Origin of the sequence: Nocardiopsis kunsanensis DSM 44524 (assembly GCF_000340965.1) — a bacterium.
GTDB lineage: Bacteria > Actinomycetota > Actinomycetes > Streptosporangiales > Streptosporangiaceae > Nocardiopsis > Nocardiopsis kunsanensis.
In genome coordinates, this window is sequence record NZ_ANAY01000024.1 from 1 (window position 1) to 56,629 (window position 56,629).

53 protein-coding genes and 1 tRNA gene (1 of these 54 cut by a window edge) are annotated in these 56,629 nt (G+C 68.9%); 30 read left to right on the top strand and 24 right to left on the bottom strand.

Features of this window, described 5'->3' with window-relative positions; translation table 11 throughout:
- Nucleotides 1-146 precede the first annotated feature (146 nt).
- From serB to D456_RS0116215, 3 genes are all read right to left on the bottom strand, one after another.
- A complete protein-coding gene (serB, locus tag D456_RS0116205; RefSeq protein ID WP_017577232.1) occupies nt 147-1,370 on the bottom strand; it encodes a phosphoserine phosphatase SerB in 1,224 nt (407 codons plus the stop codon).
- Nucleotides 1,371-1,471: 101 nt separating this feature from the next.
- Entirely contained in the window at nt 1,472-2,122 is a 651-nt protein-coding gene (locus D456_RS0116210; protein WP_017577233.1) for a DUF1707 SHOCT-like domain-containing protein, read from the bottom strand.
- Nucleotides 2,123-2,309: 187 nt separating this feature from the next.
- A complete protein-coding gene (locus D456_RS0116215) occupies nt 2,310-3,083 on the bottom strand; it encodes a hypothetical protein (RefSeq protein WP_017577234.1) in 774 nt (257 codons plus the stop codon).
- 56 nt (nt 3,084-3,139) lie between these two features.
- Between D456_RS0116215 and D456_RS0116220 the strand changes: the two genes are divergently transcribed.
- From D456_RS0116220 to D456_RS0116230, 3 genes are all read left to right on the top strand, one after another.
- On the top strand, nt 3,140-3,925 hold the full coding sequence (locus D456_RS0116220) for an ABC transporter ATP-binding protein (protein ID WP_026115938.1): 786 nt from the start codon (nt 3,140-3,142) through the stop codon (nt 3,923-3,925).
- A 315-nt stretch (nt 3,926-4,240) separates the two neighbouring features.
- A complete protein-coding gene (locus D456_RS0116225; protein ID WP_017577236.1) occupies nt 4,241-5,167 on the top strand; it encodes an SPFH domain-containing protein in 927 nt (308 codons plus the stop codon).
- 193 nt (nt 5,168-5,360) lie between these two features.
- Nucleotides 5,361-6,119, top strand: coding sequence for a sulfite exporter TauE/SafE family protein (locus tag D456_RS0116230; protein ID WP_017577237.1), 759 nt, complete (start codon nt 5,361-5,363; stop codon nt 6,117-6,119).
- A gap of 10 nt (nt 6,120-6,129) precedes the next feature.
- On the opposite strand, the gene D456_RS0116235 is transcribed toward D456_RS0116230, so the two are convergent.
- From D456_RS0116235 to D456_RS0116245, 3 genes are all read right to left on the bottom strand, one after another.
- Nucleotides 6,130-6,753 (bottom strand): HD domain-containing protein, encoded by a 624-nt coding sequence (locus D456_RS0116235; RefSeq protein WP_017577238.1) that lies wholly within the window; start codon nt 6,751-6,753, stop codon nt 6,130-6,132.
- A gap of 204 nt (nt 6,754-6,957) precedes the next feature.
- On the bottom strand, nt 6,958-7,833 hold the full coding sequence (locus tag D456_RS0116240) for an alpha/beta hydrolase family protein (RefSeq protein ID WP_017577239.1): 876 nt from the start codon (nt 7,831-7,833) through the stop codon (nt 6,958-6,960).
- The gene (locus D456_RS0116245) at nt 7,827-8,417 is read right to left on the bottom strand and encodes a TetR/AcrR family transcriptional regulator (protein ID WP_017577240.1); all 591 of its coding nucleotides are present in this window, start codon (nt 8,415-8,417) and stop codon (nt 7,827-7,829) included. Before D456_RS0116245 ends, D456_RS0116240 begins: the two co-directional genes overlap by 7 nt.
- Nucleotides 8,418-8,896: 479 nt before the next feature.
- Between D456_RS0116245 and D456_RS0116250 the strand changes: the two genes are divergently transcribed.
- From D456_RS0116250 to D456_RS0116275, 6 genes are all read left to right on the top strand, one after another.
- Nucleotides 8,897-10,357, top strand: a complete 1,461-nt coding sequence (locus tag D456_RS0116250) for an aldehyde dehydrogenase (NADP(+)) (protein ID WP_017577241.1) — start codon at nt 8,897-8,899, stop codon at nt 10,355-10,357.
- Between the two features lie 67 nt (nt 10,358-10,424).
- Nucleotides 10,425-11,480, top strand: coding sequence for an adenosine deaminase (gene add / locus D456_RS0116255; protein ID WP_017577242.1), 1,056 nt, complete (start codon nt 10,425-10,427; stop codon nt 11,478-11,480).
- Between the two features lie 660 nt (nt 11,481-12,140).
- On the top strand, nt 12,141-13,193 hold the full coding sequence (locus D456_RS0116260) for a chaplin family protein (protein ID WP_017577243.1): 1,053 nt from the start codon (nt 12,141-12,143) through the stop codon (nt 13,191-13,193).
- Between the two features lie 155 nt (nt 13,194-13,348).
- Nucleotides 13,349-14,230 carry an SURF1 family cytochrome oxidase biogenesis protein gene (locus tag D456_RS0116265; RefSeq protein ID WP_017577244.1) on the top strand — a complete coding sequence of 294 codons (882 nt, stop codon included), beginning with the start codon at nt 13,349-13,351 and terminating at the stop codon, nt 14,228-14,230.
- A 32-nt stretch (nt 14,231-14,262) separates the two neighbouring features.
- Nucleotides 14,263-15,096, top strand: a complete 834-nt coding sequence (locus D456_RS0116270) for a class I SAM-dependent methyltransferase (RefSeq protein ID WP_017577245.1) — start codon at nt 14,263-14,265, stop codon at nt 15,094-15,096.
- 113 nt (nt 15,097-15,209) lie between these two features.
- Nucleotides 15,210-16,139 carry a quinone oxidoreductase family protein gene (locus tag D456_RS0116275; RefSeq protein WP_017577246.1) on the top strand — a complete coding sequence of 310 codons (930 nt, stop codon included), beginning with the start codon at nt 15,210-15,212 and terminating at the stop codon, nt 16,137-16,139.
- Nucleotides 16,140-16,166: 27 nt separating this feature from the next.
- On the opposite strand, the gene D456_RS0116280 is transcribed toward D456_RS0116275, so the two are convergent.
- A complete protein-coding gene (locus D456_RS0116280) occupies nt 16,167-16,790 on the bottom strand; it encodes a MerR family transcriptional regulator (RefSeq protein WP_017577247.1) in 624 nt (207 codons plus the stop codon).
- Nucleotides 16,791-16,892: 102 nt separating this feature from the next.
- Here D456_RS0116280 and D456_RS0116285 point away from each other — a divergent pair, with 102 nt between their 5' ends.
- Together D456_RS0116285 and D456_RS0116290 are read left to right on the top strand one after the other, a co-directional pair.
- Nucleotides 16,893-17,906 carry a hypothetical protein gene (locus D456_RS0116285; protein ID WP_239643862.1) on the top strand — a complete coding sequence of 338 codons (1,014 nt, stop codon included), beginning with the start codon at nt 16,893-16,895 and terminating at the stop codon, nt 17,904-17,906.
- Nucleotides 17,843-18,094, top strand: coding sequence for a Smr/MutS family protein (locus D456_RS0116290; RefSeq protein WP_017577249.1), 252 nt, complete (start codon nt 17,843-17,845; stop codon nt 18,092-18,094). The genes D456_RS0116285 and D456_RS0116290 overlap by 64 nt, the downstream gene beginning before the upstream one ends.
- A gap of 14 nt (nt 18,095-18,108) precedes the next feature.
- Here D456_RS0116290 and D456_RS0116295 read toward each other — a convergent pair whose 3' ends face one another.
- The 3 genes from D456_RS0116295 to D456_RS0116305 all read right to left on the bottom strand — a co-directional run bounded on the left by D456_RS0116295 (nt 18,109) and on the right by D456_RS0116305 (nt 19,890).
- Nucleotides 18,109-18,369, bottom strand: a complete 261-nt coding sequence (locus D456_RS0116295) for a Txe/YoeB family addiction module toxin (protein ID WP_017577250.1) — start codon at nt 18,367-18,369, stop codon at nt 18,109-18,111.
- Nucleotides 18,366-18,617 carry a type II toxin-antitoxin system Phd/YefM family antitoxin gene (locus D456_RS0116300; RefSeq protein WP_017577251.1) on the bottom strand — a complete coding sequence of 84 codons (252 nt, stop codon included), beginning with the start codon at nt 18,615-18,617 and terminating at the stop codon, nt 18,366-18,368. The genes D456_RS0116295 and D456_RS0116300 overlap by 4 nt, the downstream gene beginning before the upstream one ends.
- 331 nt (nt 18,618-18,948) lie before the next feature.
- Entirely contained in the window at nt 18,949-19,890 is a 942-nt protein-coding gene (locus D456_RS0116305; protein WP_017577252.1) for a PfkB family carbohydrate kinase, read from the bottom strand.
- A gap of 173 nt (nt 19,891-20,063) precedes the next feature.
- Here D456_RS0116305 and D456_RS0116310 point away from each other — a divergent pair, with 173 nt between their 5' ends.
- Complete coding sequence (locus tag D456_RS0116310; RefSeq protein WP_017577253.1) at nt 20,064-20,858, top strand: VOC family protein; 795 nt, start codon at nt 20,064-20,066, stop codon at nt 20,856-20,858.
- Between the two features lie 144 nt (nt 20,859-21,002).
- Here the strand turns inward: D456_RS0116310 and D456_RS0116315 are convergent, their stop codons facing one another.
- From D456_RS0116315 to D456_RS0116325, 3 genes are all read right to left on the bottom strand, one after another.
- The gene (locus D456_RS0116315; protein WP_017577254.1) at nt 21,003-22,163 is read right to left on the bottom strand and encodes a hypothetical protein; all 1,161 of its coding nucleotides are present in this window, start codon (nt 22,161-22,163) and stop codon (nt 21,003-21,005) included.
- 518 nt (nt 22,164-22,681) lie between these two features.
- Nucleotides 22,682-22,768, bottom strand: a tRNA-Ser gene (locus D456_RS0116320).
- Between the two features lie 135 nt (nt 22,769-22,903).
- Nucleotides 22,904-23,431, bottom strand: coding sequence for a SigE family RNA polymerase sigma factor (locus tag D456_RS0116325; RefSeq protein ID WP_017577255.1), 528 nt, complete (start codon nt 23,429-23,431; stop codon nt 22,904-22,906).
- Nucleotides 23,432-23,672: 241 nt separating this feature from the next.
- Between D456_RS0116325 and D456_RS0116330 the strand changes: the two genes are divergently transcribed.
- Both D456_RS0116330 and D456_RS0116335 read left to right on the top strand, forming a co-directional pair.
- Nucleotides 23,673-24,644 (top strand): hypothetical protein, encoded by a 972-nt coding sequence (locus tag D456_RS0116330; RefSeq protein WP_017577256.1) that lies wholly within the window; start codon nt 23,673-23,675, stop codon nt 24,642-24,644.
- Nucleotides 24,641-25,639 (top strand): MauE/DoxX family redox-associated membrane protein, encoded by a 999-nt coding sequence (locus D456_RS0116335; protein WP_026115940.1) that lies wholly within the window; start codon nt 24,641-24,643, stop codon nt 25,637-25,639. The genes D456_RS0116330 and D456_RS0116335 overlap by 4 nt, the downstream gene beginning before the upstream one ends.
- A 126-nt stretch (nt 25,640-25,765) precedes the next feature.
- Here the strand turns inward: D456_RS0116335 and D456_RS0116340 are convergent, their stop codons facing one another.
- The gene (locus D456_RS0116340; RefSeq protein ID WP_017577258.1) at nt 25,766-26,521 is read right to left on the bottom strand and encodes a hypothetical protein; all 756 of its coding nucleotides are present in this window, start codon (nt 26,519-26,521) and stop codon (nt 25,766-25,768) included.
- 104 nt (nt 26,522-26,625) lie between these two features.
- On the opposite strand from D456_RS0116340, the gene hisC reads away from it, so the two are divergent.
- The 14 genes from hisC to D456_RS0116410 all read left to right on the top strand — a co-directional run bounded on the left by hisC (nt 26,626) and on the right by D456_RS0116410 (nt 43,678).
- Nucleotides 26,626-27,705, top strand: a complete 1,080-nt coding sequence (gene hisC / locus D456_RS0116345) for a histidinol-phosphate transaminase (protein WP_017577259.1) — start codon at nt 26,626-26,628, stop codon at nt 27,703-27,705.
- A 404-nt stretch (nt 27,706-28,109) separates the two neighbouring features.
- A complete protein-coding gene (locus tag D456_RS0116350) occupies nt 28,110-30,296 on the top strand; it encodes a TOMM precursor leader peptide-binding protein (RefSeq protein ID WP_017577260.1) in 2,187 nt (728 codons plus the stop codon).
- Nucleotides 30,293-32,284, top strand: coding sequence for a TOMM precursor leader peptide-binding protein (locus D456_RS0116355; protein WP_152442593.1), 1,992 nt, complete (start codon nt 30,293-30,295; stop codon nt 32,282-32,284). The genes D456_RS0116350 and D456_RS0116355 overlap by 4 nt, the downstream gene beginning before the upstream one ends.
- Nucleotides 32,285-32,328: 44 nt before the next feature.
- Complete coding sequence (locus D456_RS0116360) at nt 32,329-33,897, top strand: nitroreductase family protein (protein ID WP_017577262.1); 1,569 nt, start codon at nt 32,329-32,331, stop codon at nt 33,895-33,897.
- Nucleotides 33,898-33,919: 22 nt separating this feature from the next.
- On the top strand, nt 33,920-36,697 hold the full coding sequence (locus D456_RS0116365) for a lantibiotic dehydratase (RefSeq protein WP_017577263.1): 2,778 nt from the start codon (nt 33,920-33,922) through the stop codon (nt 36,695-36,697).
- The gene (locus D456_RS0116370; RefSeq protein WP_017577264.1) at nt 36,694-37,773 is read left to right on the top strand and encodes a thiopeptide-type bacteriocin biosynthesis protein; all 1,080 of its coding nucleotides are present in this window, start codon (nt 36,694-36,696) and stop codon (nt 37,771-37,773) included. Before D456_RS0116365 ends, D456_RS0116370 begins: the two co-directional genes overlap by 4 nt.
- Nucleotides 37,770-39,014, top strand: coding sequence for a M50 family metallopeptidase (locus D456_RS0116375; protein WP_017577265.1), 1,245 nt, complete (start codon nt 37,770-37,772; stop codon nt 39,012-39,014). The genes D456_RS0116370 and D456_RS0116375 overlap by 4 nt, the downstream gene beginning before the upstream one ends.
- Nucleotides 39,011-39,931: an ABC transporter ATP-binding protein gene (locus tag D456_RS0116380; protein ID WP_017577266.1), complete on the top strand. Its 921-nt coding sequence runs from the start codon at nt 39,011-39,013 to the stop codon at nt 39,929-39,931. The genes D456_RS0116375 and D456_RS0116380 overlap by 4 nt, the downstream gene beginning before the upstream one ends.
- The gene (locus D456_RS0116385; protein ID WP_017577267.1) at nt 39,928-40,680 is read left to right on the top strand and encodes an ABC transporter permease; all 753 of its coding nucleotides are present in this window, start codon (nt 39,928-39,930) and stop codon (nt 40,678-40,680) included. The genes D456_RS0116380 and D456_RS0116385 overlap by 4 nt, the downstream gene beginning before the upstream one ends.
- Before the next feature lie 147 nt (nt 40,681-40,827).
- Nucleotides 40,828-41,022, top strand: coding sequence for a thiazolylpeptide-type bacteriocin (locus D456_RS0116390; RefSeq protein ID WP_017577268.1), 195 nt, complete (start codon nt 40,828-40,830; stop codon nt 41,020-41,022).
- 19 nt (nt 41,023-41,041) lie between these two features.
- A complete protein-coding gene (locus tag D456_RS0116395) occupies nt 41,042-41,215 on the top strand; it encodes a thiazolylpeptide-type bacteriocin (RefSeq protein ID WP_017577269.1) in 174 nt (57 codons plus the stop codon).
- A gap of 35 nt (nt 41,216-41,250) precedes the next feature.
- On the top strand, nt 41,251-41,424 hold the full coding sequence (locus D456_RS0116400) for a thiazolylpeptide-type bacteriocin (RefSeq protein ID WP_017577270.1): 174 nt from the start codon (nt 41,251-41,253) through the stop codon (nt 41,422-41,424).
- Nucleotides 41,425-41,458: 34 nt separating this feature from the next.
- Nucleotides 41,459-41,638, top strand: coding sequence for a thiazolylpeptide-type bacteriocin (locus D456_RS0116405; RefSeq protein WP_017577271.1), 180 nt, complete (start codon nt 41,459-41,461; stop codon nt 41,636-41,638).
- Between the two features lie 144 nt (nt 41,639-41,782).
- Entirely contained in the window at nt 41,783-43,678 is a 1,896-nt protein-coding gene (locus D456_RS0116410) for a TOMM precursor leader peptide-binding protein (RefSeq protein WP_239643865.1), read from the top strand.
- A 13-nt stretch (nt 43,679-43,691) separates the two neighbouring features.
- Here D456_RS0116410 and D456_RS0116415 read toward each other — a convergent pair whose 3' ends face one another.
- The 9 genes from D456_RS0116415 to fbaA all read right to left on the bottom strand — a co-directional run bounded on the left by D456_RS0116415 (nt 43,692) and on the right by fbaA (nt 55,132).
- Nucleotides 43,692-44,168: a DUF1707 SHOCT-like domain-containing protein gene (locus D456_RS0116415; protein WP_017577273.1), complete on the bottom strand. Its 477-nt coding sequence runs from the start codon at nt 44,166-44,168 to the stop codon at nt 43,692-43,694.
- Nucleotides 44,165-46,060: an AfsR/SARP family transcriptional regulator gene (locus D456_RS0116420; RefSeq protein WP_017577274.1), complete on the bottom strand. Its 1,896-nt coding sequence runs from the start codon at nt 46,058-46,060 to the stop codon at nt 44,165-44,167. The genes D456_RS0116415 and D456_RS0116420 overlap by 4 nt, the downstream gene beginning before the upstream one ends.
- A gap of 648 nt (nt 46,061-46,708) precedes the next feature.
- A complete protein-coding gene (locus D456_RS0116425) occupies nt 46,709-47,974 on the bottom strand; it encodes a hypothetical protein (RefSeq protein ID WP_040699502.1) in 1,266 nt (421 codons plus the stop codon).
- A gap of 247 nt (nt 47,975-48,221) precedes the next feature.
- The gene (gene murA, locus D456_RS0116430) at nt 48,222-49,517 is read right to left on the bottom strand and encodes a UDP-N-acetylglucosamine 1-carboxyvinyltransferase (protein ID WP_017577276.1); all 1,296 of its coding nucleotides are present in this window, start codon (nt 49,515-49,517) and stop codon (nt 48,222-48,224) included.
- 374 nt (nt 49,518-49,891) lie between these two features.
- On the bottom strand, nt 49,892-50,797 hold the full coding sequence (locus D456_RS0116435; RefSeq protein ID WP_017577277.1) for a phosphoribosylaminoimidazolesuccinocarboxamide synthase: 906 nt from the start codon (nt 50,795-50,797) through the stop codon (nt 49,892-49,894).
- A gap of 8 nt (nt 50,798-50,805) precedes the next feature.
- A complete protein-coding gene (gene purD / locus D456_RS0116440; protein ID WP_017577278.1) occupies nt 50,806-52,062 on the bottom strand; it encodes a phosphoribosylamine--glycine ligase in 1,257 nt (418 codons plus the stop codon).
- A 53-nt stretch (nt 52,063-52,115) separates the two neighbouring features.
- On the bottom strand, nt 52,116-53,399 hold the full coding sequence (locus D456_RS0116445; protein ID WP_017577279.1) for an adenylosuccinate synthase: 1,284 nt from the start codon (nt 53,397-53,399) through the stop codon (nt 52,116-52,118).
- 194 nt (nt 53,400-53,593) lie between these two features.
- The gene (locus D456_RS0116450; protein WP_017577280.1) at nt 53,594-54,010 is read right to left on the bottom strand and encodes a DUF3151 domain-containing protein; all 417 of its coding nucleotides are present in this window, start codon (nt 54,008-54,010) and stop codon (nt 53,594-53,596) included.
- A 99-nt stretch (nt 54,011-54,109) separates the two neighbouring features.
- Nucleotides 54,110-55,132 (bottom strand): class II fructose-bisphosphate aldolase, encoded by a 1,023-nt coding sequence (gene fbaA / locus D456_RS0116455; protein ID WP_017577281.1) that lies wholly within the window; start codon nt 55,130-55,132, stop codon nt 54,110-54,112.
- Nucleotides 55,133-55,422: 290 nt separating this feature from the next.
- On the opposite strand from fbaA, the gene D456_RS0116460 reads away from it, so the two are divergent.
- On the top strand, nt 55,423-55,806 hold the full coding sequence (locus D456_RS0116460; RefSeq protein ID WP_017577282.1) for a RodZ domain-containing protein: 384 nt from the start codon (nt 55,423-55,425) through the stop codon (nt 55,804-55,806).
- A 51-nt stretch (nt 55,807-55,857) separates the two neighbouring features.
- Here D456_RS0116460 and pyrE read toward each other — a convergent pair whose 3' ends face one another.
- Nucleotides 55,858-56,391, bottom strand: coding sequence for an orotate phosphoribosyltransferase (pyrE, locus tag D456_RS0116465; protein WP_017577283.1), 534 nt, complete (start codon nt 56,389-56,391; stop codon nt 55,858-55,860).
- Between the two features lie 65 nt (nt 56,392-56,456).
- Between pyrE and cutA the strand changes: the two genes are divergently transcribed.
- A protein-coding gene (gene cutA / locus D456_RS0116470; protein ID WP_017577284.1) for a divalent-cation tolerance protein CutA crosses the window boundary here: on the top strand, nt 56,457-56,629 show its 5' portion. Its footprint extends 205 nt past the window's final position; only the first 173 of its 378 coding nucleotides appear in the window; it begins with the start codon at nt 56,457-56,459; its stop codon lies beyond the right edge, outside the window.

Genomic DNA, 56,629 nt, shown 5'->3' on the forward strand with positions numbered 1-56,629 from the left:
TGCTGCCACGGTTTTTCTTGGGGAGGGGTTGCCTGTTGTGGGTGGCCCCTCTTCTTTTTGTGTGGCTTGTGAACATGTGAAAAACAAGTTCGGGCACAAAAAATGGAGACGCGCCTCAGCGCGGCCCCATTTTTCTCCGGAAAAGGCTAGTCGTGGGAACCGTCGTCCAGGTCGGCTTCCTCGATCTCTTCCCGGGTGACTCCCAGGATGTAGGCGATCGTGTCCAGGTAGGGCACGTTGACGGCGGTGTCCGCCTGTTGCCGCACGACCGGTTTCGCGTTGAAGGCGACCCCGAGCCCCGCGGCCTGCAGCATGTCCAGGTCGTTGGCGCCGTCACCGATAGCCACGGTCTGGCTCAGCGGAACGCCGGCTTCCGTGGCGAACTGCTCCAGAGTGACCGCCTTGCCCTTGCGGTCGATGATCGGCCCCACCAGCTTGCCGGTGAGCTTGCCGTCGACGACCTCCAAGGTGTTCGCGGCGGAGTGGTCCAAGCCCAGCGACTCGGCGAGCCCGTCGGTGATCTGGGTGAAACCGCCGCTGACGATGCCGCACTCGTACCCGAGGCGCTTGAGCGTGCGGATGAGGGTGCGGGCACCCGGCGTCAACTGGATGTCGTCCCGGACCCGCTCCATGGCCGAGGCGTCCAGCCCCTCCAACAGGGCGACCCGGCGGCGAAGCGACTCCTCGAAGTCCAGTTCGCCGCGCATGGCTTCCTCGGTGACCCGGGCGACCTCGTCGGCGCAGCCCGCGTGTGCGGCCAGCAACTCGATGACTTCCCCCTGGATCAGAGTGGAGTCCACGTCCATCACGATGAGGTGCTTGCCGCGCCGCTGGAGTCCGCTGGCCTGGACAGCGACGTCCACCCCCTGGGTGGAGGCCTCCATGGCCAGCTCGGCGCGGAGCTGTTCGGTGTCACCACCGGAGATGTCCATCTCGACGGAGGTGACCGGGTATCCGGAGAGACGTTCGATGCGTTCGATGTTGGAACCTGCGCGGGCCACACACGACGTGAGTGCGCTCAGCGCTCCAGGGCGCAGAGGTGCGGCGAGGACGGTGACGCGGAGTCGATTGCCTCCCACACCTTTCACCCGGCCGTTCCCCGCGGAGTACTCGACCTCCATGTCGAGGTCGATCGCGGTCTTGTCCAGGGCTGTACGGATCTCCTCGAAGACTCGGCCCCGGCTCACACCGGGGGCGACCCCCTCGTCCACGTCGATGACTGTGCCCAGGACCAGGCGTCCTGCGAGGACGACCTGTTCGAGGTCGACGACGGTCACGGGAAAGACGGAGAGAGTGCTCAACAAGCGTGCGCTGATGCCCGGACGATCGCGCCCGGTCACCGTCACCAACAACGTGGAATCATCATTCATGGCGTTTTCCACGTTACTCGGGGCGAGTGTGGTGACTGTGTGCAGGGACCCCCTACCACCTGGTGTTGCGGTGTGCGGGCTGACACAGGGGTGGAGGAGGATCAGCCCTGTTTGCGGCCCTTCCTGCGCTTGAGGCCCTTGGCCTTGACGTCCACACCGCCGAGCATGCAGGTACCCGTGAGCCTGACCACCGGTGCGTTGGGGTCGACCACCTGATCGGTGTTGTGCAGTTCAGCACCGCCCAGAATCGCTGACGTGTCGTTGATCACACGGACCCCGTTGGGCACGGTGATGTCGACCCCGCCCAGGATGACGGCGAGCTGGATGGTCACCTCGTGCTGGCTCAGTACGGCCTCGCGAAGGTCCAGCTCCACCCCGCCGAACAGTACCGACACGTTCGTGCGGGGCTCGACCAGCCACCGGCCCTTGCGTTCGCAGCCGCCGAAGACCGCGACGATGTTCTCCGACCCCTTGCTCTGTCCGGCGAGGTCCCGGGCCTCGCTGCCGAGGATCTCCATACTGCTCGGTTCGGCGAAGGCGGAGCGGTGGGAAGAGGAGGGCTCCGGGGACGCGGCTCCGGGAAGGTCGTCGATGATGGGAGAGAGCTCGCCGACGGTCTTGGCCTTGTAGAGGGTGTCGAGGCGCTCTCCGTGTTCGGCGGGGGTGAGCCGGCCTTCCGCCAGGGCCTCGCGCAGCCGTTCGGCGACCTGGTCACGATCGGTGTCTGAGGCTCGGATGTGCTCGGGCTGCATGATGGCGGGTCTCCTCTGGCTCCTGCGTTCGGGGAATGCCTTCCCTTCCTCGGCCGCCCCCTCAGTATCGCCCTTTCCGACCGCCGGGCGGATCAGGTATCACCCCTGGAACAACCCGGAGGCCGTTTCCCCCTTTCCCAGGGTCCCACCCGGCCGGGACCTGGGAAAGGGGCGCAGGCCGGGCCGGTCACCCGAGCCCTCGGGGCTGCAACACGGCAGCGTGTGCGGCGATCATGGCCCTGCGTACTGCCGCGTCCAAGCGGCGCAGTGCGTCCGCGCGTGTGTTCATCTGGTGGACGTTGAGGCCTCTCGCTCCGGAGGGATCGGCCAGGCGGACGACCTTGGAGAGGCGTTCGGCCTGGGTGGCGACCCTGTGGGCACGGGGCGGGTACCCGTGGGCCAGGGGAGGAGAGCCCCGAGAACCCGTGTCACCGAGCTCCCGGTGCACGGCCGGAGCGAAGGAGGCCACGTCGTCGACGCCTTCGAGGGTCTGTGTGACCTGCACGAGAGTGACCTTCATCTCGCTCTCTGCCTCGGGGAGGGAAGGGACCTGCGGCCGGGTGTCCTCGGCACGGTACGGGGTCCAGGAGACACCGACGTAGGATGAACCACGCCGGTCCACGGAGGGCACCAGCCCCATTTGCCGGTCGGTGAGCTGCACCAGGGCCCCCTCGCCGGCTTCGATGGCGGCCTGGTTGAGCTCCTTGGGGCCGACGAGGCCCAAGGGATCACCCCAGGTGGGCAGTGCCAGGCGGAACGCGGACAAGCCCAGGCCACGCAGCTGTATCAGGGCAGCTCTCAGCGGGACGTCACTGTCGAACGGTAGATCGCTTGCGGGTACTGTCCCGAGCAGGTTGGGGCCACTGCGACGCTCGACCGCGTCGACGGCGTCGTCCAGCCCGACGTGTCCGGTGAGCCAGGCATTGCCCCAGGCAACGAGCGGTGCGGACGTCAAATGCATTGCTACAGGGTAGGGCGGCCCGTGCACCTGCGTGGGACGTGACGTGAAGGAGGACTATGGACGGGCGAGTGCTTGGCCTGGACGGGGTCACGGTCCGGCGTGGGAAGGCAGAGCTGCTCAGCGGCATCGACTGGTCGGTCCGTGAGGGTGAACGCTGGGCCGTGCTGGGGCCCAACGGTGCGGGCAAGACCACACTGCTGAACGTGGCCCACACACAGCTGCACCCCACCGAGGGCCGGGTCGAGGTGCTCGAGGAACGTGTGGGCGCGGTCGACGTCTTCGAACTGCGCGCCATGGTGGGTTACGCGGGTGCCGCGGTGGCCGCGCGGGTGGAGGAGGGCACGACCGCTCTGGACCTGGTGGTCAGTGCCGCCTACGGCTACGTGGGCCGTTTCCGCGAGGAGTACGGAAGCCCCGACCTGGGCCGCGCGCGTTCACTGCTGGGGCACTGGGGCGTGGGAGACCTGGCCGACCGGACCTTCCACACCCTCTCCGAGGGTGAGCGCAAGCGTGTCCTCATCGCGCGGGCCCTGATGTCCGACCCCGAGCTGCTGCTCCTGGACGAGCCGGCAGCAGGTCTGGACCTGGGTGGGCGCGAGGACCTGGTGCGCCGTCTGGGCAAGCTGGCCCTGAACGAGGACTCGCCCTCCCTCGTGGTCGTCTCCCACCACGTCGAGGAGATCCCGGCCGGTTTCACGCACGCGCTGCTGCTGCGTGAGGGCAGCGCCGTGGCGGCAGGCCCGTTGGACGAGGTCATGACCCCCGACCTGCTCTCGGAGGCTTTCGGGCTCACCCTCAAGGTCGAACGCGACGGTGAGCGCTGGACCGCGCGAGCGGCCTGAGATCGGGGATTCCGGTCCGGGTGGGATACGTCCTGCCCGGACCTTCGTCGATAGGGAACAGGACAATGTAGAAAATCTATTGTCCAAAACCGGAATTGTGGTCCATATATGGCTCTCTGGTTCATTCATGGGGTAGCGTCGACGATCGGTGAGCGGATCGCTCCTTTCCGGCGCGCCCGATGAATCATCGGCTCGGCGGGGCCGGACATGCGTGGGGTCCGCACCCCCAGCACCTGCATCCCGCCAGGAGACCACCGGAGCCGCCCAGATGTCGCCCTCTCCCCTCGACCCTCGGCACGATGACGGGGGTCCCGCATGACGTCGATCCTCATTGTCGCGCTTTTCGTAGCCGTCCTCCTGGTCATCTTCTGGCGCAGTGTGCGCATCGTTCCGCACTCGATGGAGGACGTCGTCGAGCGCTTCGGGAAGTTCCACCGGACCCTCAGCTCGGGCTTCAACGTCGTCATCCCCGGCGTCGACCATGTCCGGGAACGTATCGACCGCAGGGTCCAGGTCGTCAGCTTCCCGCCGCAGTCGGCAATCACCGAGGACAACCTCGCCGTCGAGGTCGACTCCGCCGTCTACATCCGGGTCGTGGACGCCTACCGGGCCACCTACGAGGTCGCCAACTTCATCCAGGCCGTCGAGCAGCTCACCCTGGCGACGCTGCGCAACGTCATCGGGGGGATGAACCTGGAAGGCACGCTCACCTCCCGGGACGAGATCAACCGCGAGCTCAAGTCGGTACTGGACGAGGCCACCTCCAACTGGGGTATCGAGATCAGCCGGATCGAGCTCAAGGGCATCGAACCGCCCTCCTCCGTGCAGGAGGCGATGGAGATGCAGATGCGCGCCGACCGCGAGAAGCGTGCGCAGCTGCTCAGCGCCGAGGGCGAGAAGCAGTCCGCGGTCCTGAGGGCCGAGGGTGAACAGCAGTCCGCGGTCCTGAGGGCCCGAGGTGAGGCCGATGCGGTGGAGCTGACCGCCGTCGCCGACGCCAAGGCGCAGACCACCCGGGCGCGTGGTGAGGCCGATGCCATCCACATGGTCTTCAAGGCGTTGCACACCAGCCGGGTCGACCCGGACGTGCTCGCCTACCACTACTTGCAGAAGCTGCCGGAGATCGCCAAGGGGGACGCGAACAAGGTGTGGGTCGTGCCCGCCGAGATGGGCCAGGCCCTGCAGGGCGTCGGCAGCGCCTTCGAGCGGATCAAGGACGAGGTCGTCAAGGAACCCAGCTGATCCCCCGGGGCCGCTTGACGCCGGTGCCCCCTCACCCGCACCGCGGTGAAGGTGAGGGGGAACCGACTGTTCGGGAATGATCGGTCGGTGTCCTGCCCGCCCCCGGTCCGATCTCCCGGTGATCGGTTCTCGTACTCTGTTCCCGCTCCCGGGGGTACACCGGGGGCGGCACGTGCGAGAAAGGCCGACGCGCATGGAACTGTGGGAAGCGGCGCTGATCCTCCTGGCCGGTATGGCTGCGGGGGGTATCAACGCGGTGGCGGGATCCGGGACGCTCTTCACCTTTCCCGTGCTCCTGGCGCTGGGGTATCCGCCCGTAGTGGCCACGGTCTCCAACAGCATCGGCCTGGCGCCGGGCAGTTTCGGCGGCACGTGGGCCTACCGGCGGGAACTGGCCGGGCAGCGGTCCCGGGCGCTGAGGCTGGGTTCCATGTCCTTTCTGGGTGCGGTCACCGGTGCGCTGTTGTTGGTCTCGTTGCCGCCGGGTGTGTTCGAGTCCGTGGTCCCGTTCATGATCGGTCTGGCGTGTGTGCTGATCATCCTCCAACCGCGCATCACCGCGTGGGCGCGTACACGTCGGCCGGGCCGCAAGGACGGCGGTGCGTTGCTGTCGTTGGGCGCCTACGGGGCGGGCACCTACGGGGGCTACTTCGCGGCTGCTCAGGGGATCGTCCTGCTGAGCATGCTCGGCATGGCGATCGACGACGACCTGCAGCGCATCAATGCTCTGAAGAACTTCCTGACCACGATCGCCAACACCACCGCGGCGGTGTTCTACACCGTCCTGGCCTCCCCGGCATGGCCGGTGGTCGGACTCATCGCTGTCGGTGCGATGACCGGCGGCTACCTGGGGGCGCGGTTCGGCCGGAAACTGAGCCCGACCGCGCTGCGGGTGTGCGTGGTGATCGTGGGTCTGGCGGCGGCCGTGCAGCTCCTCATGGGTCGTGTGTGACCCGGGAGCCTCAGGCCGGGAAGTAACCGCGCCGGTCGGCGTCGTCGATCAGGGCGGTGGCGTAGGCGCCCAGGGCCTCGGAGCCCTCGGAGATGAGTTTGACCTTCTTCAGAACCTCTGCGCGGGGCACCCCGAAGCGTGTCCAGGTACCGCCCTCGTTGTGCCAGTTGGCGACCATGGGGTGCAGGCGGTCCACCGCACGTGCGAAGCGTGCCTCGGGGGTCCGTTGTGCCTCGAACTCCTCCCACAGCTGGTGGGCGCGCTGTGCCTGGTCCTCGGGCAGCAGGGGGAAGATGCGCTCGGCGGCCTCCCGTTCGCGCGCGGCCTGGGTCTCGGCGTCGGCCCTGTCGAAGGCGAAGGTGTCGCCGGCGTCGATCTCGACGATGTCGTGCAGGACGAGCATCTCGATGACACGGTCGACGTCGGTGCCCTCGGGCGCGTACTCGGCGAAGGTACGGGCGAACAGGGTCAGGTGCCAGGAGTGTTCGGCGGAGTTCTCGCGGCGGGAGCCGTCCACCAGCAGGTTCTTGCGCAGAACACGCTTGAGTTTGTCCGCTTCCAGGAGGAAACGGAGTTGCGCGTTCAGGCGTTCGTTGTCGACCCCGCTGGCAAAGACCGGTGCCGGTTCCGTCACGTGGTTCGCCCTCCTGAGGGATGAGTCGGAACTGTCTGATGAGGGCCGCTTCACGGCCGTTCTTGGATGATCCCATGGAACACGGGCCGGCGGAGGCGTTGCGGTCCGCGGGATCGGGGCCGCGTGCGTCGGTGTTACCGGGTGCGTGAGCGATGAGGCCGGCTGCGTGGCGCGGTTGGCCCCGACCGTACCGCTCGTGGGGAACTAGGTGTCCGATTGCGTCCGGACCTGCGGGGAAATAGTGAGGAAACGGTGGAACCACTCCGTGAGTGCCCGGTCGGCCAGGACCCCTGCAGGGGTCGGGGGCGGCGGCCTGAGCCCGGGCTCGGGGCCGATCACGTGGGCCAGGTCCGGGACCACGATGTGATGCAGTGCATGTTCGGGCATCCAGGGTCGCAGGGCCTCGTACATGTGGTGTCCCGTCCGGGGGGTGATGACCGAGTCACGTCCGCCGTTGACCACGAGGAGGGGCGTCTGGTTCCGGGCGACCTCCGGGGCGCGGTCGGGGAAGTCGAGCCGGGACCGGGTGCGGCGGGCCTGATCGTGCCAGGTGTAGGGCTCCCCGGTGCGTTGCTCGCGGGTCGTCAGGACGGGGGCGGGGTCCAGGACCGGGTTGACGACGGCGGCGGCGTCCACGGGCAGACGGTCCTCGGCCAGAGCGAGCAGAACGGCGGATCCGCCCGCGCCGACCCCGATGAGTCCGGTGGGTGACTCGGTGACGGGCAAGGTGGAGCGCAGGTCGCTCTCGGCCCGGGCGAGTTCGGCGGCGGCCTCCTCCACCACCGGGCCGAAGAGCTCGACGAGGTAGTCGCGTTCGCCGCGCCGGTTGATCTCTGCGACCCCGCCCTCGGGCAGGCGTGCGCCGAAGAGGGGTAGTCCCAGACAGACCCGCCAGGCCGGAAGTGAGGCCATGGGCAGGGCACCGGCGAGGGCGGCCTCGCTGCGGGGCGGTTCGAAGGCGTGCAGCCCCAGAACGAGCGGGGCGGGGGCCGGGCCGGTCGCGGGAGGCAGAGCGAGGTAGGGGACCCCTGCTGCGGTGCCGGTGATCGGCCGGGCCGGGACATGGTCGTCGGTCACCACGGGTCGTCGCCTCCGCCGGGGTCGGAGAACCGGGACAGGTAGCTGAGGACCAGGCGTTTGGCCTCCGCGATGAGCTCGGGGTGGCCCTCGGGATCGTGGCGGAAAGCCAGTTTCAGGACGGCGTCGGCGGCCTCCACGGACACGTGGAAGGCCCGGTCGAGTTCTTCGCTGTCGGGCAGGCCGTTGTGGGAGACGATGATCTGGCGCAGGCGCACCGAGATGACCCGGTTGTTGTCGACCCCGCGGTCCAGGAGCTGAGGGTCGACGATGTCGCCGAAGTGGAGGCTGCGGAACCCGGTGACCGTACGGTGCATATCCACGTACTCGTCGACAACGGCGTCGATGGCCCCGATCCAGTCGTCGTGGGCCACGCCGGAGAGCCGGTCGGTGAACCGGGCGGCGAACTGGTCGAGGAAACGTAGCCCGAGCGCCTGGGTGATGGCCTTCTTGTCCGGGAAGAACTGGTACACCGAGCCGATGGCGACACCGGCACGTTCGGCGATGCGTGTGGTGGAAAGGTTGGCGTAGCCGACCTCGTCGAGGAGTTCGGCGCAGCAGTCCAGCATGCGCTGGACGCGGAGCATGCTCCGTTGCTGAGCGGGCAGGCGTCGCAGGGGCGCCTGCGCGAAACCGAGTTCGGCGTGGGCGAGGCCGTCCTTGCTGCGGGTGGGACGCTTGCCGTGTCCGCGGGTGGAGCCGGTGGTCCAGTGGGCCCGCGGTGGTGTTGAGCTTCGGGAATTTGTCGTCACGAAAGCTATGATGCCTTTCCGGAATCACCTGGTTCCGGGAAAATTGAGTTTCGTGCCGAGAGGTCGCCCGGAAGTGCCCCCGGTCGGCCCAGTGCGGGTGTTTCACGAGGCCGCCGAAGGGATCCGGTGTTCTGCTCCGCCATGGCCACATGTGGCATATGTGGCCAGTGTCCATTTCTTCCTGTTGTGCCGGTGTGCGTCTGGCCGGAAACGCAACCGCCCGGTCCCCCGGGGCCACGGTTCCACGAGTGGCACATGACATGGTGGGGACGGTGCCCGATGCAGCGCACTCATCCCTCCAGGAGGCTCCCGGAATGACGACCCCCCGGAACGACACCACCCCCGCGGAGCTCGACGCGACCCTCGAACGGGCCGCGACCGCGTTCCCGCTCCTGGCCGGCCTCGCCCCCGACCAACGGGCCGTACTGCTACGGACGGTCGCCGATGCTCTCGACGCGGACGCAGACGAACTCGTCCCCCTGGCCATGGCCGAGGCCCATTACCCCGAGGCCCGCTGCCGCGGAGAACTCGCCCGCACCACTTTCCAGCTCCGCCTCTTCGCGGAGACGCTCGAGGAGGGAAGCTTCCTCGGCGCCGCCGTCGACCCCGCCGACCCCGACTGGGGCACGCCCCGACCCGACGTGCGGCGCCTGATGCTGCCGCTCGGGCCCGTCGTGGTCTTCGGCGCCGGCAACTTCCCCTTCGCCTTCGCCACCGCCGGTGGCGACACCGCTTCTGCGCTCGCGGCCGGGTGCCCTGTCGTCGTCAAGGCCCACCCCGGCCATCCCGGACTCGCCCGCCGCACCGCCGACCTCGTCACCACCGCCCTCGCCGGAGCCGGAGCGCCCGACGGAACCTTCGCACTCGTGGAGGGCATGGAGACCGGACGCCGCGCCGTCACCCACCCCCTCACCCGGGCCGTCGGTTTCACCGGTTCGGTCGCCGGGGGCCGCGCCCTGTACGACCTCGCCGTCTCCCGACCCGACCCGATCCCCTTCTACGGCGAACTCGGCAGCGTCAACCCCGTCTTCGTCACCAACGCCGCCGCAGCCGCGCGCGGTCCAGAGATCCTGTCCGGGTACGCCGAGTCGGCCACCCTCGGGTCCGGCCAGTTCTGCACCAAACCCGGGGTGCTCCTGCTGCCCGAGGAGACCGACCTGACCCCGCTCACCGGCGCCCTCGCGGACCGGGGCCCTGCGCCCCTGCTCAACGACCGGGTCGAACAGGTCTTCTCCGACACTCTCGGCACACTCGCCGACCACCCCGCCACCGAAGTACTCCTCCGCGGCGGGCCCACCGGCGAGGGCTGGACCCCCACTCTGCTGCGCACCGACCTCGGTTCCCTGATCGAACACGCCGACGTGCTGCTGGAGGAGTGTTTCGGCCCGGCCACGCTCGTGGTCACCTACGAGGACGAGCGCCGCCTACTGGAGGTCGGTGCGGCTCTGCGAGGCCAGCTCACCGTCACCGTGCACGGGGAGGAGGCCGACCCTCTGGCGCCGGCCCTGCTCTCCCTGGGGTCCTCTCTGGCCGGACGCGTCATCTGGAACGGCTGGCCCACCGGTGTGGCCGTCACCCACGCCATGACCCACGGCGGTCCTTACCCTGCCACCACGGCCCCGATCCACACCTCCGTGGGAACTGCCGCGATCCAGCGGTTCCTGCGCCCGGTCAGTTTCCAGTCCGTGCCGCAGTCGCTGCTCCCGCGGGCCCTGCGCGACGGAAACCCGCTCGGGGTGCCCCGCAGTGTGAACGGGGTGCACGAGCAGTCCTGACACGTTGCTGTCAGGCTGCCCCGGAAAGGGTGGGCGGAGGGGTCCGGCGGCTCGTACGCTTCGTTGCATGGACTCCCTGCTCACACCTACCGATGTCGACGCCCTCGTCCGCGACCTGCCCAAGGTGGAACTGCACGTACACCTCGAGGGTTCGATGCCTCCCGAGACCTTCTTCGAGCTCGCCACCGCACACGGCCTCACCGACGTTCCCACCAGTCTCGATGCCCTCCGCGACTGGTACGCCTTCACCGACTTCCCCCACTTCGCCGAGGTCTACCTCGCGTCGGTGCGCACCCTGTGCGAGGAGGACGACTTCGCCCTCCTCGCCTCGGTCGTGGCCCACAACCTCGCCCGGCACAATGTCCGCTACGCCGAGGTCCACGTCAGCCTCTACGCCCATCTCGTACGCGGGGTTCCGGCAGCAACCGTCTTCGCGGGTATCGAACGCGCCCGCCTGGAGGCCGAACGCGACCTCGGGATCCAGCTGCGGTGGATCCCCGACTTCCCTGCCGACTTCGGTGTGCAGTCCGCCGAACGCACGATCGCCGCCACCCTCGAACACGGCCCTCCCAGTGTCGTGGGTTTCGGCGTCGGCGGTGTCGAGACGCCTCTGGAGCAGTACACCCACGTGTTCGACCGTGCCCGCGCCGCCGGACTGGCCAGCCTGCCGCACGCCGGGGAGCAGGGCGGGTCCGCACGGGTCCGTGAGGCGCTCGACGCCCTGCGCGCCGAGCGCATCGGCCACGGGATCGACGCCCTGCAGGACCCCGAGCTGGTCGCCCGCCTCGTCGACGAGCAGATCCCCCTCGACGTCAGCCCCACCTCCAACGTGTGCACCCGCGCCGTCGACCGGATCGAGGAGCACCCGCTGCCGTCCATGCTCGACGCCGGTCTGCTCGTCACCCTCAACAGCGACGACCCGCCCATGTTCGGCACCGATCTGACCCGCGAGTACCGCACGGCCCACAGCCTCGGACTGGACGCCTCCGCGCTCGTCCGGCTCGCAGCGAACGGGGTGCACGCCTCCTACCTCGGGGCGGCCCGCCGACGTGCTCTGCTCCGTGAGATCGACGGCGTCGCTCGCCGCCACGGGGTCGACGTCCCGTCCGGAGCGCTCGTCTGAGGTGCTCGGTACCGGCCCGGAACGGTGGTCTCGGTCGGCGGCGAGCGGGACGTCCGGCGGGTCCGGGCCGCTGATGGCCCGGGGCCAGTATGGATGACCAGCGTTTCGGCGGGAGCAGAGCCCTGGTTCGCATGCCTCGGACACCGGGTGGTGGATGCCCGGTGTCCGAGGCGCTCGGCTCGCAGTGTCGAGTCGGGCCTTCCGGTTTCTTTGCGACTTTTCCGGCATTACGCAACTTTGGGGATGAGGCGTTTGCAGGTGTGCGAAAAATGAGATTACTAAGGTATTTAGTTAGTTAGTCCGGAAGGTTCACGGACACATTTTTCTTCTTTGTTGGGCACCCTGTGTCATCTTGTGAGGACACTGAGTTATGGACTGTGCCGCTCTGGCCTGCTGTTATTGCTTAGGGTAGTTGATTGATAACAAAAAGTTTTGACAGCTGTGGTGTCCGTTTTCTGAAAATGCTTGTGAGTGCCATGTGGCTTGCTAGCGTTTCGGTCTGTCGGCAGTTCGCCGCGGAGGTGGCCCATGCGGTCGCTTCGGCGGACATGGCCGAAGCGGGTCACCCCGCCGTCCCGCCCAACCGCGGTGACGGACCCGCCCTGCCGTCCACGTGGGCGGCGACAGTCCCCTGCGTTCGTTCCTGCGAAAGGCAGCACCATGCGCAACACGCTCCGTTACTCCTTCGCCACGGCCCTCACTGCCGGCCTGGTCGTGACCCCCATAGCTGCCGCCTACGCCGACAGTGTCACCGGCGGCTCCGGCGGTGTCGGCAGCGGCAACCAGATCAACGTGCCCGTCGACATCGAGGCCGACCTGTGCGGCAACTCGCTCGCCGTGCTCGGTATCTCCCAGGCCGAGTGCACCAAGGTCTCGGAGGTCCTCTACGAGTCGAGCGGCCAGGCCGAGACCGACGGCTCGGGTGGTGTGGCCAGCGGCAACCAGATCCTCATCCCGGTCGACGCCGCCATCGACGCCTGCGGCAACTCCGTCGCGGTGGGCGGGGTGTCGGAGGCCGAGTGCGTCGAGGTCGTCGAGAAGCTCGAGGAGGAGGTCGGCAGCGAGTCCGCCGACACGCTCAGCACCGACGGCTCGGGTGGTGTGGCCAGCGGCAACCAGATCAACCTGCCCGTGGACGCAGCCATCGACATCTGCGGCAACTCCGTGGCCGTCCTCGGCGGCTCGAGTGCCAAGTGCACCACCGTCATCAACGTCATCAAGGCCTCCGACGACAACGAGGCCGCAGATGAGAACGCGGACTCCGGCGGTTCATCCACCGACGGCTCGGGCGGCGTCGCCAGCGGCAACCAGGTCAACGTGCCCGTGGACGCCGCGGTCGACATCTGCGGTAACGCCATCGCCGTGCTCGGCGTCGCCGAGGCCCAGTGCCTGGAGACCATCTCCGAGGAGGAGCCCCCCGAGGACGGTGGCGAGGAGGAGCCCCCCGAGGACGGCGGTGAGGAAGAGCCCCCCGAGAAGCCCGCCCCCGAGGAGCCGGGTGACGACGGCAAGGACGAGGAGCCCGGTGACGACGGTGGTTCCGAGGCCCCGTCCGACGACAAGCCCGCCCCCGAGGAGTCCGCGTCCGAGCTGCCCGTCACCGGTGGTGCCCTGACCGGCCTGGTCGCCGCCGGTCTGGCCGCCCTCGGCGCCGGTGGTGCCGGCCTCTACTTCGCCCGTAAGCGCAAGGCCGCGGTCGGCGTCGAGGAGTAGGAGCTCCCGACCAGGACCGTCGCCTCCCCCCTTCCCCAGTGGAGGCCGGTCCGATCCCCACGACGCGGGGCCGCCGGCACCACCGGTGGCCCCGCGCACGTGTCTGCGGCAGGGCCGGTGCGGACCGGGCACCACCGTCTCTTAACCTCGAAGACGTGCTCAAAGTCCTGTCCTCCTCACGCATGCTGGCCTTCCACGCACTGGTGCTCGTGGTCGTGCCCAGCTTCATCTGGCTGGGTTTCTGGCAGCTCGACCGGTGGGAGGAACGCAGCGTCTCGGCGAACCTGCAGCAGGACAACGTCGCCGCCGAACCCGTGCCCGTCGAGGACCTGGCTTCCGTGGGTACCGACGTCGCCCCCGAGGACCGCTGGCGCACCGTCGAGGCCACCGGGACCTGGGACACCGACAACGAAGTGCTGTTGCGCAACCGGGACGGGTCCCAGGGCGTGGGTTTCCACGTGTTGACCCCGCTGGTCACCGAGGAAGGGCCCGCACTCCTGGTCAACCGCGGATGGATCCAACGCGGTGAGAACGCCCGGGACACCCCCGAACCGCCGGCCGTGCCCGGCGGCGAGGTCACCGTCCAGGGCCGCCTGCACTACTCCGAGAACGAGGACAACACCGGTCTGTCGAACCGCGACGACCTGCCCGCGGGACAGATCATGATCGTGGACGTCGACGAACTGGCCGACGTGCTGCCACACGACGTCTACGGGGGCTACATCGAACTCACCGACCAGGCCCCCGTCCCCGAGAACCCGCCCGAGCGTGTCCCGCTCCATGAGGAGGACACGGGGATGAGCGCCTCCTACGCCGTGCAATGGTGGGTCTTCGCCGTTGTCGCCGTCGTCGGATGGATCGTCCTCATGCGCCGTGAGGTCCGAGACGCCCGCGAACTCGAGGCTTCCGGCGGTGACGGGGACGACCCGGGACCCGCGGACGGGACGGACCCCGACAGCGGGGACGGCACAGGATCCGGCGGCGGGCCCGCCGCCGGCGGAGCAGCGGGCACCTGCCCCCACGCCGCGGTGGACTAGGGAGCGGGACTGCGAGAGTCGAGGAGGACGGCGTGTTCGAGGAAGCCGACTACCCCGGACCCGGTCGTGTCGCACGCCGCGGTGTGGGCCCCGGCGAGAGCGCCCGCGCCGGACGTCTCTGGTGGGACGAGGCCGCCGACGCCTACCAGGCCGAGAACGGCGCCTTCCTCGGCGACGCAGGCTTCGTGTGGGGGCCCGAGGGGCTGACCGAGGACGAGGTGCACCTGCTCGGTGCCCCCGACACACTCCGTGGCGCCCGGGTGCTCGAGATCGGGTGCGGGGCCGGACAGTGCGGCCGGTGGTTGCGCTCCCGGGGTGTGGAGCGTGTCGTGGGTTTCGACGTCTCCCACCGCCAGCTCCTGCACTCCCGCCGTATCGATGCCGACACCGGCCACGAACTCGCCACGGTGCAGGCGGACGCCCAGTACCTTCCCTTCACCGGTGCCGCCTTCGACGTGGTCTTCTCCTCCTTCGGCGCGCTGCCGTTCGTTCCCTCGGCCGAGATCGCCCTGGCCGAGGCCACGCGGGTCCTGCGCCCCGGCGGCCGGCTCGCTTTCTCCGTGACCCACCCGGTGCGGTGGGCGTTCCCCGATGACCCGACCGAGCACGGTTTCACCCTGACCCAGTCCTACTTCGACCGGACCCCGTACCTGGAGGAGGACCGCTCCGGGCGCGCGGTCTACGTCGAGCACCACCACACGGTCGGCGACTGGGTCCGGGCCGTCGCGGGCGCCGGATTGGTACTGGCCGATCTGGTCGAACCCGAGTGGCCCGAGCACAACGACCACGTCTGGGGCGGATGGGGGCCGGTCCGGGGACGGATGCTGCCCGGGACCGCGGTCTTCGTCGCCGACAAGCCCGGCTGAGGAACCGGTTTCCTCCACGTGGGACGGCGTGGATCGTATGGTCCTCGAACCGCGTCCTCGGTCCGGTCGACGGGGACGGAATAGGTCGTCCGGAGACAGGGGTTACCCGGGACATGAAGGCTGTAGGGATCACAGAAGCAGGAAACCCCGACGTCCTCCAGGTGCTGAACCTGCCCGAGCCGCAGGCCGGGCCCGGTGAGGTACGTATCCGTGTGCGTGCGGCTGCGGTGAATCCGACCGACACCGTGCTGCGTTCGGGCGCCCGCGGCAGCCCCGACGGGCCGGCCGTTCCCGGGATGGACGCTGCCGGGGTCGTGGACCAGATCGGCCCCGAGGTGGGCGAGCGCCTCGCCGTCGGCCAGGAGGTGGCCGCGCTCGTGGTGCCCCGGGGCGCACACGGTGCTTACGCGGAGCAGATCGTGCTGCCCGCCGCCTCGGTCGTGCCCGCGCCCGCGGGAGCCGGTCCCGCGGCCGCCGCGACCCTGCTCATGAACGCCATGACCGCACGCCTGGCGCTCGACGCGCTCGGACTGTCGCCCGGGGACACGCTGGCCGTGACCGGCGCGGCCGGGGCTTTCGGCGGGTACGTGGTCCAGCTGGGCAAGGCGGACGGGCTGCGTGTGATCGCCGACGCGAAGGACTCCGACGTGGACCTCGTACGCGGACTCGGCGCCGACGAGGTGGTCGAGCGCGGGGACGGCTTCGCCGACCGTGTTCGGGAGCGCGTTCCCGGCGGCGTACCGGGCCTGGCCGACGGTGCGCTGCTCAACGAGAAGGCCGTCCCCGCAGTTGCCGACGGCGGGCGGGTCGTGACCGTGCGCGGGTGGGACGGGCCCGCCGAACGTGGTGTGACCGTGCACCCGGTGCTGGTGGTCGACGGTGCCACCGACACCGGGGCATTGGAGCGGCTGGTCCGCCAGGCCGAGGAAGGTGTGCTGAGCCTGCGCGTGGCGCAGGTGTTGCCGGCGGAGAACGCCTCGGAGGCACATCGGTTGATGGAGGCGGGTGGTGTGCGCGGCCGTCTCGTGCTGGACTTCGACTGATCCGGTCGCCGCTGCGGCGGGCCCGGGTCAGGGTTCCTGCTGCCCCCGGGAGATGCTGGCCTGTGCCAGGCGCCGCAGGGCGGCCAGGAGGCTGTCGCCCAGGACCGTACCGATCACCGCTTTCTCCAGTAGTTCGTCGACGTCGGTGAGGCCGCCCACGTATTCCAGGTCGGCCTGTGCTAGCCGGTCGGCCGCCGCAGCGTAGCTGTCGAGCCAGTCCTGGTCGAGTTCCATGCCGAGGGCCCGGAAGGTTGCCAGGACCTGGGCGAGGCGGTCCCGCATGGGGGAGTCCGGGTAGACGTGCCAGCCCTGCTTGCCGGTCAGGGTGTCGGCGAGTTCCAGGTCGCGCTGTTGCGGCCCCGAGCTGTCCCGGACGTCGGCGTCCACTGTCATGAGCGTGCGCCCGAGCAGGTCGTGGTGGCTGGGGCTCTCCCCGTCGACGCCCTCCAGCAGTGCGCGTGTGTCGGCGATGGAGAGCCCGCCGACCTCGGTGAGAGCGCGGATGAGACGCAGGCGGCGCAGGTGGCTCCGGTCGTAGCGCGCCTGGTTGGGGCTGGTGCGCTCGCCCCTGTGGAGCAGCCCTTCGCGCAGGTAGTACTTGATGCTCGGTACCGGGCTGCCCGAGTGCTCGCTCAATTCCGAGATGCGCATGTCGCCCCTCCGTCGGGTCGGACCCCTTGTGCTTTCCGGCCTCAACATGGATAGTGAAGGTATCGATACCGGATACTGAGACTATCCATGTGAGGTTTTCCCATGTTATCGCTCCGCGAAGTCCGCTCCTGGCATCGCCCCCTGGTGGACACCGCACTACTGTGCATCGTGCTCCTGCTGGTCTCCCTCGTCGGTCTGGTCCTCGACCAGCGTCTGATCAACGGCGACCCGGCCTGGGCCAAACCCGCCAAGTTCGCAATGTCCATCACCGTCTACAACCTCACCCTCGCCTGGCTGCTGTCCCTGGCCCACCGGTGGCGGCGCCTGGGATGGTGGATGGGCACCGTCGTCGCCGCGGTCACCGTGGCCGAGATGGCGGTGATCATCACGCAGGTCGTGCGTGGGACCATGAGCCACTTCAACTACGGGACCCCGTTCGACCTCGCCCTTTACGCCTTCATGGGGACCATGATCAGCGGCCTCTGGGTCGCCACGTTCGTCATCGCGGTCCTGCTCATGCGCCAGCGACTGCGGGACCGTGCCACGACCTGGGCGGTCCGGTTCGGCGTGTGGATCGCGCTCCTCGGTATGGCCGTGGGACCGCTCATGTCCGTGCCCACCTCTGCGCAGCGCGAGGCCCTCGTCGAGGGCGGAACCGACGTGCTGGGCGCGCACACCGTCGGATCGGCCGACGGCGGCCCGGGGCTGCCCTTCGTCGGTTGGAGCACCCTCGGCGGGGATCTGAGGGTGGGGCACTTCGTGGGGATGCACGGGCTCCAGGTGATGATCCTGTTGGCCCTCGTGCTCGTCCTCCTCGCCCCCCGTGTGCCCCGCCTGCGCGACGGCGGGGTGCGTCTGCGGGTGGTGTGCGTGTTCGGCCTCGCCCATACCGGACTGACCCTGCTCACCGTGTGGCAGGCCCTGCGCGGGCAGTCCGTCATCGACCCCGACACCCTCACCCTCGCGGCGCTGGGGGTGCTCGCCGCGGGCACGGCCCTGGGGTTGGTGTGGGCGCTGCGCGTATCATCCCGGAAAAGCGAGGAGGAGGAAGTGTGCGGCTCAAACTCGACCTGCACGACATCTACAACAAGGGCCGGAGTATCGACCAGGCCCTGAACGACATCATGGACGAGGCCGAGCAGAAGAAGGCCAAGACGGTCGAGATCATCCCAGGCAAGGGTTCGGGCCAGCTCAAGAAGCGTGTGCTGCGCTTCCTCGACCGCAAGGACGTCAAGGCCCGCTATCACCGGGTCGAGAAGGATTCCAAGAACTTCGGTCGCCTATGGGTTCATTTTCGTCACTGATTAGTGACTGGCTGTCACTTCCCGTAGTGGTATCTACAGGCGGCTATGCGGATCTCGTCCTCGGCCAGCTTGTACACGAGCCGGTGTTCATCGGTGATGCGGCGGGACCAATAGCCCTGGAAGCCGTGCCGTAGCGGCTCCGGCTTCCCCAAACCCTCGTTGCCGTTGCGGACTATATCCTTGATCAGAACGTTGATGCGCTTGAGGATCTTCCGGTCCTGGTTCTGCCACCAGACATAGTCCTCCCAGGCGCTCTCCGCCCATACCAGCTTCACTCGTCCGGCTCCCGCTCGATTCCGTGGCCAGACTCCAATTCCTCGATCGCGGTCACCAGGCGTCGCGCGTTCTCTGGGCTGCGCAGTAGGTAAGCGGTCTCTCGGAGGGTCTCGTACTCGGACAGTGCGACCATGACCACCGACTCTCTTCCTGATCTGGTGATGACGACCTCTTCGCGGTCCTCGACCACGGAGTCGAGGGTGGCGGCGTAGTTGGCGCGGGACTCGGAGTAGGTGATGGTCTTCATGCCTCGTCCCTTCTCGGTACGATCGGGCTCAGATTAACTGTACAAGAAATTGTACGCTTGTGCTTGGGGTGCTGAGATTGCTGATCGGTCAAGTGCATCGAGCCAAGTACTTTGGTCGCCTGTTCGTGCACTTCAAGCACTGACGTGCCACAGGTCCCCCCGTTACCCGGGACTCGCTGAACACGTCGCAGCGCCCGTATCGCGCTCGTGGCACGGCGATGACCGGAACCAGTGTCCGTCTCGACCCGCGCCGGAACACACGCGGACCGCGCGAGGCCGGACGTGGCGTCCTGTTCATCAGTGCTGTCCGCCCCGGCTGATGCGGTGCCGCTCAGAAGCCGGAGACCCCGTGCTCGGCGGCGAAGGCGGCCAGTTCCGCGCGGGTCGGTGAGGTCGCCGGCCCGCGCAGCGTCACTGCCCGGGCCGCCGACACGTTGGCGCGCCGGGCCGCCGCATCCAGATCCAGGCCCTCGGCGAGCGCGGCCAGCAACGAACCCACGTGTGCGTCCCCGGCCCCGTTCGTGTCCACGGCCGACACCACGGTGCCCGGGACCCGCACCGGGGCACGGTCTGCTGCGGCGACCACACACCCTCCTGCGCCGTCGCGCACCAGCACGGCCCCGCCCGGGCGCACGCGCGAGGCCAGCGATGCGGCCGCCCGCTCCGGACCGGCCCCGTCCGTGAGCACCGCGGCCTCGGTCGCGTTGGGGCTGAACACGTCCACACGTTCCATCACCCCGGCCAGCAGCGCCGGCTCGATCGAGTCCACCACCGGTGCGGGATCCAACGCCACGAGTACCTGCGGGTGCAGCCCCGTGATCCACGACGCCAAGTCCTCCGCCCGGGGACCGGGCAGCAGTGCGTACCCCACGACGTAGACCGTGTCGCCCGGTGCGGGGGACAAGGAGCGCAGCGTTTCCGGGGGCAGTTCGCTCTCCGCACCCAAACTGGTGACGAAGGTACGTTCGGCGTCCGCCTCCACGAACGCCACACAGAAACCGGTGTCGGAAGCGGACAGCGGAGCGTGTGCCACCTCGACACCCTCCGTCCGCATCGCTTCCCGCGCCAGGTCACCGTTGGGGCCGGTCCCGTGGGCCCCGCCGTAGACCACCGGCATCCCGGCGCGGGAGGCCGCAGCCATCACGTTGAACCCGCCCCCGGGCAGGGCGCGGTGGCTGTCGGCCAGTGTGTCGCCGCCGGGCCGGGGCATGCGGTCGATGGTCATCACCAGGTCGATGATGACCGGACTCACACTGATCAGGCGGCCGCTCACGCGTGCTCTCCTTCCACTCAGGACACCCCAGGATCCCTGGTCCGGGGTGTCTGTGCCACACGGGGTCAATGAGCGGCAAGGCCGAGTTGTGCGAGTTTTTGCCGTGGGCAACCCCTGAACGCCGGTGCCCCGGGTGAGACTCGTTCCAGACACAACCAGTGAGAGGGGAAGGCATGATCACGACCGATCTCGGGCCGGGGACGCCCTGCTGGCTGGAGCTGAACACACCCGATGTGGCGGCCACGGCCGACTTCTACAACCGTGTGTTCGGGTGGACCCTGCACGACATCGGCTTCGATGCCGGGGGCTACCGGTCCATGAGCCGTGGTGGTAAGTCCGCGGCGGCGATCGGTCCTCTGGAACACGAGGAACAACGCCCGGGATGGACGCTCATCTTCGCGTGCGACGACCTCGAGGGCGCTGTCGAGGAGGCCGAGCGCCTCGGCGGTTCGGTCTACGTGGAGCCCTTCTCGATCCCCGCGGTGGGCCAGATGGCTGTCCTCATCGATCCACAAGGGGGTGTGTTCGGCCTCTGGCGCGCGCAGAAGTTCGCCGGGTTCGAAGTGGTCAACGAGCCGGACAGCTTCGGATGGGCCGAACTGTGGACCCCTGACGCGGAGGCGTCCAAGTCCTTCTACGCCGGTGTCCTCGGATGGCAGTACGAGGTCCTCGATCAGGGTGAGAAGGGGTGGTACACGGTGGCGCGCAACGCCGGCGCCCCCTTGGAGGAGTCGCACGGCGGCATCATGCAGCTCAGCCGGGAGTACCTCGCCGACACCGGGGGCGCTCCCGACTGGCACCCGGTCTTCATCGCGGCCGACTGTGATGCGAGCGCCCGGCTGGTGCGGGACAGCGGCGGGAAGGTGCACATGGGGCCGGTCGACGTCCCGCAGGCCGGGAGACTGGCTTTCTGCTCCGATGTGGTCGGTGGCGAATTCGTGTTGCTCACGCCGTCGCCGGCGGGCTGACCCCTCGATGGTCGTCCCTCCGCCCCGGTCTCCTGGGGGCGGAGGGGCTTGACGTGTGCGGTCTCCGGACCGGCCGAGACATGCTGCTGCCTTCGTAGGGCGGACCGCGCTGCAGGCTGTCGCGCGGCCACGGCTCGGCAGGGCTCAGCCCCGGCTGCTCTCCCCGGACGATTCCGCAGCCCGTTGCCGCTGCTCGTGCTTCTCCCGGAAGGCCTCGCGCCTTTCACGCTCGCGCAGGCTGAAGGCAGCGTTGCGTACCGAGTCCTCGCTCTCGAAACCCGACCCGATGGCGCCCGCCACCGTTGCCGCGGACGTCACCAGCAGCGTTATCAGCAGGTAGGTGCTCACACCCACCGACCCCGTGACGTAGGACTGCAGGAGCTCTGAAGGGAGCAACACCAGGCTCGCCGTCAGGTTCACCAGGCACAGGCCGATGTACATGAAGGCCACCCCGGTCCCCAGGGTCAGCACCGTCGAGGCGTTGAACAGAACGGCCTCCTCACGTTCGCCGCGGGGGCGCTCCCTGACCGGTTCCCACAGGTGGTGGTAGACCACGAGCCAACCGGTCATCACCGCCAGAGCCCCGATCACGGTCAGGATCATCCGCCAGGACGAGAGGGTGGTCGCCATTTCCCAGACCGTGGAATTGAGCAGGTAGAAAGCGCTGAAGGCGAAAGCGCCGACCAAGGGCCCGGTCAGCCCCCACACCAGGCGCCAGGGCCGGTTGGCGCGCACCATCCCCAACAGCAACTGGGGGGAGCCCCACCGGGAGGCGATGCGGGAATCGACCCCGTCCTGGTCCGGGGTCTGTCGCTGAAAGCGTCGGTTCAGCACAGGAAGGCGTCTGCGTGCGTGCTGTTCGGTGCCTTCCTCGGGGGTTCCGGGCCGGTACACATCGGCGATCAGCTGGGCCACGACCGCAAGGACCCGGCGTTGCAACCTCACGGCTCCGAAAGCCGGCAGGGAGACCACGACCACGCGCCGCCCGTTGTTCACATCGCCCATGATCGCCTGCTTGCCGACGCGCATGGGCAGGTCGGTGATGCAGACGGCGATGTCCCAGCCGCGCTCGCCCATCTCGGTCGCGGCCAGCTCCATCATCGCCGTGTGCCGGCTGTCACTGGGAGGCAGTCTCTCCTCGCGCGTCTGCACGCTCCATTCCCGGCTGGAGTCGACATGCTCGCTCAACACCCGGGGCAGGTCCTGGGCGAGCTGCCTCCCGAGCAGAACCGGCATTGCCACGGGGTCGGTGATGACCCCTATCGTGATGTGTCTCTCGCCGTTGTCCGTTCCTGATTCGGTCACGACCCCGGCCCTTTCCTGTTCGGCGTGCTGACTGCGACCCGCAGATCTCACTCACCGTACACATTCGGGCCGAAAGGGTTGTCTGCTGCCGTGCTGCGGGAGGCCTGTTTCCCGGTGCTGCTCCTTCGCCCCTTCCGGGCACGGGAGGCCCTGCGATGGGGGCGCGTACGTCCGGTCGGTCCCGCCGTGCTGCCGGACAGGCACGGACGCAGGCGGGTTCGGGGCAGGGGCGTGGCGGCCCGGACGGCGGAGCCGGTGCGGGCAGGAACCTCTTCCGGCCCGCTGCTCCAACGGATCGACACTCTCGGAGCGGGCCGAGGTGCGGACGAGACGTCTTCGGCGGCGCTCTTGGGCCCGCGCTGCCCGGAGGGTCCGACCTCGCCGAGCAGTGGCCGGAGGCGGAGGCTGCGGCCGTCGGGTGTGTGCAGTTGGTACGGATCCTGTGCCGACAGGCCCCGGTCATGAAAAAACCTGGGGCTTCTCTCACTTTCGTGATGCGAGAAGCCCCAGGTCAGGAGCGGAGGATGAGGGATTTGAACCCTCGAGGGGATTACTCCCCAACCGCATTAGCAGTGCGGCGCCCTAGGCCTCTAGGCGAATCCTCCTGGCTGTGATCAGCCTACAGGTCGCGGGGAGGGCGCGCAAAACGGAATGCCCAGGCAGGACTCGGGCCTGCGGCGTGCGCCATGGGAGCGGGCCCCTCCGGGGGCGGAGACGGCCGGGAGCCGGTTCGGCGTTGGTCAGGAGGTCGTGCGTTCGATGATGAGGTCGGCGTCCTGGCGGAGCTTCTCCGTGGCCCGCGAGAGTGTGCTCTTGACCGTGCCGAGCGTGACCCCGAGGCGTGCGGCGATCTGTGCTTCGGTGAGGTCGTCGTAGTAGCGCAGAACCACGGCCGCGCGCTGGCGGTCGGGCAGGCGGTCGACGGCGCGGGCGACCACGTCGGCCAGGTCGCTGCGCCAGGTGGGGTCCTCCGTCCGCTGCTCGGGGATCTCGTCGGTGGGGAAGACCTCCAGGCGGCTGCGGCGCCACTCGGAGATCTGGGTGTTGATCATCGCTCGCCGCACGTACCCGTCCAGGGCCCTGGGGTTGGTGATGCGGTCCCAGGACAGGAAGGTCTTCACGAGGGCTGCCTGGAGCAGGTCCTCGGCGTCGGTATGACTGTTGGTGAGGTTGCGGGCCATGCGGAGCAGGGCCGGTCCCCGCTCGGCGACGTATCCGCTGAAGTCGTCGAACCTGGGGCTCTGGGTGGTCCCCGCCACGGCGATCACCGACCCTCTCCGTGACGTGATGTGCTTTTTGTCCCATTTCTCTTCCTCACTGTCACACAGCACCGGCAAAAGCTCGGGAGTATGGACACCACGCACTCGCAAACCGGCATCTTTCCAGGCCACGCATGCGGCACTCCAAGGACACGAATCGGTGCGTACCGGCGTGTAACCGGAGTCGGAGGGGCCACATCGGCAGAATGGGCACGGAGGACGAGACGGGGGACAAGGGGGCGCAAACGACATGTCAGTGATCACCGAGAGCGGACGGGACCGGGCGCGGTTCACGGCCGCGGTACTCGGACCCGACACGGCGCCCGTGCCCACACCGATCGGGATCCGTGTGGCGCGCGGTGTAGTGGTCGGCGTGACCTCCTACATGCTGTGCCTGGCCACCGAACGGGGCGAGGAACGGTTCCTGTTCGAACGGGTCACCACGTTCTGGCGGGGCGGCGAGTCCGGGGCAGAGGACCTGCGTGTGGGCGACGACGCCGTCGTCCGCTGTTCCCGTGACGGACGCCTGGTCGCCGAACGGGTGTGGGCCCAGCTCGCCCGCGCCACGGGTGTGATCGTCGACCGGCAGGGCGAGTCGATCGTCGTCGACCCCGGCCACGGGAGGAAACGCCGGACCGTGGTCCTGCCCTACCGCACCTCCGGGCGGATCTCCGTGCGGCACCCGCGGCTGGTCCCGGGTTACGTGTTCGACGCCGTCGGTGTGTGGCGCGACGACGAGGTCTGGGCCGCCCGGCCCGCGACCACCCAGCCGCCCCATCCGCTGCGGGCCGCGCCGCCCCGGCCGCCGGTGCGTACACACAGGAGCACACTCAACGGCATCGCGACCTGGTACGACCCCTCGTGGGGCCGGTCCACGCACCTCGACCCGCGGGCCACGGCCGCAGGCGCGGCCTACCCGGTCCTGGACCGGGAGAGCCACACATCCGGCTGTGACGCCCGTACCCCGTGTGTGCCGCTGCCCCAGTTGTCGGTGGGCGCACGGCTGAGCCTGCGCAACGACTGCACGCGGGAGTCCGGCGTACTGGAAGTCCTCGGCTGCGCCGCGGCCGACAGCTGGCTGTGCGATCTGTGCCCCGCGTGCGGCGGCCAGGGGGCCGGTCGCGTCGCATCCCTCACCCTGGCTTCCTTCGTCGCCCTCGGCGGGCAGCCGGAGGAAGGGTGCTTCAACGCCACCGTGACCGTAGCGACCGGGGAGGAATGAGTATGCCCACGGAGCTGATGCAGGTCGTCGAGGCCGCCAGGGAGGTGCAGTTGCCGCTCCTGGCGGTACTGCTGGCCCTTGCGGCCGCTGCCAAACTCACGCCGCGCGGTGCCGGGGGCGGCCTTGCCGTTCTGGTGCCCGAGCGGCTCAGGGTCGCGTCCGCCGTCGCCGTCGGCCTGTCGGAAGCGGTCCTGGCGGTCGGCCTCCTCGTGGCCGACGGCCTCCTGGGGGAGGGCTCCCGTGCCCTGACCGCGTTCCTCTTCGCCGGATCGGCGGCCGTGCTCCTGCTCGTGCGGCGCCGCGCCCCCGAGGCCGGGTGCGGGTGTTTCGGCGGACTCAGCAGGGAGCCCGTCGGATGGCGCTCCCTCACCCGCGCGGGCCTGCTGTCCGCCGCTGCTCTGGCCGCACTCGGCCTGGCTCCCGCCGGGTGGGAGGTGCTGGCCTCGTTCACCTGGGCCCACGCAGCGGTGCTCGGGGTGGAGCTGCTCGTCCTGGCCTCACTCAGCCCCGAGCTGCGCGTCCTGGCCGCACGGCTCCTGCGGCGGGAACCGTGCGAGCTGCGCCGGCACCCGCTCCGCCGGTCCCGGCGCCGGTTGCGTCGCAGCGAGGTGTGGCGCACCAACCGGCCCACCCTGCTGTCCGAGGAGCACGAGGACCAGTGGCGGCACGGCTGCTGGCGATTCCTGCGCCACGACGGGCTGCGGCACGGACGCAGGGTCGACGTCGTCTTCGCGGTCCGTTCCGGCGGCAAACGCAACACCGCGGTGCGGGCCACCGTCGTCGACCGGGAGAGTCAGGACGTGCTGGCTTCCTACGGGGCCGTGTCGACCCGGCCTCTTCCCGAGCCGCCCCGCAAACTCCAGGCACCGCGACGGGCCGCACGCCAGAAGGCCGGGTTCCGGGACGAGGCCGAGGCCGAGCGCACGCTGAACGAGGCCCTGGAGAACCGTTCCGGCAAGCCCCGAAAGGACCCGGAGGCGGGACGTCCCGTCTGAGCGGGGCTGGGCGTGCGGCAGACGCAGCAGCCATCGGTGCCCGCCGGACGCGCAGGGGTGTGTCCGGTGGGCACTTCCCGTCGCGGTGGTCTTCCCCCGGACGCGGGCGGACGTGCCGATTGCCTCCTACCCCAGGGTCTGGTTCTGCCGGTCGATCGCGGCCTCGGTGAACCCGACCAGCATCTCCTCGTACTCGGCGGGGTCGCCGTCGCCGATGACGGAGGTCGTGCCGAGCACGCCGTCGTTGCGGTAGAGGACGCTGATCATGCTGCTGAGCTCGCCGTCGGTCTCCACGTCGATGCTGTGTGCGCGTGACTCGTCCCCCACCTCCTGAAGGTCCAGATCACCGACGCTGTATTCGGAGCTGGTGCCGTCCTCGTAAGTGGCGGTGTATTCGCTGCAGTCCGCGGGAGGGGTCTCGTCGAGCGCCTCGGAGGCCTCCTCGGACGGCAACTGCACCAGCAGACTGGTGACCACGCCCTTCTCCCACTCGTAGGTGGCCACGGAGGTGGGGGCGTCCTGGACCGTGTCGAGGTCGCCCCACCGGTTGGTGGCGTCGACACACTCGGGTTTGTCCAGTTCGGTGCCGTCGCGGATCTCGGCGCTGTACTGGACGGTGGTCAGCTCCGAGTACGCTCCGGACTCACCGCCCTCCGACAGCTGGGTGACGTCCTGGAACTGCAGGAGCTGTGCCTCGTGCAGTTGGTCGGCGTCACCCTGTGCCTCGGCGCCTCCGCCACCGCACGCGGTCAGTCCCAGGGCCAGGGCCGCGGCCGCCGTCGTGCGGAGCCCGGGGGGGGAGAACGGGGGAAGGATTGCCAGGTTGCCCTTGTGACCAGCGTCGACCCGGTGGGAGCGTGGTGGACGATGGCATGAACGCATGGTGTTATCTCCTCGTTTGTGCAATATTGCCGCTGGGAGCGGTGACCGACCCCGATAGCTCAGTGTGATTCGGGGTTAGCACAAAGTATTGAGGAAGGACGAAGGTGTCGGAGTCGAAACCGCAATATCTGCGGTCCGTACTGGAGAGCATCCCGGCCTACAAGCCCGGAAAGAAGGTCGTCGGGCCCGAGGGGCGCTCCATCAAACTGTCCTCCAACGAGAGCCCTCACGGGCCGCTCCCGTCGGTGCGTGAGGCCATTGCGCAGGCCTCCGCCGAGATCAACCGCTACCCCGACCCCGGGGCGGCCGAGCTCACTGCGGCCCTGGCCGCACGCCTGGATGTGCCCGAGGAGCACCTCGCCCTCGGCGCCGGATCGGTCGGGGTGCTCCAGCAGCTCCTGGCGGCCGTCGGCGAACCCGGCTCGGAACTCGTCTACGCGTGGCGCTCCTTCGAGGCCTATCCGCTGCTCGCGGAGCTCTCGGGCATGACCTCGGTGCGCGTGCCCCTGCGCGAGGAGGTCCACGATCTCGACGCCATGGCCGACGCCATCACCGACCGGACCCGCATGGTCCTGGTCTGCAACCCCAACAACCCCACGGGCACCACCGTGCGCGAGGACGAACTCACTGCTTTCCTCGACCGTGTGCCCGACCACGTCCTGGTCGTGCTGGACGAGGCCTACTGCGAGTACGTACGGGACCCCGCCGTACCCGACGGCCTCGACCTGTACCGTGACCGTCCCAACGTCGCCGTCCTTCGCACCTTCTCCAAGGCCTACGGCCTTGCCGCGGTCCGTCTGGGCTTCCTCGTCGGCCACCCGCAGGTCACCTCGGCCGTCAGGAAGACCCTCGTACCGTTCGCGGTCAACCACCTGGCCCAGGCAGCCGGGGTCGCATCCCTCGCCGCGGAGAAGGAACTCCTGGAGCGTGTGCAGGCCACCGTGGAGGAACGCGCGCGCGTACGCGACGCCCTCCTGGAGGCCGGCTGGACCGTGCCCCCGACCGAGGCCAACTTCGTGTGGCTGCGTGCGGGCGAGGACACTCTCGACCTCGCCGAGGCCTGTGCCGAGGTCGGGGTCTCCGTGCGTCCCTTCGATGGAGAGGGCGCCCGTGTCAGCATCGGCACCCCGGAGGAGAACGACGTGTTCCTGTCGGTGGCCACGGAGTACCCCCGGCGCCGTTAGGGAGCGTGCAGGAGTGCGGGGGGCGACCAGCTCCCCAGCACCCTCATCACGCGCGGGGCCCTGATCCCTTTCTCGCAGGGGCACCGGAGCAAGGTCCGAAGGACCGGCTCCGGTGCCCCTCTTGCTGTGTCGGCCGCTTTGCGGACCGGAGCTCCAGGCCGTCCAGGAGTCCGCCATGGGACGGCAAGCCGCTCCACCCGGCGGGGCAAGCCGCCCACCACGACTGCCGGTTCGACGCTCGGAACCCCTGCAATCCCGAAGCAAGCGATGTGCAAGGGAGCGTCCCGATGCTGGGTTCTGCGTTCCGCACCGATGGAAGGCACGCCAGGTGCACCCTCCACGTCCATCGGGACCGGTGCGGCGTACCCGTCGAGACCGATCCTTGTGAGCAGGGGACCACTTCCATGCAGGCAGATCCCAGGGGCGCGGAGGCCGAGGGCGAGCACCACGATGCAGTGTGGTCGGCCCGGCCGCGTCTGCGCCACGACGTCCTCTTCGCCGACACCGGGTCCGGGGTGCTCCTCAGGCACGCCGAGGCCAGCTTCGTCGTCAAGGGACGCAGCGCCTACCGCTTCTTCTCGGCCCTGTCGCCGTTCCTCGACGGCGAGGCCACCGTCGAGGAACTGGCCGCGGCCGTCCCCGCCGGTCAGCACCCCATGTTGCTCGGGCTGATGCGTACCCTGCTCGACCGCGGTTTCGCGCGTGACCGGAGCCCTGCGAACGACGACGCTCTCGACGAGCACGTCCGGAAACACTTCCGGCGCCAGATCGACTACGTCGAGCATTACGCCGATGGTGCCGTGGAACGCTTCGCGCGCTTCCGTGGCCTGCACGTACTCGTGGCGGGCGAAGGGGACGTCGCCGAGTGGGCCGCTCTGGCCCTGATCCGGAACGGAGCGGCCGCCGTACACACAGCGGGCCCGACCCAGGCCCCGGAGCGTGTGTCCGAGGAGGCCCGGAACCTGGAAGAGCAGGGGTGCACGGCCCGGGTGCGTGCGACCGACCTCGTCCTCGACGACCTGCGCGCCAAGGACCTGGGCGGTTACGACGTGGTCCTGCTCGCCGACCCCCACGCTCCGTCCCGGGTCTGGCACCTGTGCACGGACGAGGACGCGCCCCCTCTCCTGCCCACCGTGGTCATGGGCGACCGCGCGATGCTCGGACCGCTCCATACGCCGGAGACCGGCAGCTGCTGGAACTGTGCCCTCCTCAGATACACCGATGCGGCCCCCGCGGACGAGGCCGCACGTGTGTGGCGCGGCCTCACGGTCGGCGAGAGCCCCGGGCAGAGCGGCGCACTGCCGGGCCCGCAGGCAGCGATGCTCGGCAACGCCCTGGCCTTCGAGGTGTTCCGCTGGTCGACGGGTGTCCTGGACACGGAGACCGTGGGCGCGGCACTGTTCCAGGACATCCGCACCCTCGACACCTCGTCTGAGCAGGTACTGCCGCATCCCCGGTGCCCGCGCTGCCCCGAGAGCGCTGGGTCCCGCGGCACGTCCGTGCCCGCCCTGGCCGACGTGGTCCCCGGCCCCTCCGACGACACCTCGGTGGAGACGGGGTACGAGGCGGCCGAGAACATGGTCGGCCCCCGGGCAGGCCTGATCACCGAGCACCTCGACCTCGAACTGTCCCAGTCCCCGTTGAAGGTCGGCAGGGTCGCGCTCGCCGGACACGGGAACAGGGGGCACGAGATCGCCCGTGCGGACATCCACACCACGCTGCGGGCGCGCTTGCGGACCCTGCGGGCCGCCGCCCTGCACCACGTGAGTGAGAACGCGGTACTGCTCCCGGTCCCCGGCACCGAGGAGCCGGTACCGCTGGGCGCCGACCGGATCAGCACCGCCACGGGTGCCCCCGAGGTCCTCGGCGGAGGGGAACGGGCCCACGGGGTCGGTCTGCTCGACCGCACCGTCTACGAGGTCCCCGCCGCAGCGGTCCACCCGCTCTCCGGTCTCAACACAGCTGGTGCCTTCGAACGCACCCGCGCCGGCGAGGGGGCCGGGAGCGAACCGGGACACGCGGTCCACGACGCCCTCCTCAGCGCCGCCGCCTTCGACGGCCTGCGTGCCGTGCTCGCCGGACACCCCGCCCAGCGGGTGTCGCCGGGTGCACATCCCGAGAACAGCGAACTGGGTTTCCTGATGAGCGTGGCCGGGACCATGGACCTGGAGACGGAGATGTTGCGTCTGCCCGGGCCTGCGGCCGCTGTCCTGGTCCGGGACACCGGCTCGACGGATTGGGAGATCGGGTACGGCAGCACACCGATGGAGGCGGTGACCGCCGCCCTACGGGACCTGATCGCCCGGATCCAGTACGCCGAGGCCGGGGTCGACGGCACCGCGACCGGCCCTTCCTGGTCGGCGACCCTGGATCCACGAGCTCTGCCCGTGGGAGGACAGGCGCCGGAAGGGTGGTTGACCGACACCGCCCCCGTCGGCGCCGAGCAGGTCTGCGCAGAGCTGGCACGTGAAGGACGTGAAGCCGTCGTCGTCCCCACCGGTACGCCCGACCTGGTCGGTTGTGGTGTCCACACGGCCAGGGTGTTGCTCACGAGGGCCGCCGACACCGTGCGAAACGAAGCATCCGAATGAGCCGGGCAGTACAGCGGGGCGGGGCGCACACCCCGCCGGAGCGGGTGGACGACCCGCTGGAGCGGTCACGGAAGTTCCTGGAAGAGGCGCTCCGTCCCGAGGCCGTGTCCTTCGGGCCGGGGACACGGATCACGGTCGGGCTCCTGGGTGAGCGTGACCTGTTGTGGGATCCGGACGAGCGTTGGTGGGCGGAGATGGACGCCGGGCAGACCTGCCTGCCCGTCCTCCTGTACGACACGTCCGTGCTCGTGGGCCCGGTCGTCGGGCACGGGAGCACCCGGGCCCCGGGGTGCGCCGTGTGTCTCGCGCGCCGGTGGCAGCAGTTGAGACCGGACGAGGACCGCGACGCGCTGGAGCACGGGAGCCGCATGGGGGCGCCCCGTGAATCGCCCTTCATCACCGGGTTCGGGATCGACACGGTCAGGGCGGTGATCGCCTCGTCGACCTCCGACGCCCTGCGCGGGGCGGCCGACGTCCAGGGCAACAGGTACGTCCGCCGGGTGGACCTGACGGATCTGAGTGTGCGGCGGCACCCCTTGCTCGCCGATGCGCACTGCCCGCTCTGCGGGGGGATGCCCGACGAGGACGCACAGAGCGCGGAGCTCGCGATGGCCGCACGGCCCGAGACGGCGCCCGGCAGCAGCCGGACACACGCGGTGTCGGAGTACACGATCTCCGAGGAGGCCCTTGCCAACCCCGTGTGCGGGGCCCTGGCTGCGCGGGGCATCATGCGTCTGGGCAACACGACGACGGCTCCGACGGTCGGCTACGTCTCCGTACGCGGATCCGGGTACCTGCATCCCTCGTTCTGGGGCGGCCACGCCGACACCTACGCCGCCAGCCTGCGGCTGGGACTCCTCGAAGGGATGGAACGCCAGTCGGGACTGCTGCCCAGGAACCGCCGTCCGGCCGTCAGGGGCAGTTACCGGGAACTGGCGGACGAGGCGCTCGACCCCAGGGAGCTGGGGACCTACGACGACCGGTTCTACGAACACAACCCGGGGTTCCAGCGGTTCTCCGAGGACACACCGCTGACCTGGGTCCGGGCGTACTCCCTGGGCCGGCAGCGTCCCGTCCTGGTACCCGAGGTCTCGGTCTACTACCACGGGAACGGTGACGACAAGAAGATCGTCCAGGAGTGCTCCAACGGGTGCGCCACCGGTGGCAGCCCGGAGGAGGCCGCCCTGCACGGGCTGCTGGAACGGATCGAACGCGACGCCTTCCTACTGGCCTGGTACGGACAGTTGCCGACCACGGAGATCGACGCCGACAGCTGGCGTTCCCGCCCGTTGCGATGGCTGATCCGGCGGTTGGCCCTGTACGGCTACCGTGCACGGTTCTTCGACGCCCGTCCGGCCTTCGACGTCCCCGTGGTGGTGGCGGTCGCCGAGCGTGTCGACGGCGGCCCCGGAACTCTGTGTTTCGGCGCGAGTGCGGCCCCGGACCCGGAAGCGGCTGCCGAAGCTGCGCTCCGCGAGACGGCCTACGAAGTGCCGCACGCCGCGGGGTACGCCGCCCACAGCCGCCAACGGTTGCTGTCCATGGCGGCCGATTTCACGCGGATCAGGGAGCTGGCGGACCACCCGCGCCTGTACGGCCTGCCGGAGATGCGCACCCACGCGGACCACTTCCTCGGTCCCCGGGGCGCTGACCGCGAGACCGTCCCCGCGGAACAGGTCTACGAGGAGTGGTACCGCAAGCGACCGCACACCGGAGACCTCACCGACGATCTGCGGTACTGCCGGGACGAGCTCGCACGGGCCGGGTTCGACACCCTCGTGGTCGACCAGACCTCGCCCGAGCAGCGACGCAGCGGGGTGCACACGGTGTGTGTGCTGACCCCCGGTCTCCTCCCCATCGACTTCGGCTGGGACCGGCAGCGGGCACTCCTCATGCCGAGGATCGGCCGGGTCGCCCGGGACCACGGGTGGGAACCGCAACGTGTCCGCGAGGCCCTCTCGGCCGCCGTCCCCCACCCGTTCCCGTGAGCCGCCGCGCCGCCGGTGCCTGCCAACAGCCGAAGGAGCCAGCCATGTCAGCCGTGGACACCTATGTCGAGGCCATCGTGCGCCGGGCGAGGGAACCGATGGAGCCGCACGGTTTCGAGCCCGACTGGGCGGACCAGCCGCGCCGACACAAGTACTACCCGGGTGCCGAGCACCATCCCCTTCCCTCCGCCGCACCGCTCCCCGGGACCCTGGAAGAGGGCCTGGACCCCGTCCGGGACGTGGACGCCGTCGGCCGGTGGTCGGTCGAGAGCCTGTCCTCGCTGCTGCGGGACTCCTACGGGCTCACGGGGCGGCGCCTGGCCGTGCACGGCAACCCGGATCTGCGCGGTATGCCGTGGTACCCCTCGGCGACCTGGTCGCGCGGGACCGCGTCCGGGGGAGGGCTCTACCCCTTGGAGATCTACTGGGTCGCCGGAGCAGGCGGGCCTCTGACCCCGGGCGTCTACAACTACAGCTCGCCCCACCACTCCATGCAGCGTCTCCTGACCGGAGACGTCAGCGCACACGTGCACCGGGCACTGCCGGAGGGGGCCCCGTACAGCGGCCAGTACCTGTTGGTCTCCGTCAAGTTCTGGAAGAACTCCTTCAAGTACAACAGCTTCTCCTACCACGCAGTCACCATGGACCTCGGCACGCTCCTGGGGACCTGGCGGGCGAACGCACGGGCGGCAGGCCTCGACCTGCGGCCGCACTTGTGGTTCGACGAGCCGGCGTTGGACCGGTTGCTGGGGTTGGACCCGACGGACGAGAGCGTCATGGCCGTGATCCCCCTGCCGTGGCAGGACGGCGGACCTGCGGCCCCCTCGCCCCCGGCCGGGTCCCCCTCGGTGCGGCTCCCGGAGTCGGAACGGTCGCGTGCGACGGTGCGCTTCTCCCAGGTGACCGAGGCACACGAGCAGACCCTGGATGCCCCGGCGGTCGAACCCGAGCCGCGCCGGTTCGAGGGTGTCCGGGGGCCTGTCCCTTCCTCCGGCGCGGACGAACACCGGCTCCCCGTGCCCCGGCCGCTCGACACCTCCCTGATCACGGCCCTGCGCGAGAGGCGCAGCAGTTTCGGCCGGTTCAGTTCTTCGACACGGATGGAGCCGCAGGAGCTCTCCACGGTCCTGGCCGCTGCGGACCGCGCGACCGGCCTCGTGAACGGTTCGGGGACGAGCCGGACGGCGGTGTTCGTCAACCACGTCGCCGATCTGGCCCCCGGAGCCTACGACCACGTGCCCGGTACGTCGGCCCTGCGCCGGGTGCGCGAGGGCCCCGTGGCCGATTTCCTGCAGAGCAACTACTTCCTCAACAACTACAACCTGGAGCAGTGCGCCGCCGTGCTCACGGTCGTGGCGCGTCCCACCGCGGTGACCTCGGCTGTAGGACCGCGCGGCTACAGGTTGGCCAACGCCGAGGTCGGAGCCGTGGCCCAGAGCGTGTACCTGGCGTGCGCCGCGCTCGGCCTCGGGTGCGGTGCGGCCCTGGGCTTCGACAACGTCTCTTACCGGGACGAACTGCGCATCGAGGACCGACATGAGTGGCCGCTGCTGATTCTCATGATCGGCCATGAACGTACAGGTCAACCGGAGTTCGTGTACCGAAATGACTGATGTAAACGACGGTGGAGCCACGATGACCGAGAACCCCGCACAGGAGCGGAGCTGGTCCCGGGCCGAGGGCCGGTGGACCAGTACGGACGTGTTCATGCTCAGGGCGGGCGGCCTGCCGTGGTCGGCAGTCGAACCGCTCGCATCCGAGGCCATGGCCGACTGGGCCGCCTCGGTCCTGGAGCTCGAGGACCGGCTGAGCACACAGGCACAGGAGATCAGCGACCTGATCGGCCCCCTGGTGACCGAGCACGAACACGCCACACGCCAGAAACTGCTCTCGCTCCGCCGGGACGTGTTCAATCTCAGAGCACCCAAGGGGCGGACCCGCACCGCCGAAGCCCTGGCCGCGCTGCCGGACGGGATCTCCGCCACGGTCTCCGAGTGGATCTCCCTGCGGGAAGAGCTCTCCGAGAAGAAGGCGGAGGGCCAGGACCTGCTCGCGGGGGAGACCGAACGCCAACGCGACCACCTCCGGACGCTCGCACGGGACCCCAGGCTCCGGGACGGCCTTCTGCTGGCCTCGCCCTCCTTGGAACGCCACCTGCCGACCTACCTCGACGCCGGGCACGGCCGCCTGTCCAAACGGGCCCGGAAGATCGAACGCTCGTTGGTGGAGTACGTCCTGCGCACCGCGTGCAAGACGAGCCCCTTCAGCACCCTGACCACGGTCGCGGTGGGCTCTTTCGCCCAGGGCGTCGGTGACGCTTTCAGCTCCGATCCCCGGGGAGTGGACGGCCACAGTCACGTCAGGATCAACGTGGCCGCGCTCGGTCGGGTCGCCGACGCCGTGACCGAGGACTGGGAGCGGCTGACCGACCTCCCGGTGATCCTGTCCTCGGGGCACAGTCTCGACCACGAGAGAGTGCGCTACGTCCGTCGGACCAAACTCGGCGGGGAGAACAGCGAACCGGGTGCCTTCGACTCGCTGCGCGAGGAACTCTTCTTCCTCTCCCACAGCGGGCTGCTCGACGAGGTCATGGAAGTACTGGACAAAGAACCGGGCATCCGCCTCGGAGAGCTCCTGGAGCGCCTCTACGGCTCCGCCGGGAGAGAGCCCGAACAGGTGCGTGCCTACGTGGAGGCACTGATCCGGCTGAGCCTGGTCCGGTTGCCGAGCTTGGACGTGGACATCCACAGCGGGGACCCGCTCCGTACCTTCCGTGACGGTCTGGCCGACCTCCGACGCCCGTGGGCCGACGCGGTCGTCACCGAACTGGACCACAGCGCCGGCCTGGTGGAGGCCTACGCGGGAGCGGACACCGATGGGCGCCGAGAACTGCGGGACGGCGTGCGGGACTCGTTCGCGCGGGTCTCGGAATCGTTGGGGACCGACCCGGCGGCGATGCCTCAGGGACTCCTCTACGAGGACGTCTCCCTGCCCGGACTCGACCTGCGCGCCGACAAGGAGATCTGGGACGGGAGCCTCCTGGCCGACCTGCAACGCTTGTCGGACATCCTGCCGTTGTTCGACATGCTGCTGCCGCACAGGCTCGTCCTCCTGGGCTTCTTCCGGGCCCGCTACGGCGAGGACGGGGTGTGCGACGACATCCTCACGTTCGTCCACGAGTTCCACCGCGACATCTACGACCAGTACCTCCAGTCCAGCTCCCGCAGGCAGGACTTCGACGAGGACGGTGAGTACGTTCCTCTGGACAACTGGTTGCGCATGCCGGAGGTCGACGCCCTCAACGACGCCCGCAAGGAGCTCATCGGCCGAATGCGCCGGGCCTACGCCGACCTGCCCGATCCCGACACCGAACTCGTCCTCGACGACGACTTCATGGACGGGGTGGCGGAGCGGCTCCCCGCCCCCGTCCACCAACTCGACTCCCGCAGTTTCTTCCTCCAGGCCTCCGAGCAGGACGGGCGGCTCACCGGGGTGGTCAACCGTTCCTACAGCGGCCTGACCCTGCTCTACTCACGGTTCCTCCACTGCTTCGAGCAGACACGTGACCCGGCCCTCGCCGACGAGCTGCGGCACACACTGCAACGGGTCTGCCCGGAGGGAACGGTCTTCGCCGAACTCACCGGCGGTTACGACACCACCAACCTCAACCTGCACCCTCCGGTCACCGAGTACGAGATCGTGTGCCCCGGCGAGTCCAGTTCCCGTCCGCCCGAGGAGTGCGTCCGGGTCGAAGAGCTCCAGATCAGGTATCGGGCCGAACAAGGGCTGCACCTGTACTGCCCGCGGATCGACCGGGTGGTGATCCCCGTCTACCTGGGATTCCTGCTGCCGCTCGCGCTGCCGGAGGTGCAACGGGCCCTGCTCCTGTTCTCCCCCACGTCGATGGCGCCCCTGGACCTGTGGCAGGGCACCGACAGGCCGCTCGGCGACGCCCCGATCGGCGGCCACCCCCGTGTGCGCTACGGCGACCTGGTCCTGACCCGCCACACCTGGAAGACCGCGCCCGACCGCCTGCCCCGCCGGCAGCCGGATCAGAGCGACGCCGAGTGGTTCCTCTCCTGGCAGCGGTGGCGCTCCGAGCATCGGCTCCCGCGCAGGGTGTTCGCGGCCGTGGACACGGGCGGGGCGCCGGAAGGGGGCGAGGCCGACGAGGGGCCCACGCACCCGTCCAAACCGCAGTACGTGGACTTCGACAGTTTCTTCTCCCTGCAGCTGCTGGACCACATGGTCGCCAAGGCGAAACGGCGCGTGGTGATGACGGAGATGCTCCCCGGCCCCGACGACCTGTGGCTGCAGGGGGACGAGGGCGCCCACGTGGCCGAACAGACGGTGGAGATCACCAGGACCCCCGTGACCGGGGCCGACGACGAGAACGGGAGGTACCGACGATGACCCGAGCCGACGGTAGCGGCGAGTGGATGGCGATGCACATCTTCTACGCCGCCGATTCACGCCCCGTACTGACCGAGTGCCTGCGCCCCTTGGTTCACGACCTGCGGGAACGGAACCTGCTGGAGCGCTTCTTCTTCATCAACTACTGGCTGGAAGGCCAGCATGTCAGGTTCCGTGTCAAGCCCAGGACCCCGGAGCTGGCCGGGGAGGTCCGGGAACGTGTGGTGGAGGCCGTGACGGCCTACCTCAAGAGGCGGCCTGCGCTCTACGACTACGACTCCGAGTTCCTGCTCGAGATGTACGAGGACATGTTCCGCCTGGAGTACTCGGAGGAGGAACGGGTCGAGCGCTACGGCAGCGACGGGCCGATGCCCCTGCGGGAGAACAACACCTTCGCGTTCCTGCCCTACGAACCCGAGTACGCCAAGTACGGGGGACCGAAAGGGATCGAACTCGCCGAATGGCATTTCGAACACTCCAGTGACCTGGTGCTCAACATCCTCGCCCGCACCAACACCCACCTGCGTACCGTTCTGCTCGGTATTGCTTCCCAGCTCATGATGGTCATGGGAACGACCTTCATGCCGGACCGCGGCGATCTGGGTACCTTCTGGACCCGGTACCACGATTTCTGGCAGCACGCCTTCAAGCTCACCGACCTGGCCACGGTCGAGAAGTACGAAGAGAACTTCGACCAGATGTCCGCACGCCTCTCCCAGCGTTTCCACGACATCGAAGCGGGTGTGCACGGCACCGACGGGACCCGGCTGAGCTCCTTCGCCCACGACTGGGCCGAGCACTGTGCCGAACTGCGTGCCCGTGTGGTCGACCTGAGCGCCAAGGGCGACCTGCTCTTTCCCGCCTGGGACCCGGAGCGGATGCGCCACTCCGACGGCGCCGGGGAGTTCGAACCGGTCACGGACCCGGACACCGCACTCCGGATCCTGCTGTCCCCCTACATGCACATGACCAACAACAGGCTGGGAGCGACCATCGTCGACGAGGCCTACCTGTCGTACCTGCTCGCCCGTGTGGTGGGCCGGCCCTCCTTCCCGCTCTCGGAACGGGCCTCATGATCGCGGGGAACGACCCGGCCGACGCCCGCCCCCGGATCCGTGAGGACATCGTCGTCGGGCCTGCCCTGATCAGGGGCAGCCGACCGATCCACGTGATCAAGGATCCGGTGTCGGAACGGATGATGACGGTCGGGGCCCGGGAACACTTCATCATCTCCCGCCTCGACGGGCACCACAGTCTCGCCGACATCACCGCCGAGTACGGGGCCGAGTTCGGCCGGCGTCTCGACGAGCGGGCCTGGGGCGGGGTCATGTCGACGTTGGCCGGTCGTTCCCTCCTGGAGGGGAGTCCCCCTCCGAAAGCCGCTGAACCGGACGCCGGCAGCGGTCCCACGCTCCTCAACGCACGGATCGAGCTCCTGCGTCCGGGACCGTGGCTGGAACACACCGCCGCACGGGTGGCATGGGCCTTCTCCCCGGCGTTCGTACTCATCGCGATGGCCGCAGCGATGGTGGCCTGCGCCACGGTGGCCCTGAACCTGGGCCCGCTCTTCGGGACCGCGACCCAGGTCTGGTCCGACCCCTGGACCGGGGCCCTCGCGCTCGTCGTCCTCTGGGGCGTGGTGGCCCTGCACGAACTCGGCCACGGCCTGGCCGCCGTGCGGTTCGGTGCACGGGTGCGCGACTTCGGCATCGCCTGGCGGTTCCCCCTGATCGCACCGTACTGCGCGGTCGAAGAGGTCCAGGTCCTGCCGTCCCGGGACCGGGTGCGTATCGCCTTCGCCGGGGTCTTCGTCAGTCTCCTCGTGCTGCCGGTGGCTCTGCTGCTCTGGCTCCTGGCCCCGGAGGGGAGCGGCCTGTACACGTTCGCGTCGGTGCTCCTGCTGTTCGGCACCTTCGCGGCCCTGATCAACTTCGTGCCGTTCCTCAAGCTGGACGGCTACTCCATGCTCAACCACGCCCTCGGCACGGAGAACCTCGCGCGGGACGCCCGCAGCCATGTGCTCGGACGACTGCGTGCACGGTTCGGCGGAGCTGAGCAACCCCCCAGTCCCCCACGGCCGATCGGGTTCGCTTACGTGACCTATGCGACCTCGTCGGTGCTCTTCCACACGGCCCTCACAGCTGTTCTCGCGGCCTGGTGGTTCACCTTTCTGGACCACCTCATCGGCCCGTGGACTGCTGCAGGGCTCCTCGCTGCGACGGCCGTCGCGATCATCGCCGTCTACCGGACCAGAGCGGTCCGCCGACGCGCCGCCAGCGACACACGACACCGGTCGACAGGCAAGGAAGGAACATGAACAGAGAAGACGACGGTGTGAACGCCGTGGTTGTGGAGGCCCTGACCAAGGCCTACGGAGGAAAGACCGTGGTCGACGGGGTATCGCTCACCGTTCGTGAGGGTGAGTTCTTCGGTCTCCTCGGCCCCAACGGCGCGGGCAAGACCACGACGATGGAGATGATGGAGGGGCTGCGCAAGGCCGACAGCGGTTCGGTGAGCCTCCTCGGCTCCTCGCCCCAGCCCCGCAACACCGCGCTACTGCCGAGGATCGGGGTCCAACTCCAGGCTTCGGCCTTCTTCGAGCGCCTCACGGCACACGAACAGCTGGTCACTTTCGCGGCCCTCTACGGTGCGTCCACGGACCGTGTCGACGACACCCTGGAACTGGTGGGGCTCACCGAGCACTCCCATGTCCGGGAGGACAAGCTCTCCGGCGGCCAACGCCAACGGTTGTCGATCGCCTGTGCACTGGTCCACGACCCCGAGCTCCTCTTCCTGGACGAGCCGACCGCCTCCCTGGACCCGCAAGCGCGCCGCAATCTGTGGGACGTGCTGCGCGGGATCAAGGAGCGAGGCAAGACGATCGTCTACACCACGCACTACATCGAGGAGGCGGAGCGTCTGTGCGACCGGATCGCCATCCTCGACCACGGCCGTGTGGTCGCGATGGACACGCCCGGTGCTCTGGTCGGTGGCCTGGGCACCGCCATGAGCATGGAGCTCCCCGAAGGTGTCCTCGGCGTCGACGAGCTCCTCTCCCTCCCGGGCGTGGACGACGTGCGAACGGAGGGGGACCGGATCCGCATCACCGCATCCGACAGCAATGCCGTCATGCGTGCCCTCACCGATCGCGGTGCGGCGGGCCGGCTCCGGACCCGTGACGCCTCGTTGGAGGACGTCTTTCTCGAACTCACCGGAAGGGAGTACCGGTCGTGATCGCCTTTCAGCAGATGTCCGTTGCGGTCGGCAAGGGTTTCGTCCGCGACCGGGCCGCCCTGTTCTTCTCGTTCCTGCTGCCGCTGTTCTTCCTGGTCCTCTTCGCGATCCTCTTCGGGGCCATGGAAGGGTCGGAGAACACCCTCGAGCCCATCCAGTACATCGCGCCGGGGATCCTCTCGTTCGGTATCGCGATGTCGGCGGTGACCGCGTCCGCGCTCACCCTGGTCACCTGGCGCCAGAACGGCTTGCTGCGCAGGCTCCGACTGACCCCGGTGAACCCGTTCACCATCCTGACCTCGCGTTTTGCCGTGACCGTGGTGGTAGCGGTGCTGCAAGCGGCACTGTTCCTCGGGGTGGCTTTCCTCCCGTTCTTCGGATTGCGCCTGGAGAGCACCTGGTGGATGGCGATCCCGCTCTTCCTCATCGGGGTGCTCTCGTTCTTCTCGCTCGGGATCCTCATCGGGTCCCTCTTCAGGACGGAGCAGTCGGCCTCGGCCGCTGCCAACCTGATCGTGCTTCCGCTGGGCTTCCTCTCGGGCACCTTCTTCCCCTTGGACTTCGCGCCCTCCTGGATGGACACGGTCTCCCTGGCCAGCCCTCTGCGGCACATGAACGACGGAATGCTGGCGCTCCTGGTCCGCGGAGAAGGGCCGGAGGCGCTGTTGGTGCCCTGCGGTGTGCTTCTCCTGTTCACCCTGGTCACCACCGGTCTGGCGGGTTACTTCATCACACGCGGGGAGCAGTGAGGCGGGGAGCGCCGGTACGGGCAAGAGCGCTGCCATGAGTCTGCAAGCAGCGGACGGAACCATGGTTGCTCGGGCGCGCGACCCCTCCTCCTCGCGGGGCGGGGACGCGTACCCGGTCCATGTGACGACCGTCGAAAGGAAGCACTGATGCGCAGAGGAACCGGACCGGACGCGCTGTCCGGGCTCCAGGGTGAGCTGGAGCTCCTGGAGTCGGAGACCTTCGAGGTCCTCGACCTGGTCGAGGCCCGCGAGGAGATGCTCGGCAGCACCACCTCCACCACCAGCTGCACCTCCAGCTGCTCCAGCAGCAGCTGCTCCAGCACCAGCTGCTCCGGCGGCTGACGAGGAAGGACACGTCGCCTTGACGAACGGCAACCTCGACCTCCTGCACAACGAACTGGAGCAGCTCGAGTCGGAGACCTTCGAGGTCCTGGACTTCGCCGGCTCCCCGGAGGAGATGCTCGCCGGCACCACCTCCACCAGCAGCACCAGTACGTGCAGCAGCTGCAGTAGTTGCACCAGCTGCGCGTCCTGATACACGAACCCCATGACGAGTGAAGGAAGAGTGGCATGAGTCAGCCCCTGTACGGTCTGCGGACCGAGCTGGAGCAGCTCGAGTCGGAGACCTTCGAGGTCCTGGACTTCGCTGACTCCCCGGAGGAGATGCTCGCCGGCACCACCTCCACCAGCAGCACCAGCTGCTGCTCGAGCTGCACCAGTTGCACCAGCTGCGCGTCCTTCTGAGGCGCCTCCCCCGCACGAGTGAAAGAAGAGTGACATGAGTCAGCCCCTGTACGGTCTGCGCAACGAGCTGGAGCAGCTCGAGTCGGAGACCTTCGAGGTCCTGGACTTCGCCGAGTCCCCCGAGGAGATGCTCTCCGGTACCACCTCCACCAGCAGCACCAGCTGCTGCTCGAGCTGCACCAGCTGCACCAGCACGGCCAGCAGCTGTGCCTAGCTGAAGCGGCCGCCGTCCCCGAGTGCCCCGAGGAACCCCCCCTCGGCCGCGGCAGGGGACGGTATGCCCACCGCCGCCGTACCGGGACCTTTCCGGTACGGCGGTCCTGACGACGTGAAGGAGACCGGAAGACAGGTGTACGACATGGGAACCGCCGAGGGCGGTCTGGCGTTCCTGAGCCGAGAGCTGGACCTGCGCTGGTCGCGGTCCGGGCTCCCCGCGGGCCGGAACCCCCGGGTCCGTGAACTGGGTGAGCGGGACATGGTGCCGAACACCGCGGGCAGCCGGCACACCGAAGTCTTCCTCACGCCCCGTTCGGTGTTGATCGGCCCGGTCGGCGGGGGAGAGGCCGGTCCGTGCACGCGGTGTCTGGTGGGCCGTTGGCAGCGGCTGCGGCCCGAGGCCGAGCGCAGGGCCCTGGAGGCCGACACGGCCTTCGAACGCAGGGCCGCTGATCCCTGGATCACCGACTTCACTGTCGAGAGCGTCCATCAGCTGTACACCGATGCCGTCCTGAACGGTCGTGACCACGGGTGGTCCGACCGGACCGCCGGTGTGGTCGAGCTGGCCCTGTCCTCGCTCACGGTGCGGACCTTTCCGCTGCTGGCCGACTCCGGTTGTCCCCACTGTGCCCGGCCGGTGCCGACGAGCCCGGAGACCGCTCTGCCCGAGCTGCGCACGAGGACCAAACCCGACCAGGACACCTACCGGCTCCGCGGCTCCGACGGGTTCGACGTCGACACGAGTGTCTTCGTCAACCCTGTCTGCGGTGTGCTCGGAGAGACCGTCCACGTGGACCTGACGTCCCCGACCATGGCTCCGGCGACGGGGAACATGCGGATCACGGCCGCCGGCCTGTTGCTGGACGTGGGATGGTCCGGTCAAACCGATTCCTACGCCACGAGCCGGCTCTTCGGTGTCTTCGAGGGGCTCGAACGCCATGCGGGTACACAGCAGAGGCGCCACGACACCCTGGTGACGGGCAGCCGCAACGAACTCCTCGACCGCGGTCTACGGGTGCTGGACCCCTCGGAGTGCGGACTCTACGACGACGCGTTCCACGGCGAGGACGGGACCCGTCTGAACCCGTACACCCCGGATCTGCGGACACGGTGGGTGTGGGGGCGCTCGCTGCGCGACGACGAGCCGGTCCTGGTGCCCGAACAGCTCGTCTACTACGTACGGGACGGTGAACCCGGAGCCTTCGTGGACGAGTGCTCCAACGGGTGTGCGGTCGGCAGTACTCCGGAGGAAGCGCTCCTGCACGGTCTCCTGGAACTGGTGGAGCGCGACGCCTTCGTCCTCGCCTGGTACGCCGGGCTTGCGTTGCCGGAGATCGACATTACCTCGCTGGCCGATCCCGAGACCCGCCACATGATCGACCGCATCCGTCTGCACGGATACGACGTGCGCCTCTTCGACAACCGGATCGATCTGCCCTTCCCCGTGGTCAACGCGGTAGGGGTGCGTCGGGACGGCGGGATGGGCAGCTTGTGTTTCGCCGCGGGCTCGGGCCTCGACCCGGGTTCAGCCGTGCGCTCGGCCGTGGAGGAGATCGCCACCTACATCCCGTCGCTTCCTCTGCGCACCGAGCGACGCCGCACGGAGATCGAGGCCATGGTGGACGACCACGGCCTGGTGCGTGAGCTGAAGGACCACCCGTTGCTGTTCGCCCTGCCCAGGATGGCCCCGGAAGCGGACTTCCTGTTGGGGGAGCGCCGGGAGCGCCGGTTCGAGGACCTGTACCGGGACTGGGAGTCCAGGCGCCCCCGCAGCGAGGACCTGTCGGAGGATCTGCGTTCGTGCGTCTCGGTCCTGACCGAACGCGGCTTCGACGTCCTCGGGGTCGACCAGACCTCACCCGAGCAGGCTGCCGCCGGGTTGTCCAACGTGGCCGTGATCGTGCCGGGTCTGACACCCATCGACTTCGGTTGGCACAAACAGCGTGTGTTCACCCTGCCGCGCTTCCGTGAATTGGTGGAGCGGACCGCTGGAGCGGGGGCAGGGGTACCGAACCCGGTCCCCCACCCCTTCCCCTAGACGGGCGTCCGGCTCAGGACCGGCGTCGGCGCACGAGTGTCACGATCAGCGGTGGGATGCCCCAGAAACCGCAGAAGAGCGCCCACCCGAGCACACCCACCGGGTAGCCCATGACCAGAGCCGGGACCGCCCAGATGAAGAACATGACCGCGCTGAAGATCCCCCAGACGGCGAGGGGGCTCAGCCGTGAGCCCTCGTCGTCCTCCCCGGTGTCCTCCACCTCATCGGTGCTCTCCACCTCCTCGGAACCCTTCTGCGACCGGTGGGGCCGCTCCGGGTGACTCTCACCGGTCGCCGCGAGGTCGGTCACGAGGGTCTCGAGCTCACCACGGGTCCGTGCTCCGAGAGCGGCGTCGACCCGCTCGGCGTGCTCGTCCTGCGCCAGCCGCCCCTCCTCGAAAGCGGTCCGCAACATGGTTGTGGCGGCATCGCGGTCGGCGTCCGAGACACGCTGCAAGTCATCGCTGCGGTCGTCCTGCACTGTGGTCATCCTCCGGTTTCTTCGGCCGCCGCGAGCGGGGCACGGGACGTGGTCACGACTTCTCGGAGCAGTCGGTAGACGCCGAGGCGGTCGGTACCACAATGGTGGATCAGGGAGGCGTCGTACAGCTCTCCCAGAGCTTGGTCGAATTCGGTGGCTGTTCCGGGGAAGTCCGCGTAGAGCTCCCGTGCGGCCACCCCCTGGTGCTCGCCGGCGGCCAGGCCGAGGAAGAGGCGTTGGGCCGGCCTGCTCACTTCGTCGAAGCAGTGCAGGAACTCCTCCCGTAGTGAGAACTCCGATTCCGAAGCGGCCGAGAGCTGCTCGAAGGGCGAGTCCTCCAGCAACGTGGCGAACTCCTCCAGTGCGAGATGCGGAGTGGAGACGAATTTGGCCCCCGCCAACCGGACCGCTCCGGGAAGGCCGCCGCACGCGTCGGCGATGCGTTGCAGAACTGCGGGGCCCCGGACCTCGGCCTCCTCCCCGATGATGTGGCTCAGGAGTCGGACCGCGTGGTTACGGCTCAACGGGGCGAGGCTGTGGGGCCGGGCCCCGTGGAAGGCGATCAGACGGGGGAGCGCGTTACGGCTGGTGACGAGTGCTCGGGATTCCGAGGACGGAGGGAGCAGGGGAACCGACTCGGCGGAGTGACGGACACCGTCGACGACGAGGAGGCAGGGGCGGTCGGCCACCACCGACTGCCAAGCGCTGAGCAGTCGAGCCTCGTGTGTGGCCCGGCCGGCCTCCGGACCCAGCTCCACCCCTGCCTGCCGTAGCAGGTCGCACAGGACCGAGGGCCGGTCCCGGCGGGTGCCGTCGGGCCGGTCGAAACGCGCAAGGTAGACACCTCCGCTGAATCTGTCCTCGCAACGTTTCGCTGTACGCAAGGCCGTCTCCGTCTTGCCGACGGAGGGAGGTCCGGTCACGACCACGACCGGTGTGTCGGTGTCGATCACCTCCTCGACCAGTGACTCGACCGTCTCGCAGCGTCCGAAGAAATCGGGGGACAGGGGGAGGTGGTTGGGGCCGGAGCGCCTCGGGACCGGATCCTTGTCGGGTGGAGGGGCGGGGGCCTCGGTGCCGGTCCAGCGCCGACTTCGTGGGATCAGGGTCACGGCCTCGCCGGCGCCGCCCGACGGGGGCATGACATCGGCCTGACGCAGCACTTGGAGGTGGAGTTCCTGCAGGCTCTGGCGGGGTTCGATGCCCAACTCGGTGGTGAGGTACTCGTGGACCTTGCGGTACTCGTTCAGGGCCTCCGTCGTGCGTCCGGAGCGGTAGAGCGCTTCGATGAGCTGTTCCCAGTAGCGTTCCCGCTCAGGACGGTGGGTGATGGCTTGGCGGACCTGGGGTGCCAGGCCCTCGAAGTCCCCCAGGGTCAGGTCGATGGTGAACCGGCGCTCGAGCACGTCGAACCATTGGTCGTTCAGCGAGGGGGTCTCCTCGCGGTGCAGGGTCTCCGAGGGGATGTTGGACAGCGCCGGTCCCTTCCACAGTTTCTCGGCCCGGACGAGTGCCGAGCGTTCGTTCTCCACCTCCCCCGAGGACCGGTAGGCGGAGCCCTTCTCCACCAGCCGGCGGAAGACGAGGAGGTCGAGGGAGTCGCTGTTGGCGGGAATGTTTATGGAATACCCGCGGGGCATGGTGGTGATCGGGTCGGCGTCGCGGTCGTACTTCCGGAGAAGTCGTCGGAGCCGGAGTATGTATGTCGGCAGGGTGACATCGGCGTTGGCCGGTGCATCCTCACCCCAAAGTGCGTACTTCAGGTACTCGAGAGAGACGAAGGAGTTGCACTTGAGGAGAAGGCTCGCGAGTATGGCGCTCGGTTTCGTCGAGGGCAGGACGACGTCCTCGCCGTCCGAGACGACGGTGGCGGGCCCGAGGATCTCGAATCTGTAGTTCATCGCTTTGCTGCGCGCCTCGTCTGTCAGGGGATGGCCTTCCGGGGGAGCCCGAGTTCTCTCGGGCCCGTTCCTCCCGCGCGGGCCGAGCTGTGCCGGCGCGGTCACTGCAGGGTTGGGACATGGTGGGTAGAACGTGGGGCGGGCCTCGACGGAGGTGTTTCACGGAGTGCCGGTCTCAGCAATACGTTTCGGCTCTCACTGCCGAGGGGCCGGGGCTTGTGGCCCGTCTTTCCCATTTTCTTGTGGAACGATCCTGTTCCAGGAAATTCATGTCGAGTACCCGTTGTCATCCCCTCGGGCGGGAAGATTGGTTCTCCGTGCCGGGGGCAGGGGATCACCGTCTGCGAGTGCACTGTGACCGCTGGGGTTACGCTCGGTTCCGATCTCCCTTCAGTCTGTTGCGGGATGTTGGTGTTTGTGGCTGATGTCCTTTATATCTATTTATTACGCCTCACTTGTGAGTGCAACTGTTTTCGCCGAGAGAAATTCAATCGCAATTAAGGGACTTGGTCCCGATGGGTATCTCGGTCGGCCGCCCCTGCTACGGCCGAGCGCGGGCCTGCGCAGAACAGGTACCGGAAGCCGGACACACAGAGGGGGTGTCTCCCGCGGGAGACACCCCCTCTTGTGCGAACGGAGCGTTGCTGCCTACTTGCCGGCCGCGTCCTTGTCGAGCTTCTCGATGATCAGCCGGTAGAGCTGGCGCGGACGGCCGGGCTGCAGAGTGCGGTTGGGCGGCAGGGGCCAGGCCAGGCCCTCCTCCACCAGGGTGCGCAGCAGGCGCCGTGCGGTCCGGGAGGTGACCCCGAGCATGCGCCCGGCGTTCTCCGCGTCCACGACGAGCGGCCCGTCCTCTTCGGCGATCTTCTCCGACAGACGCATCAGCGTCTCGCGTCCCTTGGTGCGCAGCGGCTCCGAGGGCTGCCGTGCGGGCGCGCGCTGGGCCGGGACCAGGGAACGCCCCTCACGGTCCACTGCGAAGCTCTGACGCGACGCCTGAGCGCGGTTCAGGGCGGCCCGTGCGTGTGTCTCGGCGTCCTGGGTGGTGCGGCCCATCCCGATACCGACCTCGATGGCGATGCCCAGTTCGGCCTTGATGCGTTCCACGAACGGCGGCTGGCGGAACCCCTCCGTCGCCGTGACCAACGACCCGCGGGTCGCCGTGATCATGAACGAGTGGTCGTCCAGCCGGTGGGCGGTCGCGTTGATCCTGTGCGCCTCCTGCAGCAGCAGGCGGTGCAGGGACAGGCGCAGTTCCTCCCGCCAGTAACGCGGGGTCGAGCGCCGTGAGGAGTCCCGCAGAGTGGGCACGTCCACGACGACCACCCCGAGCTGTGCCTCCTCCAAGCGGTGGTGGGCCCCCAGCAACCCGGCGGTCTGCAGAGCGCTGCGCACACCGGCGTTGGTCGGACGCAACCGGATCACCGGAACCCCGATGGCCTCCAGGCGTTCGGCGACCCCGCGTACGCACGTGATCGCCATCCTGGTGGCCTTGCGGCGCCACAGACCCTCGTGGAAGGAGGTGAGCTGGGCGGTGTTGGTGAGCTCCTCGTGGACATGGATACCGTCGACCGGTAGGTCGACCTCGGAATAGGCTTCGACCACATCCGCGCGACCGAGCATGTCCAAGCTGGCTCTGGTCGGATCGAAGCGATCGTCCAGGGTCGCTCGGAGCAGTGCTTCGTGCAGACTCGCCCCTCCGAGCGGCACGAAGGTGGCGGGCATCGTCAGCACGCCGGCCTTTCGTGCGAACTCGTAGGGGACAGGGCTGGCGAACAGGTATGCGTCGATCGCCGAACCCAGCCTGACGACCTTGTCCGTCGCCTCTTGTTCCTCTCGGTACGCGGCGGCGATGAGTCTGGCGTTGAGGGGCCCCGTGGACCCCGGACCCATGAGCATGACGCGCTCGACCACCTCATGGGGTCCGATGACGCCGATCGTCAAATCGCCAGTACGCTGGGCACTCACCTCGGGCTGCTCCCCGCTACCATTCCACGCTCTTCACTATGTGCGCCCACTGGTTTCCCGACCTGGTCTCTGTCACGACATGATTGCCGCGATCGTACCCATTGTGCGGGGCCAAGGAAGATCGTTTTCCATATCAACGCCGAAAGCCCGGGCGGGAGAGGCCCCCCACCCCGGCTTGAACTGCGTTTTCGGCCTAGGAGAAGTTCACGCGCTCCACGTCCGCTCCCAGAGCGGCGAGGCGTGTCGCGAACTGGGCATGGCCGCGGTCCACCAGATACCCGGGCGCTACGATCGTCTCACCCTCGGCGACCAGTCCGGCCAGGACCAGCGCCGCACCGGTGCGGAGGTCGTGTGCGATGACCTCGGCCCCGCGGAGCTCGGTCGGGCCGTGCACGATGGCGCGCGTACCCTCGACCTCGATCTTGGCGCCCATCTTGTTGAGCTCGTCCGCCAGGGCGAAGCGGCCGTCGTAGATGGCCTCGTGGATGTAGCTCTCGCCCTCGGCCATCGTGGCCAGAGCCATCAGCGGCGACTGCAGGTCCGTGGCAAAGCCCGGGAACGGCGACGTGACCGCGTTGATCGGGCGCAGCCGCACGGACGGGTCGCGCTGGACGTGCAGAACGGCTCCCTCCTGGGAGAAACCCACGCCCATCTGCTCGAGTTTCCAACGGGCCACACCCAGGTGGTCCAGGTGCGCGCCGACCAGGCTGACCTCGCCACCGGTGGCGGCCACGGTCATGGCGAACACACCGGCGTCGATACGGTCGGACATGATCGTGTGCTCGACGGCGGTGAGCTCCTCGACACCCTCGACGGTGATGAGGCCGGTCCCGCCGCCGCTGATCTTGGCGCCCATGGCGCTCAGGAAGTCGATGACGTCGAGGACCTCGGGCTCCAGGGCCGCGTGCTCGATGACCGTGGTGCCGGGCGCGAGCACGGCCGCCATGAGCAGGTTCTCGGTGCCCGTGTGCGACGGGGTGTCCAGGTAGAGACGGCCACCGCGCAGGTTGGAGGCCTCGACGTTGATGTGGTTGCGTTCGGCGTCCTCGGTCACCTCGGCGCCCAGGCGGGCGAAACCGCGGTAGTGGAAGTCCAGGTTGCGGCTGCCGAGGTTGCAGCCGCCCACACCCTCGATACGGGCGGAGCCGGTGCGGTGCATCAGCGCGGGAACGAAGAGGACGGAGCCGCGGAACTTGGCCGCGATGTCCGCCGGAAGGACGGCACGCTCGGGGTCGTTCAACTGGGACGCGTCGATGACGACGGTGCGCTCTTCCTCGTGGAAGGCGACCTTGGCGCCCACGTGCTCAGCGAGCTCCAGTGCGCGGTAGACGTCCTCGATGACAGGGACGTTCCGCAGCACTGTGCGGCCCTTGGCCGCGAGGAGCGCGGCCCCGATCATCGGCAGGACGGCATTCTTCGCGCCTTGGATGAACGCTGTTCCACTGAGGGGGCGCCCGCCGCGGACGCGGTAACGAACCTCCTGGCCCATGCTCATGTGCTCCTTCGTCAGGCAGATGTGTGAAGGGTCCACCCTCGTCGGGTTTTGCCTATGTGCGTTGAGACGCGGGTTTCCCCTGGAACGTTGCGACCATCTTGCGCTTGACCTGCGTGGCCGTTGGGTCGATGGCCCGCGACGACCCCGTGGCCACGGCTCGCGCATGACAGACCCAGGACGTGGTATACCCGCAGATCACGGATAGAGTCCCGGCAAACGGTCAAAGTGGTGTCCGTCCGACGGGAAAGACCAGGGATGCCGGACGCGTGGGTGTCCGCCAAGCGGCGGCGCGCACGACGTACACCACCATACGTGGTATCGAAAGTGAAACGGCGCTCCCGTGTGCTGAATCACTGTGCCGTGGAAGGTCAGAGAGAGGGCTCCGAGCCGGTCAACCGCAGGTGGATCTCGGTGTAACGGCTCAGAGTGTGCTCCACCACGTTCTCGGGCAGCGCGGGCGGCGGGTCCTCCGAAGCACGGTCCCACCCGGAGGCCCGCGAGGTGAGCCAGTCGCGCAGGACCTGCTTGTCGAAGGAAGGCTGCGGCTTGCCCGGTACCCACTCGTCGGCCGGCCAGTACCGGGAGGAATCCGGGGTCAACACCTCGTCACCCAGCACGAGCGTGCCGTCCCGGTCCCGGCCGAACTCGAACTTGGTGTCGGCCAGGATCACCCCGCGCTCGGCCGCGATCTCGCGTCCCCGCTCGTACAGGCGCAGGGTCGTCCCGCGCAGTTCGGCGGCGAGGGCGTGCCCGTGCCGGTCCGCAACCGCGGCGTAGGGGACGTTCTCGTCGTGTTCGCCCACCTCGGCCTTGACCGCCGGGGTGAAGACCGGCTCCGGCAGGAGCGACCCGTCGGTCAGCCCGTCGGGGAGCTCGACACCGCACACCGTGCCCTCGGCGCGGTACTCGGCCAACCCCGAGCCCGCCAGATGGCCTCGGGCGACACACTCGACCGGCACCATGTCCAAGGGTTTGCACACCAGGGTGCGGCCGGCCCAGTCGGCGGGTGCACCCTCCGGCGGGACGTCCGAGACCACGTGGTCGGGTACCAGATCGCCCAAACGCTCGAACCACCACAGCGACAGCTGTGTGAGGATCCGGCCCTTTCCGGGGATCTCGGTGGGCAGGACCCAGTCGTAGGCCGAGATGCGGTCACTGGCCACCATGACCAGGTGTCCGTCGGCCGTGGAGTAGAGGTCGCGCACCTTGCCGGTGTGCAGATGTGTGAGGCCCTCGACCCGGGCGGGCTCCGGGCGGGTGACAAAACCGCTCATGGTGCCTTTCAGGCCTGCAACTGTGTGACGGCGTGCTCGGCGATGTCGGTGCGGTGGAAGGAACCGCGCAGCTCGATGCGCGAGACCGCCGCGTAGGCACGGTCGCGGGCCTGACGCAGGTCCGCGCCGGTGCCCACCGCGTTCAGCACCCGACCGCCGTTGGCCTTGACCCCGCCGTCGGGCGCCCACGCCGTGCCGGCGTGCAGAACGTAGGCACCCTCCAGGGCGTTGGCGGCGTCCAGCCCGTGCACGAGGTCGCCCTTGACCGGGTCGCCGGGGTAGTTCTCGGCGGCGACCACCACGGTCACGGCCGCACCCGTCTTCCAGTTCAGTGAACCGATCGCGCCCAGCCCGCCCGTGTCGGTGGCCTGCAGGACCGCGCCGACCGGTGTGGACAGGCGGTCCAGGATCACCTGGGTCTCCGGGTCACCGAAGCGCGCGTTGAACTCGATCACCCGGGGGCCCTGCGAGGTCAGGGACAGGCCGACGTACAGCAGCCCCTGGTAGCGGGCTCCGCGCCGGTTCATCTCCACGAGCGTGGGACGCACGACCGACCCCATGACCTCGTCGGTCAGGCCGGCCGGGGCCCACGGAACGGGGGAGTAGGCACCCATCCCGCCGGTGTTGGGGCCCAGGTCGCCGTCGTGGGCGCGCTTGAAGTCCTGGGCCGGCAGCAGCGGGAGCGCGTGCTTGCCGTCGCTGAGCACGAACAACGACACCTCGGGGCCGTCGAGGAACTCCTCGACGACCACACGTCCGCATTCGCGCGCGTGGCGCTCGGCGAGTGCACGGTCCTCGGTGACCACGACACCCTTGCCGGCGGCCAGGCCGTCGTTCTTGACCACGTAGGGCGGGCCGAAGGTGTCGAGGGCCTCGGCGACCTGGCTCGCGGTGCGGCACGCCCGGGCCTTCGCGGTGGGCACACCGGCGGCCTCCATGACCTCCTTGGCGAAGGCCTTGGACCCCTCCAGCCGTGCGGCGTCCTGGTCGGGGCCGAACACGGGGATACCGCGTTCGCGCAGGGCGTCGGGCACCCCGGCCACCAGAGGTGCCTCGGGTCCGATGACGACGAGCTCGGCGCGGATACGTGCGGCCAGCTCCGTCACTGCCAGGCCGTCGGTCACGTTGATCACGTGGTTCTCGGCCAGTTCGGAGATACCCGGGTTGCCGGGGGCACAGTGCAGGTCGGTGATGCCCGGGTCCAGGGACAGGGCTCGGACGAGTGCGTGCTCGCGGCCTCCGCCGCCGAGAACGAGGGCTTTCACTGGAGGGGGCCTCTTCGTGATGGAAGGACTGGTGCGTGCGGTGGCGGTCGGGGTCAGACGAGCGGACGCAGCTGGAGCGTCTCGTCCCGGCCCGGCCCGACGCCGATGGCGGAGATCGGCGCCCCCGCCATCTCCTCCAGAGTACGCACGTACCCCTGCGCGTTCTTGGGGAGTTCGGCGAATTCACGGGCCCCCGTGATGTCCTCGGTCCACCCGTCGAGGTACTCGTACACGGGGGTCGCGTGGTGGAACTCGGTCTGCGTCATGGGGATCTCGTCGTGGTGGACCCCGTCGACGTCGTAGCCCACGCACACCGGGATGCGGTCCAGGCCGGTGAGCACGTCCAGCTTGGTGAGGAAGAAGTCGGTGACACCGTTGACGCGGGTGGCGTAGCGGGCGATCGGGGCGTCGAACCAGCCGCAGCGGCGGTCGCGGCCCGTGGTGACGCCGTACTCACCGCCCTGGGTGCGCAGCCATTCGCCCTCCTCGTTCAGCAGCTCCGTGGGGAAGGGGCCGGAGCCGACACGCGTCGTGTAGGCCTTGATGATGCCCACGACCTTGGTGATGCGGGTGGGGCCGATGCCCGAACCGGAGGTGGCGCCGCCCGAGGTCGGCGAGGAAGAGGTCACGAACGGGTAGGTGCCGTGATCGATGTCGAGCAGCGTGCCCTGCGAACCTTCCAGGTAGACCGTCTTGCCCTCGTCCAGCGCCCTGTTGAGGACCAGCGAGGTGTCGGCCACGTGGGAGCGCAGTTCCTCGGCGTAGCCCAGGTACTCCTCGATGATGGCCTCGGCGTCCAGGCCGCGGCGGTTGTAGACCTTGGTGAGCAGCTGGTTCTTGTCGTTGAGGGCCAGTTCGATCTTCTTGCGCAGGATCTTCGGGTCGAACATGTCCTGCACACGCACGCCCTGGCGCGAGATCTTGTCGGCGTAGGTGGGGCCGATACCGCGGCCGGTGGTGCCGATGCGGCCCTTGCCGAGGAAGCGTTCGCTGACCTTGTCCAGGGCCCGGTGGTAGGGCATGATCAGGTGCGCGTTCGCGGAGATGAGCAGGTGAGAGGTGTCGACCCCGCGCTCCTTGAGGCCGTTGAGCTCCTCCAGCAGCACACCCGGGTCGATGACGACGCCGTTGGCGATGACCGGTACGACGTTCGGGGACAGGATGCCCGACGGCAGCAGGTGCAGGGCGTACTTCTGGTCACCGATGACCACCGTGTGGCCGGCGTTGTTGCCACCCTGGTAGCGGACCACGTAGTCGACCTGCTCGCCCACCAGGTCGGTCGCCTTGCCCTTGCCCTCGTCGCCCCACTGGGCACCCACGAGCGTGATCGCCGGCATTGGTTCTACCTCTTAGTTCGACACCGGAGCCGGGGTGCAACAGGCCCCGAACATGGATGAACCCCTGGCGCAAGGCAGCGACAGGGGCCGTTGCGTATTGAGCGTACACGACCTGCGGTTCCCGGTTAAGAGGAGATCTGTCCACTGCGGGCAGCGGGAAATGTGGGGCACGGCACGCTCACGCTGACGCCGTCTCAGCTGTTGAGAGCCTTGTCGGCCTCGGTGCTGGACTCACGCAGGAGCGTCGAGCAGCGGTCGGCCTCCTCGGCGTCACCGATCTGCTCGGAGGCCCGGGCGAGGGCGTTCAGGGCGCGCAGGAAACCGCGGTTGGGCTCGTGGTCCCACGGGATCGGCCCGTGGCCCTTCCACCCGGAGCGGCGGAGCTGGTCCAGGCCGCGGTGGTAACCGGTGCGCGCGTAGGCGTAGGCGGTCACCGGCTCCCCGTCGGCCAGGGCGCGCTCGGCCAGGAGGGCCCAGGCAGCGGAGAAAGCGGGGAAACGGCCGGCGACCGGCTTGGGGTCGTCGGCGGACTCGAGGGCCTCGCGCGCTTCCTGGTTGTCGGGCAGGCGTGTCTCGGGCGGGTCGTTCAGCAGGTTCTGGTGCAGGTTCATGCCCCCATCCTGCCACCGAGCAGGGCAGGACCTGCGATCGCCCGGCGGCCGGGTGGCGGCCGCCGGGCGGGGGCCCGGGCGTCCCCTCGGGGAGAGGCGTCACCGCATCTTGTTGCCCGCGGACTTCAGGCTCTTGGCGGCCTCGACGACACGGGCGGCCATGCCGGCCTCGGCGACCTTGCCGTAGGCGCGCGGGTCGTAGGCCTTCTTGCTACCGATCTCTCCGTCGATCTTCAGCACACCGTCGTAGTTCTTCATGATGTGGTCGACGACCGGACGCGTGTAGGCGTACTGGGTGTCGGTGTCGACGTTCATCTTCACGACGCCGTAGTCGATGGCCTCGTGGATCTCCTCCAGGGTGGAGCCGGAGCCCCCGTGGAAGACGAAGTCGAACGGCTTGTCCTTGCCGTGCTTCTCGGAGACGGCGGTCTGGGCGTTCTTGAGTACCTCGGGGCGCAGCTTCACGAAGCCGGGCTTGTAGGAGCCGTGCACGTTGCCGAAGGTCAGGGCGGTCATGTAGTAGCCCTTCTCGCCCAGGCCGAGGACCTCGGCGGTGCGCAGCGCGTCCTGCGGGGTGGTGTAGAGCTTCTCGTTGATCTCGCCGACGATGCCGTCCTCCTCGCCGCCGACGACGCCCACCTCGATCTCCAGGATCGTGTTGGCGGCCTTGGACGAGAGCAGCAGCTCCTCGGCGATGCGCAGGTTGTCCTCGAGCTCCACGGCCGAGCCGTCCCACATGTGCGACTGGAACAGCGGCTCCTGGCCCTTGGAAGCGCGCTCCTTGGAGATCTCGAGCAGCGGGCGCACGAAGCTGTCGAGCTTGTTCTCGGGGCAGTGGTCGGTGTGCAGGGCGATGTTGACCGAGTACTTCTCGGCGACCACGCGTGCGAACTCGGCGAAGGCGACCGAACCGGTCACCATGTCCTTGACGGAGGCGCCGGACAGGAACTCCGCGCCACCGGTGGAGATCTGGATGATGCCGTCGCTCTCGGCCTCCGCGAAGCCGCGCAGGGCGGCGTGCAGCGTCTGGCTGGAGGTCACGTTGATCGCCGGGTAGGCGAAACCCTCGGTCTTGGCGCGCTGAAGCATCTCGGCGTAGACGTCGGGGCTGGCGATGGGCATGGCTTGCCTCCCTGGGTTCGGCGGTGTCGTCCAAGTATCGCGAATCCGTGGAGCCGTTGAAAAGGTCTAGACCAAAGTGCCCGGCGTTGTCGGTTTCACGTGGAGCGCGGGATGCCCGTTCCTTGCGCTTCTCCCAGGGAGCGTAGTCGACGGGATGATCTGTGAAGATGTGACCGAATTGTGTGATCGGTGCGGCTACTGGACGACTGCTGTCGCTTTTTGCCGTGATACACGCTACATTCGACGCCGTGGGAAGGCATAGGAACGATCCTCGTGGCGTTGGTCAGGTGATGGCCATCGTTCTGGCCGTCGTGCTCTTGGTGGGCATGGTCGGCTTGGGCGTGTTTTTCTTCTACCGCTCGCTGCCGTCGACAGACACCAGCGTGAACGCGAACGCCTCCGAGGCATCCGTCGAAGAAGAACGTCCCGAGAACCTGGGAGCCCTGTACATCCAGGTCGTCGGGGAGTCCAGCAACGTCCATGTCCGGGAGCCCGGCGGCGACGTGCTCCTCGACTACGAGCTCAGACAGGGCCAGTCGGTGAACTACACCAGCGCAGAGGGCGGCCTCGAGGTCACCATCGAGGACCCGACCGCCGTGGAGGTCTTCGTCCACGGCGAGGAGCGCGACCTCTCCGACCGCGACCCGGAGTTCAGCTTCAGCATCGACGGCTGATCCCGAACCGCGATCGGCCCTCTCCCGTGTGAACCGGGCCCGCGAAGACCCTCAGACGTCCAGGTCGGCGACGCCGAAGACCGACCGGTACTCCACCCCCTGCGCGGTGACCGCCTCCCGGGCTCCCCGGTCCAGGATCAACGCCACCGCGACGACCTCGGCGCCCTCCTCGCGCAGCGCCTCCACGGCGGTCATCACCGAACCGCCCGTCGTCGAAGTGTCCTCCAGTGCCAGGACCCGGCGGCCCCGCACGTCCGGTCCCTCGATCCGCCGCTGCAGCCCGTGCGCCTTGCCGGACTTGCGCACCACGAAGGCGTCCAGCTTCCGGCCCCGCCCGTGTGCCGCGTGCATCATCGCCGAAGCCACCGGGTCCGCGCCCAGCGTCAGGCCGCCGACCGCGTCGAAGTCCAGGTCGGCGACGTTGTCCAACATCACCGATCCCACCAGCGGTGCCGACTCGCCGTCCAGGGTCACCCGGCGCAGATCCACGTAGTAGTCGGCCTCCTGCCCCGAGGACAGGGTCACCTTCCCGCGCACGACCGCCTTATCGTTGATCTGACGCAGGAGTTCATCACGTTCGCTCATGCTCAGTGAGCCTAGAACACCGAGGTCCCGGCACGATGCCGGGAACCCAGGCCGGAAGGGTGACCATGACGAAGTCCGACGACACCGTGAAGTCCGGAGGCACCGTGATTTCCGACGACGCCGTGCGGGTCGAGACCACCGTCGACACCGAGGAGGGTGCCCGGAACGTCGCCCGGTCAGTGGTCGAACACCAGGTCGCCGCGTGCGCCCAGGTCAGCGGACCCATCACCAGCTTCTA

Bases quoted from the DNA above. Each gene is read 5' to 3' on its own strand.
- serB (WP_017577232.1), bottom strand. From the start codon at position 1,370: ATGAATGATGATTCCACGTTGTTGGTGACGGTGACCGGGCGCGATCGT.
- D456_RS0116210 (WP_017577233.1), bottom strand. From the start codon at position 2,122: ATGCAGCCCGAGCACATCCGAGCCTCAGACACCGATCGTGACCAGGTC.
- D456_RS0116215 (WP_017577234.1), bottom strand. From the start codon at position 3,083: ATGCATTTGACGTCCGCACCGCTCGTTGCCTGGGGCAATGCCTGGCTC.
- D456_RS0116220 (WP_026115938.1), top strand. From the start codon at position 3,140: ATGGACGGGCGAGTGCTTGGCCTGGACGGGGTCACGGTCCGGCGTGGG.
- D456_RS0116225 (WP_017577236.1), top strand. From the start codon at position 4,241: ATGACGTCGATCCTCATTGTCGCGCTTTTCGTAGCCGTCCTCCTGGTC.
- D456_RS0116230 (WP_017577237.1), top strand. From the start codon at position 5,361: ATGGAACTGTGGGAAGCGGCGCTGATCCTCCTGGCCGGTATGGCTGCG.
- D456_RS0116245 (WP_017577240.1), bottom strand. From the start codon at position 8,417: ATGCTCCGCGTCCAGCGCATGCTGGACTGCTGCGCCGAACTCCTCGAC.
- D456_RS0116250 (WP_017577241.1), top strand. From the start codon at position 8,897: ATGACGACCCCCCGGAACGACACCACCCCCGCGGAGCTCGACGCGACC.
- add (WP_017577242.1), top strand. From the start codon at position 10,425: ATGGACTCCCTGCTCACACCTACCGATGTCGACGCCCTCGTCCGCGAC.
- D456_RS0116260 (WP_017577243.1), top strand. From the start codon at position 12,141: ATGCGCAACACGCTCCGTTACTCCTTCGCCACGGCCCTCACTGCCGGC.
- D456_RS0116275 (WP_017577246.1), top strand. From the start codon at position 15,210: ATGAAGGCTGTAGGGATCACAGAAGCAGGAAACCCCGACGTCCTCCAG.
- D456_RS0116280 (WP_017577247.1), bottom strand. From the start codon at position 16,790: ATGCGCATCTCGGAATTGAGCGAGCACTCGGGCAGCCCGGTACCGAGC.
- D456_RS0116285 (WP_239643862.1), top strand. From the start codon at position 16,893: ATGTTATCGCTCCGCGAAGTCCGCTCCTGGCATCGCCCCCTGGTGGAC.
- D456_RS0116300 (WP_017577251.1), bottom strand. From the start codon at position 18,617: ATGAAGACCATCACCTACTCCGAGTCCCGCGCCAACTACGCCGCCACC.
- D456_RS0116310 (WP_017577253.1), top strand. From the start codon at position 20,064: ATGATCACGACCGATCTCGGGCCGGGGACGCCCTGCTGGCTGGAGCTG.
- D456_RS0116330 (WP_017577256.1), top strand. From the start codon at position 23,673: ATGTCAGTGATCACCGAGAGCGGACGGGACCGGGCGCGGTTCACGGCC.
- D456_RS0116335 (WP_026115940.1), top strand. From the start codon at position 24,641: ATGAGTATGCCCACGGAGCTGATGCAGGTCGTCGAGGCCGCCAGGGAG.
- D456_RS0116340 (WP_017577258.1), bottom strand. From the start codon at position 26,521: ATGCGTTCATGCCATCGTCCACCACGCTCCCACCGGGTCGACGCTGGT.
- D456_RS0116350 (WP_017577260.1), top strand. From the start codon at position 28,110: ATGCAGGCAGATCCCAGGGGCGCGGAGGCCGAGGGCGAGCACCACGAT.
- D456_RS0116355 (WP_152442593.1), top strand. From the start codon at position 30,293: ATGAGCCGGGCAGTACAGCGGGGCGGGGCGCACACCCCGCCGGAGCGG.
- D456_RS0116360 (WP_017577262.1), top strand. From the start codon at position 32,329: ATGTCAGCCGTGGACACCTATGTCGAGGCCATCGTGCGCCGGGCGAGG.
- D456_RS0116365 (WP_017577263.1), top strand. From the start codon at position 33,920: ATGACCGAGAACCCCGCACAGGAGCGGAGCTGGTCCCGGGCCGAGGGC.
- D456_RS0116370 (WP_017577264.1), top strand. From the start codon at position 36,694: ATGACCCGAGCCGACGGTAGCGGCGAGTGGATGGCGATGCACATCTTC.
- D456_RS0116375 (WP_017577265.1), top strand. From the start codon at position 37,770: ATGATCGCGGGGAACGACCCGGCCGACGCCCGCCCCCGGATCCGTGAG.
- D456_RS0116380 (WP_017577266.1), top strand. From the start codon at position 39,011: ATGAACAGAGAAGACGACGGTGTGAACGCCGTGGTTGTGGAGGCCCTG.
- D456_RS0116390 (WP_017577268.1), top strand. From the start codon at position 40,828: ATGCGCAGAGGAACCGGACCGGACGCGCTGTCCGGGCTCCAGGGTGAG.
- D456_RS0116400 (WP_017577270.1), top strand. From the start codon at position 41,251: ATGAGTCAGCCCCTGTACGGTCTGCGGACCGAGCTGGAGCAGCTCGAG.
- D456_RS0116405 (WP_017577271.1), top strand. From the start codon at position 41,459: ATGAGTCAGCCCCTGTACGGTCTGCGCAACGAGCTGGAGCAGCTCGAG.
- D456_RS0116410 (WP_239643865.1), top strand. From the start codon at position 41,783: ATGGGAACCGCCGAGGGCGGTCTGGCGTTCCTGAGCCGAGAGCTGGAC.
- D456_RS0116415 (WP_017577273.1), bottom strand. From the start codon at position 44,168: ATGACCACAGTGCAGGACGACCGCAGCGATGACTTGCAGCGTGTCTCG.
- D456_RS0116420 (WP_017577274.1), bottom strand. From the start codon at position 46,060: ATGAACTACAGATTCGAGATCCTCGGGCCCGCCACCGTCGTCTCGGAC.
- murA (WP_017577276.1), bottom strand. From the start codon at position 49,517: ATGGGCCAGGAGGTTCGTTACCGCGTCCGCGGCGGGCGCCCCCTCAGT.
- D456_RS0116435 (WP_017577277.1), bottom strand. From the start codon at position 50,797: ATGAGCGGTTTTGTCACCCGCCCGGAGCCCGCCCGGGTCGAGGGCCTC.
- D456_RS0116445 (WP_017577279.1), bottom strand. From the start codon at position 53,399: ATGCCGGCGATCACGCTCGTGGGTGCCCAGTGGGGCGACGAGGGCAAG.
- D456_RS0116450 (WP_017577280.1), bottom strand. From the start codon at position 54,010: ATGAACCTGCACCAGAACCTGCTGAACGACCCGCCCGAGACACGCCTG.
- fbaA (WP_017577281.1), bottom strand. From the start codon at position 55,132: ATGCCCATCGCCAGCCCCGACGTCTACGCCGAGATGCTTCAGCGCGCC.
- D456_RS0116460 (WP_017577282.1), top strand. From the start codon at position 55,423: ATGGCCATCGTTCTGGCCGTCGTGCTCTTGGTGGGCATGGTCGGCTTG.
- pyrE (WP_017577283.1), bottom strand. From the start codon at position 56,391: ATGAGCGAACGTGATGAACTCCTGCGTCAGATCAACGATAAGGCGGTC.